This window comes from Enterobacter sp. MEB024, from assembly GCF_030209635.1.
GTDB classification, from domain to species: Bacteria; Pseudomonadota; Gammaproteobacteria; order Enterobacterales; family Enterobacteriaceae; genus Enterobacter; species Enterobacter ludwigii.
The window spans coordinates 1-57,671 of sequence record NZ_JARVRQ010000010.1 but is presented as its reverse complement, the minus strand read 5'-3'; the positions used below and the strand labels follow the sequence as shown (position 1 = coordinate 57,671).

54 protein-coding genes and 1 rRNA gene (1 of these 55 running past the window's edge) are annotated in these 57,671 nt (G+C 53.3%); 30 read left to right on the top strand and 25 right to left on the bottom strand.

Features of this window, described 5'->3' with window-relative positions; all coding sequences use genetic code 11:
* From QRN24_RS16475 to sspA, 6 genes are all read right to left on the bottom strand, one after another.
* Positions 1-286, bottom strand: partial view of a DUF1120 domain-containing protein gene (locus tag QRN24_RS16475; RefSeq protein WP_284942886.1) — the 5' portion only. The gene continues 275 nt to the left of window position 1, outside the view; the window shows 286 of its 561 coding nt (coding positions 1-286); its start codon is at positions 284-286; its stop codon lies off the left edge, out of view.
* Positions 283-2,703: a fimbrial biogenesis outer membrane usher protein gene (locus QRN24_RS16470; RefSeq protein ID WP_284942885.1), complete on the bottom strand. Its 2,421-nt coding sequence runs from the start codon at positions 2,701-2,703 to the stop codon at positions 283-285. Before QRN24_RS16470 ends, QRN24_RS16475 begins: the two co-directional genes overlap by 4 nt.
* A gap of 9 nt (positions 2,704-2,712) precedes the next feature.
* Positions 2,713-3,417, bottom strand: coding sequence for a fimbria/pilus chaperone family protein (locus QRN24_RS16465; protein ID WP_014171838.1), 705 nt, complete (start codon positions 3,415-3,417; stop codon positions 2,713-2,715).
* Positions 3,418-3,537: 120 nt separating this feature from the next.
* Positions 3,538-4,221, bottom strand: a complete 684-nt coding sequence (locus tag QRN24_RS16460; protein ID WP_020883513.1) for a DUF1120 domain-containing protein — start codon at positions 4,219-4,221, stop codon at positions 3,538-3,540.
* A 379-nt stretch (positions 4,222-4,600) separates the two neighbouring features.
* Complete coding sequence (gene sspB, locus QRN24_RS16455) at positions 4,601-5,092, bottom strand: ClpXP protease specificity-enhancing factor (RefSeq protein WP_025202910.1); 492 nt, start codon at positions 5,090-5,092, stop codon at positions 4,601-4,603.
* Positions 5,093-5,097: 5 nt separating this feature from the next.
* Positions 5,098-5,736 (bottom strand): stringent starvation protein SspA, encoded by a 639-nt coding sequence (gene sspA, locus QRN24_RS16450; protein ID WP_014071978.1) that lies wholly within the window; start codon positions 5,734-5,736, stop codon positions 5,098-5,100.
* On the opposite strand from sspA, the gene QRN24_RS16445 reads away from it, so the two are divergent.
* Positions 5,735-6,037: a hypothetical protein gene (locus QRN24_RS16445; protein ID WP_136342246.1), complete on the top strand. Its 303-nt coding sequence runs from the start codon at positions 5,735-5,737 to the stop codon at positions 6,035-6,037. The genes sspA and QRN24_RS16445 overlap by 2 nt on opposite strands.
* An 11-nt stretch (positions 6,038-6,048) precedes the next feature.
* Here QRN24_RS16445 and rpsI read toward each other — a convergent pair whose 3' ends face one another.
* The 3 genes from rpsI to zapE all read right to left on the bottom strand — a co-directional run bounded on the left by rpsI (position 6,049) and on the right by zapE (position 8,299).
* The gene (gene rpsI, locus QRN24_RS16440) at positions 6,049-6,441 is read right to left on the bottom strand and encodes a 30S ribosomal protein S9 (protein WP_003860436.1); all 393 of its coding nucleotides are present in this window, start codon (positions 6,439-6,441) and stop codon (positions 6,049-6,051) included.
* A gap of 15 nt (positions 6,442-6,456) precedes the next feature.
* Complete coding sequence (gene rplM / locus QRN24_RS16435; protein ID WP_003860434.1) at positions 6,457-6,885, bottom strand: 50S ribosomal protein L13; 429 nt, start codon at positions 6,883-6,885, stop codon at positions 6,457-6,459.
* A gap of 289 nt (positions 6,886-7,174) precedes the next feature.
* Positions 7,175-8,299 carry a cell division protein ZapE gene (gene zapE, locus QRN24_RS16430; protein ID WP_032679064.1) on the bottom strand — a complete coding sequence of 375 codons (1,125 nt, stop codon included), beginning with the start codon at positions 8,297-8,299 and terminating at the stop codon, positions 7,175-7,177.
* A 189-nt stretch (positions 8,300-8,488) separates the two neighbouring features.
* Here zapE and zapG point away from each other — a divergent pair, with 189 nt between their 5' ends.
* The 3 genes from zapG to degS all read left to right on the top strand — a co-directional run bounded on the left by zapG (position 8,489) and on the right by degS (position 11,584).
* Positions 8,489-8,887 carry a Z-ring associated protein ZapG gene (gene zapG / locus QRN24_RS16425; RefSeq protein WP_014171843.1) on the top strand — a complete coding sequence of 133 codons (399 nt, stop codon included), beginning with the start codon at positions 8,489-8,491 and terminating at the stop codon, positions 8,885-8,887.
* A gap of 169 nt (positions 8,888-9,056) precedes the next feature.
* Positions 9,057-10,424: a serine endoprotease DegQ gene (degQ, locus tag QRN24_RS16420; protein WP_014171844.1), complete on the top strand. Its 1,368-nt coding sequence runs from the start codon at positions 9,057-9,059 to the stop codon at positions 10,422-10,424.
* 92 nt (positions 10,425-10,516) lie between these two features.
* On the top strand, positions 10,517-11,584 hold the full coding sequence (degS, locus tag QRN24_RS16415) for an outer membrane-stress sensor serine endopeptidase DegS (RefSeq protein WP_020883511.1): 1,068 nt from the start codon (positions 10,517-10,519) through the stop codon (positions 11,582-11,584).
* A gap of 83 nt (positions 11,585-11,667) precedes the next feature.
* Here the strand turns inward: degS and mdh are convergent, their stop codons facing one another.
* Positions 11,668-12,606, bottom strand: coding sequence for a malate dehydrogenase (mdh, locus tag QRN24_RS16410; protein ID WP_014171846.1), 939 nt, complete (start codon positions 12,604-12,606; stop codon positions 11,668-11,670).
* A 397-nt stretch (positions 12,607-13,003) separates the two neighbouring features.
* Between mdh and argR the strand changes: the two genes are divergently transcribed.
* The 3 genes from argR (at position 13,004) to yhcN (QRN24_RS16395) (ending at position 14,492) form a co-directional block, all read left to right on the top strand.
* The gene (gene argR, locus QRN24_RS16405) at positions 13,004-13,474 is read left to right on the top strand and encodes a transcriptional regulator ArgR (RefSeq protein ID WP_014171847.1); all 471 of its coding nucleotides are present in this window, start codon (positions 13,004-13,006) and stop codon (positions 13,472-13,474) included.
* Between the two features lie 377 nt (positions 13,475-13,851).
* A complete protein-coding gene (yhcN, locus tag QRN24_RS16400) occupies positions 13,852-14,115 on the top strand; it encodes a peroxide/acid stress response protein YhcN (protein ID WP_014171848.1) in 264 nt (87 codons plus the stop codon).
* Between the two features lie 110 nt (positions 14,116-14,225).
* On the top strand, positions 14,226-14,492 hold the full coding sequence (gene yhcN, locus QRN24_RS16395) for a peroxide/acid stress response protein YhcN (protein ID WP_014171849.1): 267 nt from the start codon (positions 14,226-14,228) through the stop codon (positions 14,490-14,492).
* Positions 14,493-14,559: 67 nt separating this feature from the next.
* On the opposite strand, the gene QRN24_RS16390 is transcribed toward yhcN (QRN24_RS16395), so the two are convergent.
* From QRN24_RS16390 to aaeX, 5 genes are all read right to left on the bottom strand, one after another.
* Positions 14,560-14,832 (bottom strand): barstar family protein, encoded by a 273-nt coding sequence (locus QRN24_RS16390; RefSeq protein ID WP_014171850.1) that lies wholly within the window; start codon positions 14,830-14,832, stop codon positions 14,560-14,562.
* 45 nt (positions 14,833-14,877) lie between these two features.
* On the bottom strand, positions 14,878-16,332 hold the full coding sequence (locus QRN24_RS16385; RefSeq protein WP_025202906.1) for an NAD-dependent succinate-semialdehyde dehydrogenase: 1,455 nt from the start codon (positions 16,330-16,332) through the stop codon (positions 14,878-14,880).
* An 89-nt stretch (positions 16,333-16,421) separates the two neighbouring features.
* On the bottom strand, positions 16,422-18,389 hold the full coding sequence (gene aaeB, locus QRN24_RS16380) for a p-hydroxybenzoic acid efflux pump subunit AaeB (protein ID WP_014171852.1): 1,968 nt from the start codon (positions 18,387-18,389) through the stop codon (positions 16,422-16,424).
* Between the two features lie 5 nt (positions 18,390-18,394).
* Positions 18,395-19,327 carry a p-hydroxybenzoic acid efflux pump subunit AaeA gene (gene aaeA / locus QRN24_RS16375; RefSeq protein WP_020883509.1) on the bottom strand — a complete coding sequence of 311 codons (933 nt, stop codon included), beginning with the start codon at positions 19,325-19,327 and terminating at the stop codon, positions 18,395-18,397.
* A 7-nt stretch (positions 19,328-19,334) separates the two neighbouring features.
* Positions 19,335-19,538, bottom strand: coding sequence for a p-hydroxybenzoic acid efflux pump operon protein AaeX (gene aaeX / locus QRN24_RS16370; protein WP_003860416.1), 204 nt, complete (start codon positions 19,536-19,538; stop codon positions 19,335-19,337).
* Positions 19,539-19,717: 179 nt separating this feature from the next.
* Between aaeX and aaeR the strand changes: the two genes are divergently transcribed.
* Positions 19,718-20,644, top strand: coding sequence for an HTH-type transcriptional activator AaeR (gene aaeR, locus QRN24_RS16365; RefSeq protein WP_014171854.1), 927 nt, complete (start codon positions 19,718-19,720; stop codon positions 20,642-20,644).
* Positions 20,645-20,862: 218 nt separating this feature from the next.
* Positions 20,863-21,477, top strand: coding sequence for a YagU family protein (locus QRN24_RS16360; RefSeq protein WP_020883508.1), 615 nt, complete (start codon positions 20,863-20,865; stop codon positions 21,475-21,477).
* Between the two features lie 51 nt (positions 21,478-21,528).
* Here the strand turns inward: QRN24_RS16360 and tldD are convergent, their stop codons facing one another.
* The 8 genes from tldD to csrD form a co-directional block, all read right to left on the bottom strand.
* Positions 21,529-22,974 (bottom strand): metalloprotease TldD, encoded by a 1,446-nt coding sequence (tldD, locus tag QRN24_RS16355; RefSeq protein ID WP_251858903.1) that lies wholly within the window; start codon positions 22,972-22,974, stop codon positions 21,529-21,531.
* A gap of 84 nt (positions 22,975-23,058) precedes the next feature.
* A complete protein-coding gene (gene yhdP, locus QRN24_RS16350; RefSeq protein WP_284942884.1) occupies positions 23,059-26,859 on the bottom strand; it encodes an AsmA2 domain-containing protein YhdP in 3,801 nt (1,266 codons plus the stop codon).
* 42 nt (positions 26,860-26,901) lie between these two features.
* Positions 26,902-28,371 carry a ribonuclease G gene (gene rng, locus QRN24_RS16345; RefSeq protein ID WP_014885432.1) on the bottom strand — a complete coding sequence of 490 codons (1,470 nt, stop codon included), beginning with the start codon at positions 28,369-28,371 and terminating at the stop codon, positions 26,902-26,904.
* A complete protein-coding gene (locus QRN24_RS16340) occupies positions 28,361-28,954 on the bottom strand; it encodes a Maf family protein (protein WP_014171859.1) in 594 nt (197 codons plus the stop codon). Before QRN24_RS16340 ends, rng begins: the two co-directional genes overlap by 11 nt.
* 9 nt (positions 28,955-28,963) lie before the next feature.
* Positions 28,964-29,452 carry a rod shape-determining protein MreD gene (gene mreD, locus QRN24_RS16335; RefSeq protein ID WP_014071997.1) on the bottom strand — a complete coding sequence of 163 codons (489 nt, stop codon included), beginning with the start codon at positions 29,450-29,452 and terminating at the stop codon, positions 28,964-28,966.
* On the bottom strand, positions 29,452-30,468 hold the full coding sequence (gene mreC / locus QRN24_RS16330; protein ID WP_014171860.1) for a rod shape-determining protein MreC: 1,017 nt from the start codon (positions 30,466-30,468) through the stop codon (positions 29,452-29,454). Before mreC ends, mreD begins: the two co-directional genes overlap by 1 nt.
* A 61-nt stretch (positions 30,469-30,529) precedes the next feature.
* The gene (mreB, locus tag QRN24_RS16325; protein ID WP_000913396.1) at positions 30,530-31,573 is read right to left on the bottom strand and encodes a rod shape-determining protein MreB; all 1,044 of its coding nucleotides are present in this window, start codon (positions 31,571-31,573) and stop codon (positions 30,530-30,532) included.
* Positions 31,574-31,854: 281 nt separating this feature from the next.
* Positions 31,855-33,795 (bottom strand): RNase E specificity factor CsrD, encoded by a 1,941-nt coding sequence (csrD, locus tag QRN24_RS16320; RefSeq protein WP_044857343.1) that lies wholly within the window; start codon positions 33,793-33,795, stop codon positions 31,855-31,857.
* Positions 33,796-33,977: 182 nt separating this feature from the next.
* On the opposite strand from csrD, the gene acuI reads away from it, so the two are divergent.
* The 14 genes from acuI to QRN24_RS16250 all read left to right on the top strand — a co-directional run bounded on the left by acuI (position 33,978) and on the right by QRN24_RS16250 (position 46,920).
* Positions 33,978-34,952, top strand: a complete 975-nt coding sequence (acuI, locus tag QRN24_RS16315; protein WP_020883505.1) for an acrylyl-CoA reductase (NADPH) — start codon at positions 33,978-33,980, stop codon at positions 34,950-34,952.
* Between the two features lie 77 nt (positions 34,953-35,029).
* Positions 35,030-36,031 carry a protein-methionine-sulfoxide reductase catalytic subunit MsrP gene (gene msrP, locus QRN24_RS16310; protein WP_020883504.1) on the top strand — a complete coding sequence of 334 codons (1,002 nt, stop codon included), beginning with the start codon at positions 35,030-35,032 and terminating at the stop codon, positions 36,029-36,031.
* Positions 36,032-36,631: a protein-methionine-sulfoxide reductase heme-binding subunit MsrQ gene (gene msrQ, locus QRN24_RS16305; RefSeq protein WP_014171864.1), complete on the top strand. Its 600-nt coding sequence runs from the start codon at positions 36,032-36,034 to the stop codon at positions 36,629-36,631. It begins immediately after the preceding gene.
* Positions 36,632-36,865: 234 nt separating this feature from the next.
* The gene (gene aroQ / locus QRN24_RS16300; protein WP_014171865.1) at positions 36,866-37,318 is read left to right on the top strand and encodes a type II 3-dehydroquinate dehydratase; all 453 of its coding nucleotides are present in this window, start codon (positions 36,866-36,868) and stop codon (positions 37,316-37,318) included.
* 21 nt (positions 37,319-37,339) lie between these two features.
* Entirely contained in the window at positions 37,340-37,801 is a 462-nt protein-coding gene (gene accB, locus QRN24_RS16295; protein ID WP_014171866.1) for an acetyl-CoA carboxylase biotin carboxyl carrier protein, read from the top strand.
* Between the two features lie 10 nt (positions 37,802-37,811).
* On the top strand, positions 37,812-39,161 hold the full coding sequence (gene accC, locus QRN24_RS16290) for an acetyl-CoA carboxylase biotin carboxylase subunit (RefSeq protein ID WP_020883502.1): 1,350 nt from the start codon (positions 37,812-37,814) through the stop codon (positions 39,159-39,161).
* A 110-nt stretch (positions 39,162-39,271) separates the two neighbouring features.
* The gene (locus QRN24_RS16285; protein WP_006178860.1) at positions 39,272-39,514 is read left to right on the top strand and encodes a YhdT family protein; all 243 of its coding nucleotides are present in this window, start codon (positions 39,272-39,274) and stop codon (positions 39,512-39,514) included.
* A complete protein-coding gene (panF, locus tag QRN24_RS16280) occupies positions 39,504-40,955 on the top strand; it encodes a sodium/pantothenate symporter (RefSeq protein WP_020883501.1) in 1,452 nt (483 codons plus the stop codon). Before QRN24_RS16285 ends, panF begins: the two co-directional genes overlap by 11 nt.
* An 11-nt stretch (positions 40,956-40,966) precedes the next feature.
* A complete protein-coding gene (gene prmA / locus QRN24_RS16275) occupies positions 40,967-41,848 on the top strand; it encodes a 50S ribosomal protein L11 methyltransferase (protein ID WP_020883500.1) in 882 nt (293 codons plus the stop codon).
* Between the two features lie 137 nt (positions 41,849-41,985).
* Entirely contained in the window at positions 41,986-42,726 is a 741-nt protein-coding gene (locus tag QRN24_RS16270) for a carbonic anhydrase (protein WP_020883499.1), read from the top strand.
* Between the two features lie 330 nt (positions 42,727-43,056).
* The gene (gene dusB / locus QRN24_RS16265) at positions 43,057-44,022 is read left to right on the top strand and encodes a tRNA dihydrouridine synthase DusB (protein WP_014171871.1); all 966 of its coding nucleotides are present in this window, start codon (positions 43,057-43,059) and stop codon (positions 44,020-44,022) included.
* 23 nt (positions 44,023-44,045) lie between these two features.
* The gene (fis, locus tag QRN24_RS16260; RefSeq protein ID WP_000462905.1) at positions 44,046-44,342 is read left to right on the top strand and encodes a DNA-binding transcriptional regulator Fis; all 297 of its coding nucleotides are present in this window, start codon (positions 44,046-44,048) and stop codon (positions 44,340-44,342) included.
* A gap of 180 nt (positions 44,343-44,522) precedes the next feature.
* On the top strand, positions 44,523-44,687 hold the full coding sequence (locus QRN24_RS16255; RefSeq protein WP_020883498.1) for a DUF2556 family protein: 165 nt from the start codon (positions 44,523-44,525) through the stop codon (positions 44,685-44,687).
* Between the two features lie 139 nt (positions 44,688-44,826).
* Positions 44,827-46,920 carry a putative bifunctional diguanylate cyclase/phosphodiesterase gene (locus QRN24_RS16250; protein ID WP_014171873.1) on the top strand — a complete coding sequence of 698 codons (2,094 nt, stop codon included), beginning with the start codon at positions 44,827-44,829 and terminating at the stop codon, positions 46,918-46,920.
* Here QRN24_RS16250 and envR read toward each other — a convergent pair.
* Positions 46,824-47,543 carry an acrEF/envCD operon transcriptional regulator gene (envR, locus tag QRN24_RS16245; RefSeq protein ID WP_020883496.1) on the bottom strand — a complete coding sequence of 240 codons (720 nt, stop codon included), beginning with the start codon at positions 47,541-47,543 and terminating at the stop codon, positions 46,824-46,826. The two genes, QRN24_RS16250 and envR, sit on opposite strands and share 97 nt — an antisense overlap.
* Positions 47,544-47,926: 383 nt before the next feature.
* Between envR and QRN24_RS16240 the strand changes: the two genes are divergently transcribed.
* From QRN24_RS16240 to QRN24_RS16210, 7 genes are all read left to right on the top strand, one after another.
* The gene (locus QRN24_RS16240) at positions 47,927-49,066 is read left to right on the top strand and encodes an efflux RND transporter periplasmic adaptor subunit (protein ID WP_134179608.1); all 1,140 of its coding nucleotides are present in this window, start codon (positions 47,927-47,929) and stop codon (positions 49,064-49,066) included.
* A gap of 11 nt (positions 49,067-49,077) precedes the next feature.
* Positions 49,078-52,191 carry an efflux RND transporter permease subunit gene (locus QRN24_RS16235; protein ID WP_134179606.1) on the top strand — a complete coding sequence of 1,038 codons (3,114 nt, stop codon included), beginning with the start codon at positions 49,078-49,080 and terminating at the stop codon, positions 52,189-52,191.
* Between the two features lie 303 nt (positions 52,192-52,494).
* Positions 52,495-52,716, top strand: a complete 222-nt coding sequence (locus QRN24_RS16230; RefSeq protein ID WP_008502867.1) for a lipoprotein — start codon at positions 52,495-52,497, stop codon at positions 52,714-52,716.
* A gap of 487 nt (positions 52,717-53,203) precedes the next feature.
* Entirely contained in the window at positions 53,204-54,229 is a 1,026-nt protein-coding gene (locus QRN24_RS16225) for an amino acid ABC transporter substrate-binding protein (protein ID WP_014171877.1), read from the top strand.
* Positions 54,230-54,296: 67 nt separating this feature from the next.
* On the top strand, positions 54,297-55,478 hold the full coding sequence (locus QRN24_RS16220; RefSeq protein WP_079231627.1) for an amino acid ABC transporter permease: 1,182 nt from the start codon (positions 54,297-54,299) through the stop codon (positions 55,476-55,478).
* A 9-nt stretch (positions 55,479-55,487) separates the two neighbouring features.
* Positions 55,488-56,591, top strand: a complete 1,104-nt coding sequence (locus QRN24_RS16215; RefSeq protein ID WP_223399212.1) for an amino acid ABC transporter permease — start codon at positions 55,488-55,490, stop codon at positions 56,589-56,591.
* A gap of 7 nt (positions 56,592-56,598) precedes the next feature.
* On the top strand, positions 56,599-57,357 hold the full coding sequence (locus tag QRN24_RS16210; protein ID WP_014171880.1) for an amino acid ABC transporter ATP-binding protein: 759 nt from the start codon (positions 56,599-56,601) through the stop codon (positions 57,355-57,357).
* 103 nt (positions 57,358-57,460) lie between these two features.
* On the opposite strand, the gene rrf is transcribed toward QRN24_RS16210, so the two are convergent.
* Positions 57,461-57,576: ribosomal RNA gene (gene rrf / locus QRN24_RS16205) — 5S ribosomal RNA — on the bottom strand.
* Positions 57,577-57,671 lie beyond the last annotated feature (95 nt).

The following is a 57,671-nucleotide window of genomic DNA, read 5'->3' as shown; positions in this document are numbered from 1 at the left end:
CTGCGACACCGCCGGACTGCCCAAAAAGAAACCGCCCCTTATCTCCCGCTGTACCGCGCAGTATCACCGCCATCTGCTGAGACTGAGGGCAAAAAACATTTACCGTGATGTCACGATCGGCCATTTTATGCCAGTCCTGCTGCGTCGTTTCGATCGTATCCCGGCGCATCTCATGATAATCCACCACCGGCTGTGAGAGACTGAGCTGGCAATCTTCAGCATGGGTTATTCCTGTCACACCGAGCATCAGCAAGGCCACTAAGCCCGATAAGTGTCGACTGTTCATCGGCAGACTCCGTTCACTTCTTCATAGAAGGCATTTTCGTCACGCTTATCAGCCAGGGTGTAATCAATCTTACACAGTCGGTTATTGTCACCGTCTAGCGCGTAGAGCGCGCTCAGCTGATCGGCATCGTTAATAAAGACGTGGCCATCATCAACCGTGGTCACGATATAGTTACCTTTCTCATCAACAATCGAGATCCCTTTACTCAGGGGCTGACCGTCAGCCTGCTTAACGCTTAGCATGACGCGGCGGCTGTTGAGTACTTTGAAATCAATCTCGCTGACCGAGGCATGGCCTGCGGCAATATATTTCGTGCCGTTAGCCAGCGTCATACTCTGCGGCAGCTTATTAGCATCAATTTCTATGCGGGAGTTATGCCATTCGTTGAGTGAAGGTACCACGGCCTGGCCCCATGGATCGGTCCAGACGGTACCTTGCGGAGTGGAGATTTCAACGCCACTCTTCTTCTCGCTCAGTCTGGCAATCGCGAAGGTGTCCTGAATCGTATACGGCGAGAAAGTCACACCCTCTTTATGCATGGCCACGCCACCCGACAATGTCGCATTGTAGTTCCGCTGATTATCCCCACTGGTTCCGCCCCCCACGCTCAGTTGCGTATAGCGCAGGTTAGTGTTGATGTTGCCGTTGAAGCTGTTGTCTTTCGAATCCTGATCGCGATCGGCTGAGATGTAATAGTTCGTATTGTCTCCCAGCGAGCCGCTGTTAGACGCGCCATAGGAGGTGCTATCACCCTGTTTACGCATATAGGTACTGATGGACTGACTGCCGCCGAGCGGGATGCTCACGTTGACGTAGAACATCTCATTGTCCTGATCGTCATCGACATTACCGACCGCACTTTGCCAGTTCATGGATACTGACGCGTACGTAAAGGTCTTGCCCCATGACAGCAAGAGGTAACGTGAATCTTCACCGTCACCGCTGGTCTGGTTGTAGTTGAACCCTGCGCTAAACACCCCCGCCAGAGGGGAGGAGAAACGAACGTTGCCGGAATAGGTGTTGTCATATCCCTGATAATCATCGTCCATCGCATCAGCCAGCTCGCGATACTCTCCGCTGTAATGCGTCGCACTGCCTGAAAGACCGACGTACTCGTTCAGGATGTAATCACTTTGCAGCTCGGTTTTTACCCCGCTGCTACTGTCACCAAAGCTCGCATTGCTGACTGCCGCGCCCGTTGAAAGGGTCCAGTCATCGCTTATCAGGAACTCTGTCCTGCCGCCTGCCGCCTGGTAGTTTTCCGCAGCGGCACCTGAAGCCAGGAGATTCATCCACGGAGAGACACGCCAGCCGTCAGAGATGTTCATCACCAGCGGATCGTTATAGTCGCTGTCGATGCTACGCACCTGACCTACAGAAAGGGTTAGACCCTGCGGGCGTGAAAGGTTGCGCGCCCTTACCTGAGACGCCGGGACGATGAAACGGTTAGTTGCGCCGTCGGATTCCACCACCGAGACGTCCAGATCCACATTGTTGCGAACCACGGGCACGTCATCCAGCGTGAAGGGGCCGGCTGGCACAAGGGTACTGAAGACCAGTTGACCGTTCTGGCGGATTTCGACACGTGCCTGGGAAGACTGGGCAATACCGGAAACGCTCACGCCAGAGCTTGTTCTCGCCAGACCGCTGGTCGGCATAAACTGAACGCCGGTAATCGGCACCCCGCTCAACACGTTGGACATGGCGTTGATTTCACCCACCTGCATCGTCATTTTTTGCGCGGTAAAGACATGCTCTGCATAGGTGTAAATGCTTTCGGCATTCCGGCTACCGTCGTCATCCGTCAGGATATAACGGCTGCGCAGTGCCCAGTCCATCGTGTTGAATCCGGCTTCCAGGCTGGCCTGAGAGTAGCGGCTGCTGTCATTGTCACCATAGTCGTTATGGGTGCTGAACAATGAATAGTTCAGCAGCGCCGCCGTTCCGCCATGCTGGAAGTTTTTGATATCCGACGACAGACTGTTCACCGCTTCAGCTGGCAGATAGAGTTCAACGGCCTCCTGGTTAGGCAAGGCGTTGATGACGGCTTTAGGATAGTTATCCCGAATATCATGACACTCCTCACCGGACTTTATTGACACAGGCATCAGCCCAGCAAACTCCATGAGATCGTTATCAAAGCAAAGCATGCCGTCTTTGTTGAAACGAACTGCAGCCATTCCCCGCTCTTTCCCGTTAACCTTCACCGAAACGGAGTGGGTTCCGGGTAAAAAGCGCGGTGCTTCTGCGAAGTAATGGTTGAGATCTTTATTCAACCCCAGCGTTTGCATTATCCCCGTGTCGAAGGTGACCTCCCTCGCCAGAACGGATGTTGAATCAAGTAACACCAGAGGTAATGTGCCGCAAAGAATGGCGCGGACACAAAGTGCAAGGCGGCTTTGTTTACTCACCGTCATATCCCTATTTTATTTATTTAATTCCGACGTAAAGCTCGGTACCTCAACGCCATAGCGGCTGGCCGGGAAAAACTTAACGCTGCTGTCACCGCTGACTTTCTTACTCATATCAGCCGTTAGCGTTTCGCCAGGAAGAATGTAGGTTTTGGACAGAGAGGCACTCACACCTGAAGGCAGCAGCATCACGTTCTGCCCAAGACGGACCACATATTTGCTGGGATTGTTCACGGTGACGGACGTGCCGTTTGAGGACCACTTCAGGAACTTCCAGGCATCAGTGACCACTCCCAGGGATGCCGGACGAATAAGCACGGGGATATCCTGGCGAATGTTAATGCCAATCTTTATTTTTTTATCATCGTTTTTAGGCGGAATACCGTCGAATGTGACGCGTTTATAATGCTCTACATCCAATGGCTGTTTGTTCTGAAGAATAAAGCGCAGCTGCTGCGTCTGACCTGGCTCAAGACGTACCACCGGCTGCGTTGCAATAAGCTTAAGACCGGTATCGTCCGGCAGGTCAACGACATTTGTATATAAAAGTGAAGGATGCGAATCGGTATTCTTGACGTTAATGGTTCCACTGTGCGTTGCTTCATCAATGATTAACAGACTGGTTTCAGGCACCATGCCTTCTGCATGTACAGCAACACTGGCAGATAATAACGCGGCAGTAATAAGCGTGTTAAATAAAGTGGATTTTAAACAATGCATAATAATATCTCCTTGAAAGCAACAACAGAACAGTCCATGTTTATCGCGCCGTTAAAAAGAGAGCAAATGCAGCGCATTTACTCTCCGGTTAATTAAATTACGTTTACTCGATTAAAAGTCTTACAGATAACGCAGGCTGATAGTCACCTGACCATCAAGCTGGGTGTCATCAGTGATCGCCAGCGTGGTGGTATCCTGGATCGCCAGAGAGGTCACCAGTGGGAAGGTTGCAGTCTGGAACGCCAGTGGAGCCAGGGTGCCAACAGTCGCAACGGTGAAATCACGATAGTTATCGCCCTGAGTTGTACCGTTGGTGCTCTTCGACCAGTTACCCGTAGCATTCTGCTGGTAAATTGGGTCAACTTTAGCGCCGTCAGCCATTACGCTGTCAGTTTTAACGAACAGCGAGTATGTTCCGATGTTCACTGGTGTTGTACCTGTTGTTTTACCTACACCGTAAGTCTGGCTTTCAGACGAATTAGAACCACCACCAAACATGCCATTCTCAACGGTGAGTTTCGCGTTAGAATCAGCGCGATCGTCAATCATATTCCAGGACACTTTTGTTGCTGCGGTGCAGGTAATAGTCAGATCGATGTCTTTCTGGCCCAGCTGGTTAACTGCCGTTGAGCTTAAACCACCCAAACTAACTGTGCCGTAGTCAACCGTTCCGCCGTTGCTTAACTGAGGCGTACAGGCTGAATTAGTCAGCGTACCTTTGACTTTCAGAACGGCAGTCGGGTTAGCCGCAAAAGCGGATGTCACACAGAGAGAGAGCGCAGTAGCGAGTAAAACCTTTTTCACTTGTTATTCCTTAACATATGAGTAATTGCAATATTAAATACAGCAGGGAAAAATAAATTTACCCCATACTGTTTATCGTCATGCTTGAGAGCATGCGTAGATAATATAATCTTTATAAATACAAGCAATTTAGAAAAATTAATTTATGGATTTAGAATAACGTTATCAATAAGTGATATTTATTTATAAGAGTGTATATAGCTTTAAAACGACATATTATATTCAGCGGAGATATAGCTTGAAATTATCCGAACGGTGGGGGCAAGCAAAAAAGAAGGGATGTATATGATTTACTTTATTAAACGTTTTGACATAAAAAGACATAAAAAAATCCAGCTAGTCTGAATAACTAACTGGATAGTCGATAAAAATGCTTTTACTACTTCACAACGCGCAGTGCCGGACGGCCTCCGCGCGGCGGCGGATCGTCATCAGGATCGTCATTGTGATCGGGCTTGTCACCCTCAATGACCGACATCAGCGTTTCGCTTTCGTTTTCCGAAGCGCCGTTTTCGTCATTCAGGCCGACAACATCCTCGTCATAAGCCGCTTCCGGCTCAAACATGGTGCCTGCACCGTTTTCACGCGCATAAATCGCCAGCACCGCAGCCAGCGGTACAGAAACCTGACGCGGCACACCGCCGAAACGCGCGTTAAAGCGCACTTCGTCGTTGGCCAGTTCAAGGTTACCCACCGCGCGCGGCGCGATGTTCAGTACGATCTGCCCGTCACGTGCATATTCCATAGGAACCTGCACGCCCGGCAACGTCACATCCACAACCAGGTGCGGCGTGAGCTGGTTATCCAGCAGCCATTCATAGAAGGCGCGCAGCAGATACGGACGGCGTGGGGTAAGTTGTGACATTTCCACAGTCATTAGCCTCGGCCGAGACGCATTTCACGTTCCGGTTCAGTTAAAGATGCCAGGAAAGAATCGCGTTCAAATACGCGAGTCATGTAGCCCTTCAGCTCTTTCGCGCCCGGACCGCTGAACTCTACGCCCAGGGTTGGCAGACGCCAGAGCAACGGCGCCAGGTAGCAATCTACCAGGCTGAACTCATCGCTCAGGAAGAATGGTTTCTGACCAAACACAGGGGCAATCGCCAGCAGCTCTTCACGCAGTTGCTTACGTGCAGCGTCTGCTTCAGAAGAGGAACCGTTGACGATAACGTTCATCAGCGTGTACCAGTCTTTTTCGATACGCTGCATGTACAGGCGGCTTTCACCACGTGCAACAGGGTAAACAGGCATCAGTGGTGGATGCGGGAAACGCTCATCCAGATATTCCATAATGATACGGGATTCCCACAGGGTCAGCTCGCGATCCACCAGCGTCGGTACGCTTTGGCTCGGGTTGAGATCGATCAGATCCTGAGGCGGGTTATCCTTTTCCACATGCTCGATCTCAAAACTGACACCTTTCTCGGCCAGCACGATACGAACCTGATGGCTATAAATGTCAGTAGGACCAGAAAACAGCGTCATTACCGAACGTTTGTTGGCAGCGACAGCCATGAAAACCTCCAGGTATATTCAGAATTTTTACTGCTACCAGCCCAAACAGGGCCAGCCAGATGTTGTATCGCCCATCCCAGAGAAAACACATTGTTCAAGAATCGAACAAAAAACGAGTATTCACCGATATTTGGGCAGAAAATTGGATGATAGTTTACCAGATTTTGATGGCTTTGTGGTGAGGGGATTCTGGAAATGTGGAAAAAGAGAAGATATATGCAGTGATGCTGTGGATAACCTGCACATTATCCATAAAAAAAAACCCGCCGAAGCGGGTTTTTCGCCAATCGTTTCTGCGTAAGCAGAAAAGGATTAACGTTTGGAGAACTGTGGACGACGACGTGCTTTACGCAGACCCACTTTCTTACGTTCAACCTGACGAGCGTCACGAGTAACGAAGCCAGCTTTACGCAGTTCAGAACGCAGGGATTCGTCGTACTCCATCAGAGCGCGGGTGATACCGTGACGGATCGCACCTGCCTGACCGGAGATACCACCACCTTTAACGGTGATGTACAGATCCAGTTTTTCTACCATATCAACCAGTTCCAGCGGCTGGCGAACTACCATGCGGGCAGTTTCACGACCGAAGTACTGTTCCAGAGAACGTTGGTTGATTACGATTTTACCACTGCCCGGTTTGATGAACACGCGAGCTGCGGAACTTTTGCGGCGACCAGTGCCGTAGTATTGATTTTCAGCCATTGCCTATAATCCCGATTAGATGTCAAGAACTTGCGGTTGCTGTGCCGCGTGGTTGTGCTCGTTACCTGCGTAAACTTTCAGTTTACGGAACATAGCACGACCCAGCGGGCCTTTTGGCAGCATGCCTTTAACCGCGATTTCAATCACACGCTCAGGACGGCGAGCAATCATCTCTTCAAAGGTCGCTTCTTTGATACCACCGATGTGGCCAGTGTGATGGTAGTACATTTTGTCTGTACGCTTGTTGCCGGTTACAGCAACTTTATCTGCGTTCAGAACGATGATGTAATCACCCGTATCAACGTGCGGAGTGTATTCCGCTTTATGCTTACCGCGCAGGCGACGAGCCAGTTCAGTAGCCAGACGGCCCAGAGTTTTACCGGTCGCGTCAACAACATACCAGTCGCGCTGAACGGTTTCTGGTTTAGCTGTAAAAGTTTTCATTAAAAGCTTACCCAAATAATAAGTTACACGTTGGTGAACACCCAAACGTTTAGTCAGTTGAGGTTCACACGACAAAGTCCGGCAAACCTACCCCTTCGAATAGCTAATGCCGACACATAGAAAGTTTCGGGAAAAAAACCTTCTCGTAACGTGGGGTCGCAAGATTATAGAGAAGTTGAGGTCAAAGATCGACCCTTAAATGTGATTCGAGGCGGGTTTTTCGGGGGTAAGGTTTTTGCGGTCTGCCGCCCTCACCCCCAGCCCCTCTCCCACAGGGAGAAGGTCGCATTTATGGCATATGCTGAAGCTTAAGATACTCCTCGCTTTGCATCTCCTGCAGGCGCGACAGACAGCGCTGGAACTCAAACTTCAGCCGCTCGCCTTTATACACCTCATATAAAGGTACCTCGGCGCTGACCACAAGCTTCACGTGACGCTCATAGAACTCATCGACCAGCGCAATGAAGCGGCGCGCTTCGCTTTCCATCAGCGGCGTCATGACCGGCACGTTGAGCAGCATCACGGTATGGAACAGGCGCGAGAGCGCGATGTAGTCATGCTGACTGCGGGCATCCACACAGAGCGTTGCAAAGGAGACGGCCAGGGTTTGATTTTCGACACCCAGGGTTTGCAGCGGGCGATGGTTAATCTCGAGCTCAGGGGCATGAGCCCGTTTTGCCCCCGCCAGCGCCAGCCACAGTTTATCCATCTGCTGCGTGGTCTCATCGTTTAAGGGAGAGAGCCACAGATGCGCCTGAGTTAAGGTACGCAGGCGGTAATCCACCCCGGCATCAACATTCATGATGTCGCAGTGCTGTTTGATGGCATCAATAGCGGGCAGGAAACGCGCGCGCTGCAGGCCATTGCGGTAAAGCTCATCCGGCGGGATATTCGAGGTCGCCACCAGCGTTATCCCGCGCGCGAACAGCGCTTTCATCAGGCCACCCAGCAGCATGGCGTCGGTAATATCGGAGACAAAAAACTCGTCAAAACAGAGTATGTCCGTTTCCGCCTTGAACCTGTCGGCCACAATCTCCAGCGGATCGCTTTTGCCCTGCAGTGCCGTCAGCTCTTCATGAACCCGCAGCATAAAGCGGTGGAAATGCAGACGCTGCTTACGGGTACCCGGCAGGCTCAGATAAAAGAGGTCCATCAGCCAGGTTTTCCCGCGCCCGACGCCGCCCCACATATACAAACCGCGCACCGGCGCATGAGTCTGTGGCTCTTTTTTTCCGAGCAACCGCCCCAGAGCCGCCTTTAACCCACTGCTCTGTTCACCCTCTGCAGGTTTTGCCGTGAGCTCCTGATAAATCGTATCCAGACGATTCACCGCTTCACGCTGAACGTCATCCGGCTGATGTGTACCCTCATTAAGGGCAAGTTGGTATCGCGATGCAGGGGACAGGTTTTGCATAAACGTATTGTTATTCCTTCAAATAATACTCACCAGCAGACGTGACTGATGAAAAAAAGGCCGTTCTACACTACGCGATGATACGTCAGGATTCCACTTCTGCGGAAATAGCGGTTATAGTGGCAATATCAGGCACAGGCAGGAGCCGAGCCAACACCCTACGGAACAACAAGACAACGGGAGAAGTTCATGACCTGGGAATATGCGCTAATCGGTTTAGTCGTCGGCATCGTCATTGGTGCTGTGGCCATGCGTTTCGGTAATCGCAAATTGCGTCAGCAGCAGTCACTGCAGTACGAACTGGAAAAGAACAAAGCCGAACTGGAAGAGTATCGTGAAGAGCTGGTCAGCCACTTTGCCCGTAGCGCCGAGCTGCTGGACAACATGGCGACCGACTATCGTCAGCTCTATCAACATATGGCAAAAAGCTCCAGCAGCCTGCTGCCAGAAATGACCGCGGAATCCAATCCATTCCGTAACCGTCTGGCCGACTCTGAAGCCGGTAACGATCAGGCCCCTGTTCAGATGCCACGCGACTATTCAGATGGCGCGTCTGGCCTGCTGCGCGGCGGTGCAAAACGCGATTAATCGCACAACCTGAATTTATTTTACGGGCGCTGCTATTGCGCCCGTCCTTTCTTCATGACCCCAGCTATTATTGAGTAAGCACTTCATTGTTCAGCGGTTTAAAATTCAATAACATCAACGTGTTTTAGGGCCGTTTTTCCTTTATTCCAGGTTACGAGAGTCAGCATCGATGAAGAAAAAAAACCAGCTGTTGAGCGCTATAGCGTTAAGTGTCGGGTTATCTCTCTCGGCGTCCTTCCCTGCATCTGCCGCCCTGCCTTCCCAGGTACCCGGCCAGGCGGCAATTCCAAGTCTTGCGCCAATGCTGGAAAAAGTTCTGCCTGCGGTAGTGAGCGTGCAGGTAGAAGGCACGGCATTACAAAATCAACGCGTACCTGAAGAACTGAAAAAATATTTTGGCGATGAGTCGCCCGACCAGCAGGCGCAGCCTTTTGAAGGTCTGGGTTCTGGCGTCATTATTGATGCGGCCAAAGGTTATATTCTGACCAACAATCATGTTATCAGTCAGGCCGATAAAATCAGCGTACAGCTCAACGATGGGCGTGAGTTTGAGGCCAAACTGATTGGCGGCGATGACCAGAGCGACATCGCACTGCTGCAGGTGCAAAACCCGAGCAATCTGACTCAGATTGCCATTGCGGACTCCGATAAACTGCGTGTCGGTGATTTTGCCGTCGCCGTGGGGAATCCGTTTGGTTTAGGGCAAACCGCCACCTCCGGGATAATCTCGGCGCTGGGTCGCAGCGGTCTGAATCTGGAAGGCCTGGAAAACTTTATCCAGACCGATGCCTCAATTAACCGCGGGAACTCCGGCGGGGCATTGCTCAATCTCAACGGCGAGCTGATTGGGATTAACACCGCTATCCTGGCGCCGGGCGGCGGCAGTATCGGCATCGGTTTTGCTATCCCCAGCAATATGGCCAAAACGCTGGCGCAGCAGCTCATTCAGTTCGGTGAGGTCAAACGCGGGCTGTTGGGCATCAAAGGGATGGAGATGAGCGCTGACATCGCGAAAGCGTTCAACATCAATGTGCAGCGCGGTGCGTTTGTCAGTGAAGTGCTGCCAAACTCCGGCTCGGCAAAAGCTGGCGTGAAGTCGGGCGATGTGATTGTCAGCCTGAACGATAAACCGCTGAGCAGCTTTGCGGAACTGCGCTCGCGTATTGCCACCACCGAACCGGGTGCCAAAGTGAAGTTAGGCCTGATTCGTGATGGTAAGCCGCTGGATGTCGAAGTGACGCTTGATAAGAGCACCTCATCCTCTGCCAGCGCGGAGCTTATCGCCCCGGCGCTGCAAGGGGCAACGCTGAGCGATGGACAGCTGAAAGACGGGACGAAAGGGATTAGCGTCGATACCGTCGAGAAGAGCAGCCCTGCCGCGCAGGCCGGATTGCATCAGGATGATGTGATCATCGGCGTGAACCGCAATCGCGTGCAATCCATCGCAGAACTGCGCAAGGTGCTGGAAAGCAAACCGGCGGTCATTGCTCTGCAGGTTATGCGCGGCAACGAGTCTATCTATATTCTGTTGCGCTAAGCATTTGCGATTCCGGACATCACCGCTGCGTGTGATGTCCGGATAACTCATGTTATGCTGCAAATCGTTCCTTTATTAACGACACGCGCATCATGCTTTTAAAGCTCTTTCGTTCAATTGTCATCGGTTTGATTGTTGCCGGCCTGCTGCTGGTCGTCATGCCGTCTTTACGCCAGTTCAATAAGCTGTCGGCGCCTCAGTTCGACAGTGCGGATGAAACGCCTGCGACCTACAACCAGGCCGTTCGCCGTGCCGCGCCTGCCGTGGTTAACGTTTATAACCGTGGCCTCAATAGCTCAGCCCATAACCAGCTGGAGATCCGCACTCTCGGCTCTGGGGTAATTATGGACGAGCGCGGCTACATCATTACCAACAAACACGTGATTAACGATGCCGACCAGATCATCGTTGCCCTGCAGGATGGCCGCGTGTTTGAGGCCCTGCTGGTGGGCTCGGATAGCCTGACCGACCTGGCTGTTTTGAAGATCAACGCCACGGGCGGTTTACCGGTTATTCCTATCAACCGTAAACGAACCCCTCATATTGGCGACGTCGTGCTGGCTATTGGTAACCCTTATAACCTGGGTCAGACGATCACCCAGGGGATTATCAGCGCCACCGGTCGCATTGGCCTCAACCCGTCGGGACGGCAGAACTTCCTGCAAACCGATGCGTCCATCAACCACGGTAACTCCGGCGGTGCGCTGGTCAACTCGCTGGGCGAACTGATGGGTATCAATACCCTCTCGTTCGATAAGAGCAATGACGGTGAGACGCCGGAAGGGATTGGGTTCGCCATTCCATTCCAGCTGGCGACCAAGATCATGGATAAGCTGATCCGCGATGGCCGTGTGATCCGCGGTTATATTGGTATTGGCGGTCGTGAAATTGCGCCTATGCATTCGCAGGGCGGTGGTATCGATCAGATTCAGGGCATCGTGGTCAACGAAGTGTCGCCTGGCGGCCCGGCGGCTAACGCGGGAATTCAGGTTAATGATGTCATCGTGTCGGTCAACGGCACACCAGCGGTATCGGCGCTGGAGACCATGGATCAGGTTGCGGAGATCCGTCCTGGCTCTATCATCCCGGTTGAAGTCATGCGTAACGATAAGAAGCTGACGCTGCAGGTGACGATTCAGGAATACCCGGCCACCAACTGACAGGCATAAAAAAACGGAGCGCATTGCTCCGTTTTTTTTGCCGGGCGGCATGACGGCTTACCCGGCCTGTGGGGACATCCGTTTTACTTGTTAACGAACTCTTCGCCCAGAGTGATATCTTTCTTCAGCGTATCCAGCATGCCTTCCATCGCGTTCTGTTCAAACGCGCTCAGCTTGCCAATCGGCTGATGTTCTTCGATACCGTTTTTACCCAGCAGCAGCGGCTGAGAGAAGAAACGAGCGTGTTCGCCATCGCCTTCAACATACGCGCATTCAACAACGCCTTTCTCGCCCTGCAGTGCACGAACCAGTGACAGACCGAAACGTGCCGCCGCCTGGCCCATAGACAGGGTTGCAGAACCGCCACCCGCCTTCGCTTCCACCACTTCGGTGCCCGCGTTCTGGATACGTTTGGTCAGATCAGCCACTTCCTGCTCGGTGAAGCTAACACCAGGGATCTGCGACAGCAGAGGCAGAATGGTGACACCAGAGTGACCGCCGATAACCGGCACTTCAACTTCTGAAGGCTGTTTGCCTTTCAGTTCAGCCACAAAGGTGTTGGAACGGATGATGTCCAGCGTGGTCACGCCGAACAGTTTGTTCTTATCGTAAACACCGGCTTTTTTCAGCACTTCTGCCGCGATAGCAACCGTGGTGTTCACCGGGTTGGTGATGATACCAATGCACGCTTTCGGGCAGGTTTCAGCAATCTGCTGCACCAGGTTTTTCACAATACCCGCATTGACGTTGAACAGGTCTGAACGATCCATGCCTGGCTTACGCGCCACACCAGCGGAGATCAGCACCACGTCCGCGCCCTGCAGGGCAGGACGAGCATCTTCACCGGAGAAGCCTTTGATTTTCACAGCTGTCGGGATGTGGCTCAGGTCAACCGCCACACCTGGGGTTACCGGAGCAATATCGTACAGGGAGAGTTCTGAGCCTGAAGGCAGTTGGGTTTTCAGTAGTAGGGCAAGCGCCTGGCCGATACCACCAGCAGCGCCGAGGACTGCGACTTTCATCCTAAACTCCTTATTATGGTTAACTTAAGTATCTGTAACTCCGTTGCGGCGACCATAATTCAGCAGGTAATTAATTACAATTTTCGTCACTAAATAATTTGAGGTCGCGCGACTTTATCTCTCACCAGAAGGCTATCTGACGACAGACGACAACGAATTAAGAGGGGGTTACAATACACCCTGCCACGCCACCAAAACAACATCATTTTGATAACATTTAATTTACTTTTAAGCTTATTTGCTTGCCGTGACCCAGGCATGTTTTCTGATAACGAAATCTGATAAAATCACTCCCTTTCATAACATTATTTCAGCCTAACCGCTGGCAGATAATTTGCATAAAAATTCATCCACATGCATAATAATGTTGTTTCTTTCGTCATATTCCGGGTGACTTATGCGAAGCTCGTCTAAGCAAGAAGATTTAGTGAAGGCGTTTAAAGCGCTACTCAAAGAAGAGATATTCAGTTCTCAGGGAGAAATTGTTCAGGCTTTACAGGAACAAGGCTTCGATAACATCAACCAGTCGAAAGTCTCCCGCATGTTAACCAAATTTGGTGCGGTACGTACGCGTAACGCCAAAATGGAGATGGTCTACTGCCTGCCTGCAGAACTTGGCGTGCCAACCACCTCCAGCCCGTTGAAGAATCTGGTTCTCGATATCGATTACAACGATGCCGTTGTTGTGATCCATACCAGCCCGGGCGCTGCACAGTTGATTGCACGTATGCTGGACTCGCTGGGTAAGCCCAAAGGCATCCTTGGGACGATTGCGGGTGACGATACCATCTTCACTACCCCCGCCAATGGCTTCTCAGTGAAAGATCTCTACGAAGCGATTCTGGACCTGTTCGAGCAGGAACTCTGATTACCCTCCCCGTGGCGTCCTGCTGCGGGGATCATTCTGCTTCTGCCGCGTTTACCCCTGTTTTATCCCGCCCTTTACTTTAACAAATAGTGCTTTTTACCGCCCATTAACATTCATTTGGTGAATGATAAATCAAAAAATCGCACAAAAAATCAAAAGCTGATATCCATATGATTTTCTTAGATATACAGCCACATCCTGAACAATAAACGTACAATTTTATGCCATTAGGTTATAAAAAACAGGTTAGTTAATACGTAATAACAACAGAAACAATTAGTCTGGTATTAATTTTTACCGTTATTAGTGTATACTTGATTTTGTGATGAGGGTCACGAAACAAAGACCCCACTAAAAATTCGACGAGGTAAAGAATCATGAAAATCAAAACTACTGTAGCGGCGCTCAGCGTCCTGTCTGTCCTGTCATTCGGTGCTTTCGCCGCTGACGCTATCAATGCCGAGCAGGCACAATCCCGCCAGGCAATCGGTACGGTTTCTGTCGGCGCAATCGGCACGTCTCCAATGGACATGCATGAGATGCTGAACAAAAAAGCGGAAGAACAAGGTGCGTCATCTTATCGCATCATTGAAGCGCGTTCAGGTGACCACTGGCACGCCACCGCTGAGCTGTACAAATAAGTTTTAGTAATAACTGAAGACCAAAATCTCTACTCAACGGCACCAGGCATAAAAATAGCAGTTCAACCCTTCTCGCCGTTGAGCAAAAACCCTATTCAGGAGCAAAAACTATGAAAACCAAATTCATCATCGCAACCCTCGGTCTGGCATCCGTTCTCTCTTTCGGCGCAAGTGCCGCCGTACAGCAAGTGAACGCTGACCAGGCGCAGAATCTGCAGTCTATGGGGAGTGTGTCTGTGACGTCCGTTACCGGCTCTCCAATGGATATCCGTCAGGCACTGGCCGCTAAAGCTGAAAAAGCAGGCGCCAGCAGCTATCGCGTCACCGAGCTGAACCAGGGTGACCACTGGCATGCAACGGCTCAACTGTATAAATAAACCCTCGTCGTATCTCATCATACGACTTGCCCCTGGCCTTCTGGTCAGGGGCTTTTTTATGGCTTGATCAATGGCGCGCGTTGAAACGTAGCTGCCCTTCCAGCTCTTCTTCCGCTTCATCAAACAGCAAAATGAGTGCGCCAAACCGTCTGCGCAACTTTTCAGGCAGATGGATAAACTCAATTTCCAGCGGTAACGGCAGCAGGCTGCCGGTCACCACGTCCCACAGCGTGTCCAGATTGGTGACGCTTTCCCGTTCAAGATCAAACACCCGGATAAATTCACGATAGAAGTCATCCTGACTGTCGATCTCGTCAAAATCAAAGGTATAGGTTTTCATTGCCAGTCACCCAGTCCAGGCGAGCGGCCTGCGCCGCCCTGATTATTATAATCCCCCAATATGCAGGGTTTTGACTTCCAGATACTCTTCCAGCCCGAGCACGGACCCTTCACGCCCAAGGCCAGACTCTTTTACCCCACCAAACGGCCCCAGCTCTGTGGAGACGGCACATTCGTTAATTCCTATCATCCCGCTTTCGATGGCCTGCGACACGCGGAAGACACGTGCCAGATTTTGGGTATAGAAGTAAGCCGCCAGGCCATATGGCGTGTTGTTGGCACGCTGGATAACCTCATCTTCCGAGGTAAAACGGAAGCAGGCCGCAACCGGGCCAAACGTCTCTTCTTCAGCCAGTTTCATGCCTTCATGGCAATCGCCCAGGACAGTTGGCATCCAGAAATTGCCGCCAAGCGAATGGGGTTTACCGCCCGCCAGAACGGTCGCACCCCGGGCCACGGCATCTTCAACGTGTTCACGTACCTTATCGACGGCGGAGGATTCGATCAGCGGCCCCACGATGACGCCCTCTTCGAGACCATTCCCGACCTTCAGGGCCTTCACCGCATCGGCAAGCTTATTCACAAATTTGTCGTAGACGGTTTCCTGAATATAGAAACGGTTAACGCTGACGCAGACCTGGCCGGCATTGCGGAATTTATTGGCGATAGCCCCTTTAACGGCAGCCTCAATATCCGCATCTTCAAAGACGATATACGGCGCATTGCCTCCCAGCTCCATCGACACTTTCTTCATGGTTTCTGCGGCGTTACGCACCAGCGTTTTGCCGACAGAAGTCGAGCCGGTAAAGGAGATTTTCCGCACCTCATGGCTCGCCATAATCGCGTCACTGATTTCATGCGTATTCCCGGCTACGGCGTTGAGTACCCCATCCGGTACACCGGCCTGTTTTGCCAGCGTAAGCAGCGCGAAGGCGCTGAGAGGTGTGTTATTTGCCGGTTTGATTACCCCGGTACACCCTGCCGCCAGCGCCGGACCTAATTTACGGGTGAGCATGGCCATCGGGAAGTTCCACGGCGTAATCGCCGCGACCACGCCGATGGGCTCGCGGGTCGCCAGGATGCGGGAACCCGGTTTGATCGGTGGAATAATTTCGCCGTTCGCGCGCTTGGCCTCTTCGGCGAACCACTGGATAAAACTCGCGGCGTATTCCACCTCGCCTTCCGCTTCTTTCAGGGGCTTGCCCTGTTCGGTGGTCATTAAACGCCCGAGCCAGCTTTTGTTCTCAATGATCAGTTCGTACCAGCGGTAGAGAATTGCCGAACGCGCTTTCGCGGTTTTGGCGCGCCATGCCGGGAAGGCTTTGGCCGCCGCGGCAATGGCGTCTTCGGTTTCTGCTTTGCCGGCTTTGGCTACTCTGGCGATGACCTCACCGGTAGCCGGGTTCAGCACATCAAACGTCGTGTCCAGCGTTTTCCATATGCCGTTGACCAGATAACCGGTCTGAAAAAGGTGATTGTCCTGAAGCGCCTGGGTTGTCATGTGTCCTCCCTTCCTGAATGTAAGAGCATGCTGGAATAAGTATAGCCACAAAAAAACCGACGCTTTTGGCGTCGGCTTTTTTACTTCAGTCAGTTATCCGTAAGGGCGTTCTGATAGCGATGCAGCATAAACACCAGCCGTCCTACCGGCTCTGTCACCTGAGGTGGAGCTTCCCAGACTTTCAGCTTCTCCTGGTAGATATCCAACTCTTCAAGCAATTGCTTAAAGTAACGACGTCGTTTGTCATCGCTGGAGGCGGAAAGCACGTGGTCGGCCGTCCGACGCAGCTGGCGGTGGAAAGCCGACAGATCGTCATTGATGGGCACGGGGGCATTACGCAAACGCTGGTGCGCGATAATCATGGTCAAGGCCAGACGGAACTTGGCGATGTCACCCGGGAACTTGTTCAGCAGTAAAAACAGCTGCTGATAGAGCGCCGGCAGGTGGTTCTCTTTGCGACGCGCGGTATTGGTGGTCATGGACGACACGGCAGCCGAGACAAACTGATTCAACAGCACGCGGCCCGTCCGTGCCTGAGAGTTATCCCGTACCAGCAGAATGACCATCATCGCCAGGAAACAACCCACCAGCTGACCTAAGGCGCTGTCTAAGAACTGGCTAAAATGGAAGGTCATCGGGTTATCCAGCACAATGATGTTAATCGTACTGGCCAGGGCACCCAATGAACCCAGCCGGCGCTTTTGCACTTCGATTCCGATAAAGAATGCCATCACCGCGAGGCTAATACAGAGCAGTAACATGCTCTGCTGGGTTGAGGGAATGATCACCAGAAAATAGAACGCGCCAATCGGCAGTGCAGCAATTGTGCCGAACAGGAAATCAATGGCCACCATGCGCGGATTCGGAAGACGCATCGCCAACGCGGTAACGACGGCGATCATCACCATCGCGCCGCTGCCGGAGGTCCAGCCGGTCCACAGCCAGAACAGCGTGCCGAGCATACAGGCAAGCGTTGTACGCCAGAAGTTAACCATTGCGTGATGGCGTTCGGCGGATTCTGCCTTGATCACCACTTCACCCTGCAGCACCTCTTCTTCTACCGCGCTGATTTTGGTGTTACTGATCACACCGCGTTTCAGCAACAGGTAGCGCGTCGCGGCCCCGACCCAGGTATAGATCGTCACTGGCGTATCACGATCCCCGGTCCAGGCAATGACCCGGCGCATGCGTTTAAGCTGTTTGTGTACGTCCTGAACGGTTTCCACCGGCTCCGCAAACAGCTCGCGGAAGGTATCGGTTACCGCGTCCGGGCGGGTGTTTTGGATCAGATAGGTTTCACACGCCTGGGTAATCAGCGTTAAGGAGACGGTGTTGATGGCTTTAAGGCGTCGGTTGGCACGGGCCCAGCGCGAAGACTCCATGTTCAGATTGCTGCGCATTCCTTCCAGCGCCGTGGTGCGGCGCACCAGAGCGCTCCAGGCTTTATCCACCTCTTCGCTGTCACCATGCTTAATACAGAGCTGCATCAACTGATACTGGGCAACAATCAGCGCATCCAGTTCACGATCCACTTCCTGCTTAATGGAGCGAGGAGAGAAAAGCAGGTCAGCGACAATCGCACTGACAATACCGATGACAATCTCACTGCAGCGTTCCACGGCAAACTGTGGGGCAAGCAGCGGTTCGCTTTGAATGGTGATGATAATAATCAGCGCGGTATAACCGGCCAGCCCCCAGGCGTAGGAGTTCTCCACTTTCACCAGTGACGAGAGCCAGGTGCAGAAGCCCGCCCAGATACAGCACACCATCAGCATCAGCAGCGGCGTGCGGATCATCAATATGATGATGGTCAGTGCGGCGAAACAGCCAATAAATGTCCCGATGATGCGCAGCATCCCACGGTAGCGGATCGCTCCGGAGTAAGGTTCCCCGCCCGCAGCAAAGGCAGGCCCTGCCGCGACAATTGCCGCCGTCAGTACGGCCCAGCGGGGGGTTTCCAGCTGAAAGTGGAAGCCGACAAACAGCGCCAGCACAATGGCACACGCCAGCTTAACGGCGAAGCGAATGTGTTGGCTGGCGATGGAAAAGATACCCATAACGATTAACCAAACTCGCGCAGGCGATGGGCAATTTTACGGAAGATGGAGTCCTGGCTGGCGTCACGGTCTTTTTCACCGGTGATCACCACCGTCGCTGTGGTCCCGGCAGGCCACAGATTGCCCTGCTGTTCATCCAGATGGATACGCACCGGCACACGCTGGGCCAGACGTACCCATTCCAGGTTGGAATCCACCGTCGCCATCCCTTTAGTATCGTTAGAGCTGCTGGAGTTAGTGACCCCCGCTGCTACGCTGTCGACGGTGCCTTTCAGCACTCGGTTGCTGCCAAGCGGCGTAATTTCAGCCCGGAACCCCGGACGCACGCCTTCCAGTTTGGTTTCTTCCATATAGGCGAGCACGTAGAAGGAGTTCTGTTTAACCAGCGCCACGGCGGTTGAGCCGCGGGTGATAAACTCCCCGGCATAAACATTCAGGTTGGTGATCCAGCCATCGGCTGGTGCGCGGATCACGGTGCGCTCAAGATCGAGCCGGGCAAGATCGCGCGTCGCTTGCGCTTTGGCCAGCTGATGCAGCACGGTTTGCAGGACGTTATTGGACTGGTCAATCTCTTCGCGGGACATCGCCTGAACACCCAGTTGGTTACGGCGACCTGCCTCACGGCGTTTCTCGGAAGCCAGCGCCTGATAATAGGCCACATCCGCTTCGGCTTCTTCTAACGCTTTCTGATAACGAGGCTGGTCGATGGTGAACAGTACCTGATCTTTTTTCACCAGCTGGTTATCGTGGACATTGACCGCAGTGATGAGACCCGCCACGTCGGGGGCGATTGCCACGACATCGGCGCTAAAGCGTGCATCACGCGTCCACGGTGATTCAGTGTAATAGACCCAGGCGCGGAAAATAGCGATGAACGCGAGGATAACGAGCGCCATGGTGATGGCAGTGCGGGAGATTTTTCTTGTTAGCGTTTTCACATCAACCTCAGACAAACATGCGCGATATCAGGTAAAACAGGCAGCAATACAGCGCGGTATTGAACAATGCAGGATGCCAGACAAAATCGTAGATCCCGGTGGGGACCAGCACCTTGCGCACCAGCCAGAAAATCGCCAGTGATAAAAGAAGCTCGAAAAATATCGGTGGGAACGACAAACCGAACACCACGATAACGGGAAACAGACTCATGTTGACCTTGATTAGAGAGAGTGCAGGCTTCAGACTTTTTTAGCGCACGCCACCGCAGGAGAGCAAGAAACGCCGGGCGAGAATGGCGCAGCCGTTATGTAATTAATAATATATTAACGTAACTGTTATGCTGTTATCTATAATATGTGATCTAAATCACTTTTAAGTCAGAGTTAACAATGGAACGTCTAAAACGGATGTCGGTCTTTGCCAAAGTGGTTGAACTTGGCTCTTTTACCGCCGCTGCACGTCAGCTTCAGATGAGCGTCTCTTCCATCAGCCAGACCGTGTCCAAACTGGAAGATGAGCTGCAGGTCAAGCTACTCAACCGCAGCACCCGCAGCATTGGTCTGACGGAAGCGGGTAAGATTTACTATCAGGGTTGTCGCCGCATGCTGCTCGAAGTGCAGGATGTGCACGAACAACTTTACGCCTTCAACAACACGCCTATCGGTACGCTGCGCATCGGTTGTTCTTCAACTATGGCACAAAATGTTCTCGCCGCCATGACCGCTGACATGCTGAAAGAGTACCCGGGATTAACCGTCAATCTGGTCACGGGCATTCCCGCCCCGGACCTGATTGCCGACGGGCTGGACGTGGTGATCCGCGTGGGGGCATTGCAGGACTCCAGCCTCTTCTCCCGGCGGCTGGGCAGTATGCCAATGGTGGTCTGCGCCTCGAAAAGCTATCTGGCTCAGTACGGGGTACCGGAGAAACCCGCTGATCTCACCAACCACTCCTGGCTGGAGTACAGCGTTCGCCCCGACAATGAATTTGAGCTGATTGCCCCGGAAGGGATTTCCACCAGACTGCTGCCGGAAGGACGGTTCGTCACCAACGATCCGATGACCATCTCGCGCTGGCTGGTGGCCGGCGCCGGGATCGCGTATGTGCCGTTAATGTGGGTAATCAACGAGATCAACAGCGGTGTACTGGAGATCCTCTTCCCGCGCTATCAGTCCGATCCGCGTCCGGTGTACGCGTTGTACACCGAGAAAGACAAACTGCCGCTCAAGGTTCAGGTGTGCATAAACTATCTGACCGAGTATTTTGTGGACGTGGCGGAGCTGTTTCAGGGAATGCGCGAAAGACGAAAGGAATAACCTTTAATTTCCCAAAAGTATATTTGCAATGAATATTCCAGGATGATACAGACCGTCATTCAGGAATATTCCTTCACCCCTGTCAGGAATAGCGAATTGACACTGCCGCCATCTGCGCCTTACCTTATAAACAGTCTGACAGTCAGGCTGTTATTAATTTGTTACTGATATGAATAATAAAATGTATTTCTCAGGATGACCTTAAACAAGGAAAAGAAATGAATATATTTGAACAAACACCGCCTTCACGCAGGCGCTATGGACTCGCCGCGTTCATTGGTTTGATTGCAGGGATTGTCTCCGCCTTCGTAAAATGGGGAGCAGAGGTGCCGCTTCCGCCACGAAGCCCTACCGATTTATTCACCAGCGCATGCGGACCGGAACAATTAATAAGAGCCGCAGGTCAGATTGATTGTTCCCGCAATTTTTTAAATCCTCCTTATGTATTTTTACGCGACTGGCTGGGCATTGCTGACCCTAACGCCGCGGTTTATACCTTTGCCGGCCATATATTTAACGCGGTCGGCGTAACACATATTATTTTCTCTATCGTCTTTGCTGTAGGGTATTGTGTAGTTGCTGAAGTCTTCCCGAAAATTAAACTCTGGCAAGGTTTACTGGCGGGTGCGTTAGCGCAGCTTTTTGTTCACATGATCTCCTTCCCGCTGATGGGGCTGACACCCCCGCTGTTCGAACTGCCCTGGTACGAACACGTCTCAGAGATCGTGGGGCATTTGATCTGGTTCTGGTCGATTGAAATCATTCGTCGTGACCTTCGCAACCGCATCACGCACGAGCCCGACCCGGAGATCCCGCTGGGTAACGCACGTTAAAAAAAATGGCGCGACTTTTACAGTCGCGCCATTTTTTAAGATTGGTTCAGGTCAGGCGGTGCCGCCCACCGTCAGGTTATCCACTTTCAGCGTTGGCTGACCGACGCCAACCGGCAGGCTCTGGCCCTCTTTACCGCAAACACCAACGCCGTTATCCAGTTTCAGATCGTTACCGACCATGGAGATCTGCTGCATGGCTTCAATACCGGAGCCAATCAGGGTCGCCCCCTTCACCGCTTTGGTCACTTTGCCTTTCTCAATCAGATACGCTTCTGAAGTGGAGAAGACGAACTTACCGGAGGTGATATCTACCTGACCGCCACCAAAGTTTGGCGCGAAGATGCCGTAATCAACGGACTCGATGATCTCCTGCGGTGTGGATTTACCCGGCAACATGTAGGTGTTCGTCATACGCGGCATCGGCAGATGCGCGTAGGATTCACGACGGCCGTTGCCCGTTGGCGCAACGCCCATCAGACGCGCGTTGAGTTTGTCCTGCATGTAGCCTTTCAGGACGCCATTTTCAATCAGCACGTTGTACTGCCCGGGCGTACCTTCATCGTCGATTGAAATCGAGCCACGGCGATCCTGCATCGTGCCGTCATCAACCACGGTACAGAGTTCAGATGAGACGCGTTGTCCCATCTGGCCGCTGAATACGGAGGTGCCGCGACGGTTAAAATCGCCTTCCAGGCCGTGGCCCACCGCTTCGTGCAGCAGCACGCCAGGCCAGCCTGCGCCGAGTACCACCGGCAATGTACCGGCGGGTGCCGCCACGGCAGACAGGTTCACCAGCGCCATGCGCACGGCTTCTTTTGCCCACGCGTCAGCGCGTGCTTCACCGTCAACATCGCCCAGGAACCAGTCATAACCAAAACGACCGCCGCCACCGCTTGAACCGCGCTCACGTTTACCGTCGTCTTCAACCTGCACGCTGACAGAAAGACGTACCAGCGGACGCACATCCGCTGCCAGCGTGCCGTCTGTCGCCGCGACCAGGATCAGTTCATAGACACCGCTCAGGCTGGCAGAGACTTCCTGCACGCGTTTATCCGCAGCGCGTGCGACTTTATCCACGCGACGCAGGATATCCAGTTTCTCTTCACGGCTCATGCTCTGCAGGGGATCGATACTGGTATATAGCGCAGAGTGCTGCACTTCGCCCAGCGTCTTCACGCGACCGTCACCGGTTTCGCGCACGATAGTCCGCGCGGCCAGCGCGCTCTGCTCCAGTGCGGCCAGGCTAATCTGGTCGGCATAAGCAAAACCGGTTTTCTCGCCGCTGACGGCACGTACACCGACACCCTGGTCAATGTTATAAGAGCCATCTTTAATGATGCTGTCTTCTAAAACCCAGGATTCGTGATAGCTCGACTGGAAATAGAGATCGCCGTAGTCGAGACGGCGTTCGGTCAGTTGACCAAGAATGGAGAACAGGTCCTGATGGCTCAGGCCGTTCACTGCGAGCAAATGTTCACTTACCAGGTTCAGACTCATCGTATTGCTACTCGTTCGTTGCCGCCCGTGGCGGTATATAAATCGTATTTATTGAGAGTGAGGCAATTACCTGCCCACGTCAAATCATTGCTGTGCATCTTTGCGCGGCTGGCGCAACACTTCATTAATCTGCGGTTTATCCACCGGCCCGGTGATGCGATAGCGCAGAATAGAGACTTTGCTCCACAGCGGCCCCAGCACTTTACTGGCGGCAAACACCGCCGCACCGACAATCGGGTTCACCACAAAAGCCGCCGCCACGCCGACGGTGGCAGAAATTTCAGGTGCCACCACCGCTTCCATATCCAGTTCGCGGCGCACGAGGTTGACCGAGCCTTTCATCGCAATATCCGCTTCCAGGCCGTCCACCAGCGTATCGTCGGTATGCAGCACCCCGTCTTTGATCCATGCCGTACTGCGGATGGAGTCATAATAGAAACCTTCGCTGAAGGTATCGCTAAAGTCGAAACGCAGCTTACGCAGCAGGGCATCAAAGCTCAACAGACGCAGTATCTGGCCCGCATGCCCGGTACTCACATCGGCAATCTCACCCTTGCCAAAGCGGGTTTTCAGAATGCCGTTCAGTGAGGCTTCATCCGGCGTCCACGGTGCCGCACGCCAGTGGAGATCGTAATTCACGTCAAATGATGACCCCCGCAGCGGCGTGCTGATGCCAAAGAAGTTAGCCACGGAATCCAGTTTATTGCCCTTGATGTCGCCCTTCAAAGAGGTTCGCTGCTCGCCCGGGTTATTAACCCACTCCCCGGCGGCCCTCAGACGGCCAAAGCCGGTGTCGATAAGCCCGCCCGCAAGGCTCAGCGTATTCCCCTTAATGGCGAAATCGCCGTCAATACGGCCATACTTTTGACCCCAAAGCCAGCACTCAGCACAGCGTAGCTGGAGATCGGGCCAGCCGCTGAAGTCGATACGGGTTGGGTTATTCAACGGCGCCGTATTTGACGGACGATCTTTTCCGCTCGCGGTGGCCGGGTTGTAGTAAAGATAGCGAATCGCCGCCTGCCACGGCGCGTTGTCGCGCATGGTCAGCGTGCCATTGATCTCCCGGCCCTGGGCTTCGACTTTTGACCCGTTCGCCGTGGGCTGCGAAACAATGCTCAGGTTATTCCACTGCTGTCCACCCAGCATCAGCGACGGCGTACGAACAGTAATGCTCTGCGGGAACTGGGCAGCCTCATCAACGTTTTGGCCTACGCCCTTCTGGAACAGAGCCAGCCACTCGGCCCCGTCCATTGGTGGCAGATTAAGCTCAATGCCGGTGTGATCGGGCAGCGGCGGCGTGGTACGGCTGTCCGTCGTCCAGATGGCTCTGTCGAGCGTGAGCTTACGGTTAAGCAGCCAGCGGCTGTTGAAATGGTTTTTCTCACCCGCACTGCCGGTCAGCGCGAAGCTGTTAAGATTGCCATCGACGTTAACCTTTATTGGCAGGGGTTGACCGGACGATTTATCCAGCGGTGCAGGCAACTGGCTCTGAATGTTTTTCAGATCGCCGGTGATATCAACTTTATAGCGCGCACCGGCGTGATAAGGCAGTTCAATTGCCACCTTGCCATTCCAGGAGACTGTACCGTTAACGGACTCCTCAATCGGCTTCGGCAGAACATCCATGCGCGATGGCTGCCAGTTGCCGTCCAGGTTGACGGCTACCTGATAAGCTTTCTCGCCCTCGGTGGTCGAGAAATCAATATTCACAGGCTGATTAAACCAGCTGGCCGTGAGCGGCTCGCTCTTCAGATTACCGTTCTCAAAGCTAAATTGCCCGCTGAGATTCTTCAGGGTGCTTTCAAGCGGCTTAATATACAGGCTGTTGTTATTGAGACGGACGTCGCCTTTGGCGGTGGTCATTTCACCGTCGAGCGGGATATCAAGATGTAAGCGAGCACTCACATCGCCATCCAGCTGCAGCTGCTGAAGGGTGGCTGCCAGTGACTCTTTCAGCGGCGTGTCTTCAAAATAGGGGCCGACCGCTTTCCCGGGGCCGTTAATGTCGGCATCAATCAAAAGCTTCTCTTTTGAGTAATCCGGAATGTTTGCCGTCAGGTTACTGGCCGTTACGCCGCCCAGCGCCACGTTGTCTGCCTTCATCCATAATCCGTCATTGATAAAATTAAGTTCAATGTCGAGATTTTTCAGCGCAGGCCAGCCCGGCTGGAAGGCAAAGGTGGCATTGTGCAGCGGCACCAGCACCTGGAATTGACCTTCATTGTGCTTGTACGGGAAAAGATGCGGATTACCGCCGTAGACCAGGGTGGCATTATCCGCCTGACCGCCCTGGATCGCGCCGCTCAGATAGTCTACCAGCGCTTTGCCCATCAGGTTCTCGGGGAAGTAGCGCCAGGCCTGAGAACCGTCGTTAGTGCTGATCCCGGCCAGAATACCCAGCCACGGCTCTTCACCTTCAGGCTGCAGATAGCGGAAATCGCCACGCGCATGCACCGCTTTGGCTTTCACATCGATATGGCGCCCATCCAGCTGGAAGCCTTTATCGTTACGCAGCCAGTTGAGCACCGCATTGCCTTGTTCAATTTCCAGCGGCGCACGGAAGACCGTTTCGTAAGGCATTCTGGCGTCATGCATATCGACCGTTAGCCTGCCGTTCTCAACGCTCCCTTCCAGCTTACCGCTGAAGTTTTCCGCGCCCGGTAACATCTTCCACTGCTTCCAGGCCAGACCTTTCCATGCGGCCTGAAAACGGGTCTTTTCCGTGGCCTGAAGCGGGATATCCAGCGCCAGCGAATCTATCTTTCCGCTTGGCTGCGTTGCCAGCCAGATCTCCCCCAGGTCCGGAGAGAGCTTGGCGGCCATCGAGCGCAGACCTTCTATTGCGGCCAGATCAAGGTTGCTGGCGCGAATACGCAGCTCGTCACTGCGTTTGCTGGTCGCCCCACCGACATCCTGCTCCGGCATCCAGGCCAGCGTCAGAGCACCGCGCGGCCAGGGTTTGTTATCCATGGTGATGCGTGTGTCCGGAATGGCAAACTGCCAGCCCTCTTTCTCTTTCGTCACGTGCGCGGTGAGGTTATCGACCGAAAGTTGATGCTGCTGTTTTTCGCCCTTCCAGCTTGCGCCCCCCTGCTTAAGCCAGATATCGCCGCTGGCAAATACCCCTTTCGTCAGGGTCATCCAGCCTTCAAGGCTAAAACGGGCGGTTTCCAGCTGCATATTTTGCTGTAACCAGTCGCCGAGCCACGGCTTAACATCCACGTCGTCGGCCTGCAGCCATACCTTGCCGTTATTTAACAAACCGTCGTCGTCGCGCAGATCCATACGAACCTGCATCACGCCGTGCTGGCCGTTCAGGCTGGAGAGATTCACCTGTCCTTCCGCGCGATGGCGTTCTTTGCCGTTGAGCCAGGTCAGCTGTGGGATCGCCAGTTCAGCGCGCTGCCCGGAGAGGGTAATAAAGCTCACTTCGCTGTCGCGCAGATCGAAATGATCGAACTGACGCAGGAAGAGATCGCTGAAGCGGTTGGTTTCAAGGCTCTGATTGCTATCGCCGCCGGACAGCGGGGTATTGGTCAGAAACTGAAGCTGATAAAAGGTGAGATCGCGGAACTGCCAGCGAAAATGGAGCAGGCTTTGCCAGACATCCAGCGCCAGGGTAACGCGTTTGATTTTCAGATAGCCGCCATCTTTCAGGCTGGCATTGATATCCCGGACATCAAGCGTCGGGCCAAAATTCTGCCAGCTGGCGCTTATCTGGCTCACGTCCACCGGGACACCGGTGGTGGATTCGATTTTTGCCAGCAGCTGCGGACGCCAGCTGTCCAGATGCGGTAAAACGAGGCGCAGCCCGCTCACGAGCAACGCGACAATCACGACCAGCGTTGCCCCTGTAAGCAATAAAATCCCCGGCAATCGCCTCACTCATCTCTCCTTGTCAGCTTTGGTCACGCGGCGTACCGCGTCTTACATCATCACGACGTCAAACTGCTCCTGGTTATAGAGCGGTTCGATTTGAACTTTTACCTGTTTGCCGACAAAGATTTCCACTTCCGCCAGCGCGTGCGACTCTTCGCCTTTCAGCGCTTCAGCCACCGCAGGGGAAGCATAGACCAGAAAACGATCGGAGTCGTAGGCATGATGAACGCGAACGATTTCACGCATGATCTCGTAGCAGACGGTCTCAACCGTCTTTACTGTGCCACGTCCGTGGCAGGTTGGGCATTCATTGCACAGCACGTGCTCCACGCTTTCGCGGGTACGCTTACGCGTCATTTCCACCAGCCCCAGCTGTGAGAAGCCGTTGATGCTGGTTTTCACGCGATCTTTACTCAGTGCCTGCTCCAGCGAGTGCAGCACACGACGGCGATGGTCTTCATTACTCATATCGATAAAGTCGATGATGATAATGCCACCCAGATTGCGCAGGCGAAGCTGGCGGGCGATGGCCTGCGTGGCTTCGATGTTGGTATTAAAGATGGTGTCATCCAGGTTGCGATGGCCGACAAACGCGCCGGTGTTGATATCCACCGTCGTCATCGCTTCGGTCTGATCGATGATCAGATAGCCGCCGGACTTCAGTTCAACCTTGCGTTCCAGCGCTCGCTGGATCTCATTTTCGACGTCATAGAGATCGAAGATAGGCTGACGCCCCGTGTAATGCTCCAGCAGGCCAGGCATTTCGGGAATGTATTCGGCGGTAAATTCCAGCAGTGCTTCATAGGTCAGGCGGGAATCCACGCGAATTCTGTCGAGCTGTGCATCGGCAAAATCACGCAGGACGCGCTGAGCAAGCGCCAGTTCGCCGTAAAGCTGGTAGCGGGTCTGGTTGCGTTTTTTACGCTCCATGACTTTGGTCCAGACGCGCTTGAGATAAGCCGCATCAGACGCCAGATCGTCTTCACTGATCCCTTCTGCGGCGGTACGGATGATAAACCCGCCCTGTTCATCGCAGTAAGCGCTGACCACTTTTTTAAGACGCTCGCGCTCGCTTTCGCTCTCAATGCGCTGCGAAACGCCCACGTGCGACGCGCCAGGCATAAAGACCAGATAACGGGAAGGCAAGGTAATGTCGGTCGTCAGACGGGCGCCTTTCGTGCCCAGCGGATCTTTGACGACCTGCACCATCAGATCCTGGCCCTGACGCACCAGTTCGGAGATATCGCGCACGGCAAACTGCTTTTGCTCTTCGCCCGCGACGCACTCGGTATGCGGCATAATGTCGGAGGCATGTAAAAATGCCGCCTTATCCAGTCCAATATCTACAAAAGCCGCCTGCATACCCGGTAGTACACGACTGACACGACCTTTGTAGATATTGCCTACTATTCCGCGCCGCGCTTCACGCTCAATATGAATTTCCTGAAGAATGCCACCATCAATATAGGCCACACGGGTTTCCGATGGCGTTACGTTTACCAACAATTCAGCCGTCATAATTATCCCTTCCCTCACGCAGTGAGTTAAAATTGCTCAGCAACTCATACGTTTCCACCAGCGGTAAGCCGACTACGGCGTGATAGCTGCCATTAATCTTCCTGACAAAACAGCCACCCAGCCCCTGAATACCGTATGCACCTGCCTTATCCATCGGTTCACCGCTGGTGATATAAGCGGCGATCTCGTCGTCGGTAAGCACTCTGAATGTCACGTCCGTCACCACCAGGCAATCCAGCACGTGCTGGCTGTCCGCCAGCGCGACGGCGGTCATTACCTGATGTGTTTGTCCGGACATTTTGCGCAGCATGCGCGCCGCATGTTCAGCGTCGTGCGGTTTCTCAAGCACTTCACCGTTAAGAATAACGATGGTATCTGCCCCCAGCACCGGCAAGTCACGCGGCGTTTGCGCCACGCCTGCCTGCGCTTTCTCACGCGCCAGTCGAGAAACGTACTGCTGGGCACTTTCGCCTTCAGCGCGTTTCTCTTCGATGCCCGTAACAATGCGTTCAAAGGAGACGCCCAGCTGAGTGAGCAACTCCTGACGACGCGGAGAACCAGAAGCAAGATATAGAGACGTCATAGAAACCTTTTATTGCACAGCAAACTGCTGGCGAACCTTACGCATCAGCAGGAACAGCCACGGCCAGAGCACACCGTTTACTACACTACTCCAGAACACTTCCGGTCGGAAAGAGACGTTGATCACTAAAAACTCTGCCCAGAAAACAACGATATCCGCAGCAAGCGACAACAACATCACCACCAGCGCCTGTTGCCAGAGCGCGAGGTTACGAAAGAGCTGGAATTTAAGTGCGACGAGGTACGCAATAATACTCATGGATAAGGCGCGCACGCCAAGCGTAGAGCCACTAATGAGATCCAGTATGGCACCCATCACAAAACCTGTGCCGACATTTACGCGGTGCGGCAGGGCAAGGATCCAGTAGAGCAAAATGAGCAATACCCAGTTTGGCCGGAAAACGAGAATGTCGTCCGGCCAGGGCATGATTTGCAGTAACAGCGCAATGAGAAATGAGAGCCAGATAACCCAGCGTCCCTGGCTACGGTAACTTGCCACTACTGCCCTCCCGAGGAGAGTTTAGGCGGTGGCGGTGCATCCGGCAGCGGCTGCGTTAGCCCCGTAGCAGGGGCCGGTACTGGCGCAGGGGGTCCCATGGCATCCGGTGCCGGCAGAACCTGCGGCATCATTTGCATCAGGCGTTCATTCGCGACGCGATGAACATCTTCAGGCGTCATGGGGTTAGCACCATTGCGGTCGGCGCCCCACAGCAGCAGCAGGTAGCGAAGACGCTGTAACCCCGCGGTTGGACGCGCCTGAATCACGGTATAGGCACGCTGCGTATCAAGCTTCACCGAAGAGACAACCGCAACCGGATACCCTTCAGGGAAACGTCCACCCAGACCCGACGTCACCAGAACGTCGCCCACACGAATGTCCGTGTTAGCCGGCAGATGTTCCAGCTGGAGATCGTCGGTACACCCGTTACCGGCCGCGATGACGCGAATGTCATTACGCAGTACCTGAATCGGCAGCGCATGCGTGGCATCGCAGATCAGCAGAACGCGGCTGGTCAGTTTGGCCACAGCAACAACCTGGCCTACAACGCCTTTATCACTGATAACAGGCTGACCTTCATACACACCGTTCACGCTTCCTTTGTCGATCACTACCTGATCGCTGTAAGGATCGTTGACGGTGGAGATCACCTGCGTCACCATCTTCTGCTCATCCTGACGCAGCGGCGAGCCAAGCAGCTCGCGCAGACGCGCGTTTTCCTGCTTATATTGTCCCAGCATCAGCAGCTCGCTGTTTTTCAACAGCAGTTCCTGACGTAATGCCCGGTTTTCGAGTTCGAGTTGGTCACGTGAAGACAACGTTTGAGAAACGGAGTCGAGCAACTCACGGGGACCATTTGAAATAAAGTAGAAAGGACTGACGGCGGTATCCATGTACGTTCTGATCTGACTGAACGTACCGAGGCGGCTATCGGCAATAATGACCCCAAGCGCAACCAGGACCGCCAGAATGAGGCGAAACTGTAGCGATGGGCCACGGCTAAAAATTGGCTTCATAGGCTATGCGTATTCTCGTGTCAGAGAGAAAGGGTAGCGATACGCTACCCTTTCACAATGACTACTCTTCGCTGAACAAGTCGCCGCCGTGCATGTCGATCATTTCCAGCGCCTTGCCACCACCACGGGCGACGCAAGTCAGTGGATCTTCTGCAACTACGACAGGAATACCTGTCTCTTCCATTAACAGGCGGTCGAGGTTACGCAGCAGCGCACCACCACCGGTCAGAACCATACCGCGCTCGGAGATGTCAGACGCCAGTTCTGGTGGGCACTGTTCCAGAGCAACCATCACTGCGCTCACGATACCGGTCAGAGGTTCCTGCAGCGCTTCCAGAATTTCGTTGGAGTTCAGGGTAAAGCCGCGTGGAACACCTTCAGCCAGGTTACGGCCGCGAACTTCGATTTCACGCACTTCATCGCCCGGGTAAGCGGAACCGATTTCATGCTTGATACGCTCAGCGGTCGCTTCGCCGATCAGGGAACCGTAGTTACGACGCACATAATTAATGATGGCTTCGTCGAAACGATCGCCACCGATACGCACGGAAGAGGAGTACACCACGCCGTTCAGGGAGATAACGGCCACTTCAGTGGTACCACCACCGATATCCACCACCATAGAACCGGTCGCTTCAGAAACAGGCAGACCCGCACCGATTGCCGCCGCCATTGGCTCTTCAATCAGGAACACTTCACGCGCGCCTGCACCCTGGGCTGATTCACGGATTGCGCGACGTTCAACCTGGGTGGCGCCAACCGGCACACACACCAGAACACGCGGGCTTGGGCGCATGAAGCTGTTGCTGTGAACCTGCTTGATGAAGTGCTGAAGCATTTTTTCAGTCACGAAGAAGTCAGCGATAACGCCGTCTTTCATTGGGCGGATTGCGGCGATGTTGCCAGGGGTACGTCCCAGCATCTGCTTCGCGTCATGACCCACCGCGGCTACGCTTTTCGGCGAGCCGGCACGATCCTGACGAATGGCCACAACGGAAGGCTCATTCAATACGATGCCTTGTCCTTTAACGTAAATAAGGGTATTCGCGGTACCCAGGTCAATGGACAGGTCATTGGAAAACATGCCACGAAATTTTTTCAACATACTAAGGGATAATCCTGAAAGCTGGGGCGGAAAACAAAATCCGCTTACTTTACCAACCACACGCAGCAGCGACAAGGCGCAAAAATCATCTGCAGCGGTGAAAATTTGTGCAGTACGTATCCTGATGTTACAAATCTTTCCCTGATTCCCTCAGGGCTGAGTACACAGTAGCGTCCCTCACTGACATTTGTAACCCGCTAAGGGTCGTTCACTGGCTTTTTGCTCGTCATACTCAAAGCTACAGGCGCGATATTCTACGTGAAAACGGATTAAACGGCAGGTCAAACAGAGTATCTTTGCAAATATTTTTTCACATTGGTGTCAAGCGGCTGAGAGGAGGCAAAAAAATCCCCTTGACCGCCCGTCACACCGCGCTCTGTCAACATCTGCCATTCGCTTCTGGAGCGCACGCCCGTGGCAAAGACTTGTGTTCGCGTTCCCTTGCACGCTTCTACCAGACTCTGTACCAGCAGCTGGTTTTCTGTGCGCTTTTCAATGTTCCTTACCAGCCCCGGATGCAGCTTTAATAACTCCACATCCAGTTCCTTAATCCAGTTAGTACTGACCAGCGTTAAACCCGCCTGCGTGACCGCGACACGGGCACCTAGCGCATTAATCAACCGTACTACCGGACGTAACCGGCTGATGTGTTGACCCACATCCGCCTCAGCAAGTTCAAAAATAATGTGTTTGCGTTGCGATTTTTCGCATTGCATTAATGTATCACGCAACCAGCGCTGAAAACGCGGGCGAATTAACGACTCCACGGTAACCTGTAGCGCCAGGTTTTCTTCGGGCCAGAAGGATAAAAACGGCATGAGTCGGGTGATCTGCTGGCGGTCATATTCTTCAGAAAGCCCAAACTGCAGCACCATCGGTAAATATTCCGCGGAGATGACCTCTTCCGTACCGTCAAAAATACGGCACATCAGCTCACGGTGATGAACGTTCCCGTTTTTCATCACCGCCGGTTTTTGATAAATGCGCGGCCCGCCGCGGCTGAGCATTTGCTCTATCAACGTTCGCCAGCGCACATTGCCGCGCCCTTTTTCCGGTAACGAATCGTCATACACAGCCCAGCCGTTAGCGCCCTGCAACACGGCGTTGCGGGTTGCCGCTTCAGCATGTTCCATCACCTGTTCCGTCGACTGGCCGCCGCGCCAGGCACAGATGCCCATATGAACCATATCGTCCCTGTCGAGCATTTTGCTCTGCGGCAGCGCATCCACCGCTTTCAGCAGCTGGCTGGCGATGCTTTCTGACTCTTTCAGCGTACGGTGAGGCAGCAGCACGGCAAAGTCGCTGCGGTGATAACGAGCCAGCAGCGCACCCGGATAACGCATAATAAAGGTGGAGAGCAGGTTGATCAGCGTAAAGAGATTCTCTTCCGCCACGCGCTGTCCCCAGGTGTCGCGCAGCAGATCGAAATCGGGCAGGCGAATCATCATGACAACACCGTGCGTCCCGACTTTTTCCGGATCGTCCAGCAACGTGGCCAGTTGATTATCAAAGAAAAGACGGTTGTTCAGCCCGGTTTTATTATCCTGCGCAGCGTAAGAGCGGATCAGTGTGTCCATACGGCTGCGCTGGTCGCTGGCGAACTGAATTTCTGAGAGCAGCGTATCCAGCGCACTGCTGGCACGCGCAGGCCATTCATGGATCGAGCCACGCACCTGCGGGCCGCGTTCACCGTTCAGTATTCGCACGGAACGCATCTCCAGCAGTTCCTGACCAGAGAGCTGACGGCGCAGCCAGCGAACCGCGAGGAAAATCAGCAGGACAATAAACGCGACGGCGACGGTGAGCGGCGCGGTGGTCATCATCGAGCGGAAGTAGCTGGCCATTGGATCGAGGTAGACCATGTTTATGGTCATGCCCGGGTTTTTAAGGGAGTGCACCGTCACTTCCCGGTACTGGCTTACCACGCCCGCAGGCCGATAGCTGTCCTGCCGGGCATGGCTTAAAACATTATGCTTTCCCTGCAGAATGTCGATTTGGACAATATCGACAGGCACCATCAACTCATCCAGCTCGCGGGACAGCACCGGCAGCGGGGTGGTGAGGAGACGATTATCAATCACCGACGCGACAGACTGCACCCGATTAACCAACTTGTCCTGAATGGCGTTATAAAAGCTCAGTGAACAGCCAAGGAGCGTGACAAAAATGGTCAGCCCCGTCAGTAAGGTGATAAAAGCCGAGAACTTCGTCGTTAATCGCATCCTTGAGATAACTCCGTGGGTTGAGGGGTTAGCGAGTAAGCGCTAACTTGCATTTCAAATGCGGCATACTATCAAACCTGGCGTATCTAGCAATTTATTGCGTTAAATCGGCATTGCTTTTCCCTGAGGGAGTATAGTCTTCAGGAGCTATTTTCCAATCATCTGAGTCGTGAGGACCCTGTATGCAGGCTTTGATCTTAGAACAGCAGGACGGCAAAACGCTTGCCTCGGTGCAGGCCGTTGAAGAGAGCCGACTGCCGGCAGGCGAAGTGACCGTCGACATCGACTGGTCCAGTTTAAATTATAAAGATGCGCTGGCTATTACCGGGAAGGGTAAAATCATCCGAAATTTCCCTATGGTGCCAGGTATCGATTTTGCGGGCCGGGTTCATGCGAGCGAAGATCCGCGCTTCCATGCCGGCCAGCAGGTGCTGCTCACGGGCTGGGGCGTGGGTGAAAATCACTGGGGTGGGCTGGCGACACAGGCGCGCGTGAAAGGCGACTGGCTGGTGCCGATGCCACAAGGCCTGGATGGTCGTAAAGCGATGATCATCGGTACCGCAGGCTTTACCGCCATGCTGTGCGTGATGGCGCTGGAAGATGCCGGTATTCGCCCTGAATCGGGTGAGATCGTCGTGACCGGTGCCAGCGGTGGTGTGGGCAGCACGGCGGTGACATTGCTGCACAAACTGGGTTACCAGGTTGCGGCAGTTTCCGGGCGCGAGAGCACCCACGCGTACCTGCGTCAGCTCGGCGCTAATCGCATCCTGAGCCGCGACGAGTTTGCCGAAACCCGTCCACTGGAAAAACAGCTCTGGGCAGGTGCGGTAGATACCGTCGGTGACAAAGTGCTGGCAAAAGTGCTGGCGCAGATGAACTACGGCGGCTGCGTGGCAGCCTGTGGTCTGGCGGGCGGTTTTGCCCTGCCCACCACCGTGATGCCCTTTATTCTGCGTAACGTTCGCCTGCAGGGTGTTGATTCCGTGATGACCCCGGCGGCGCGCCGTATTGCGGCCTGGGAACGTCTGCAGCGCGATTTGCCGGACACGTTCTTTACTCAGAGCGCAACCGAAATCACGCTTAGCCAGGCGCCTGAATATGCCAGCAAGATCATGGACAACCAGTTCCACGGCCGCGCGCTGGTGAAAATTGCCTAATCTTCAAATTTTCGTGACATATTCGCGCTAATCCCTCTCCTCCGTCATGCTTAGAAAAACGCATGACGGAGGATGCCATGAAAACCCGAAAACTGACGGAAGCCGACGTAACGTCTGAATCTGTCTTTATGTTACAGCGCCGCCAGATCCTGAAAATGCTTGGCATCAGCGCCACCGCACTGACGCTTTCCCCTGCGGCTCATGCCGACCTGCTCGACTGGTTTAAAGGTAACGATCGCCCGAAAGCCCCTTCCGGCGCCCCGCTCACCTTTACGAAACCCGCTCAGTGGCAAAACACACTGACGCTCACGCCGGAAGACAAAGTGACCGGCTATAACAATTTCTACGAATTTGGTCTCGATAAGGCCGATCCTGCGGCCAACGCGGGGAGTATGAAAACCGATCCGTGGACGCTGAAAATCGACGGTGAAGTGGCAAAACCGCTGACGCTGGACCATCACGATCTCACCACCCGTTTTCCACTGGAAGAGCGTATCTACCGCATGCGCTGCGTGGAAGCCTGGTCGATGGTTGTGCCCTGGGTAGGCTTCCCGCTGCATAAACTGCTGGCGATGGTTGAACCCACCAGCAACGCAAAATATGTCTCTTTCCAGACGCGCTACGCCCCGGACGAGATGCCAGGCCAGAAAGATCGGTTTATCGGCGGTGGGCTTGCGTATCCGTATGTCGAAGGGTTACGGCTCGACGAAGCAATGCATCCTCTTACGCTGCTGACCGTCGGTGTTTACGGCAAAGCACTCCCGCCGCAGAACGGCGCGCCTGTTCGCTTAACGGTGCCGTGGAAGTACGGTTTTAAAGGGATTAAATCTATCGTCAGCATTAAGCTCACCCGCGAACGTCCCCCCACGACCTGGAACCTGGCGGCGCCCGACGAATATGGCTTTTTTGCCAATGTGAACCCGCACGTCGATCATCCCCGCTGGTCGCAGGCCACCGAGCGATTTATCGGTTCCGGCGGCGCGCTGGATGTGAAGCGTCAGCCAACACTGCTGTTTAACGGCTACGCTGATGAAGTGGCGTCGCTTTACCGTGGCCTTAATTTACGGGAGAACTTCTGAGTGCGTTTAACGGCAAAACAGATAACCTGGCTGAAAGTGCTGTTGCACTTAGCCGGGTTGCTTCCTTTTATCTGGTTATTCTGGGCCGCCAGCCAGGGGCTTTTTAGCGCTGATCCGGCAAAGGATATCCAGCACTTTACCGGTCGGATGGCTCTGAAATTTTTACTGGCGACCTTGCTGGTGTCACCGTTAGCGCGCTACGCTAAACAGCCATTATTGATACGCACCCGCCGGCTTTTGGGGCTATGGTGTTTTGCCTGGGCGACGCTCCATTTGACCAGCTACGCCTTGCTGGAACTGGGCATTAACAACCTGGCACTGCTGGGCCGCGAACTGGTCACCCGTCCGTACCTGACGTTAGGTATCGTGAGCTGGCTGGTGTTACTGGCATTAGCACTGACATCAACGCAATATGCACAACGTACATTGGGCAGGCGCTGGCAACTGCTGCACAACTTCGTCTATCTTGTCGCGATCCTCGCACCCATCCATTATCTGTGGTCGGTGAAGATCCTCTCCCCGCAGCCCATACTCTACGCGCTGCTGGCTGTGGCGCTTTTAGCATGGCGTTACAAGAAGTTCCGTCAGTGGTTGCGATAATTCGCGAAACTGTGCGTTTTCCCGCAGAATCCCTGTCAACCGCGAATCTTTTTCGGATAGCGGTTGATAATCTTCCCTGATAAGACCAGTATTTAGCTGCCAAATGCTACGAAATCGTTATAATGTGCGACTTTGGTTTACCCGACAGCGGTTTTAGGCCTCTGAAAAGGTGACAATCGTGCTTCGAAGGTATATTTTGTTTTTTACCGGAGAATCGCAGGAGATAGCGGCACAATGGCTGATAAGTTCCATATCTTAGTTTTAAACGGACCGAACCTGAACATGCTCGGCACCCGCGAGCCAGAGAAGTACGGCTCGCTAACATTGAGTGAAATTGTTAACCGTCTGAGCACGGAAGCAACGTCGCTGAATGTGGATTTGGATCATTTTCAGTCGAACGCGGAGTACGCAATCATCGACCGTATTCATCAGGCTAAAGACACTGTGGACTATATCCTGATCAATCCGGCCGCGTTTACGCACACCAGTGTTGCTATTCGCGACGCACTGCTCGCAGTGAGTATCCCGTTTATCGAGATCCACCTGAGCAATGTGCACGCCCGAGAGCCGTTCCGCCACCATTCCTATCTATCAGATATCGCCGCTGGCGTTATTTGCGGACTGGGCGCTGACGGCTATTCATACGCTTTACAGACAGCGGTAAAACGCTTGTCACAATCACACTAAACAAGAGTACGGAACCCACTCATGGATATTCGTAAGATTAAAAAACTGATCGAGCTGGTTGAAGAATCAGGCATCTCCGAACTGGAAATTTCTGAAGGCGAAGAGTCTGTACGCATCAGCCGTGCAGCCCCAGCCGCTAGCTTCCCGGTAATGCAGCAGGCTTATGCTGCGCCAGTGCAGCAGCCTGCGCTTTCCGCAGCCGTTGCACCAGCAGCTGAAGCCGCACCTGCCGCTGCAGCAGAAATCAGTGGTCACATCGTACGTTCCCCAATGGTTGGTACTTTCTACCGCACCCCGAGCCCGGACGCGAAAGCATTCATCGAAGTGGGTCAGAAAGTCAACGCAGGCGATACCCTGTGCATCGTTGAAGCGATGAAAATGATGAACCAGATCGAAGCAGACAAATCAGGCACTGTGAAAGCGATTCTGGTCGAAAGTGGTCAGCCGGTTGAATTTGACGAGCCGCTGGTCGTCATCGAGTAACGAGGCGAACATGCTGGATAAAATTGTTATCGCCAACCGCGGCGAGATTGCACTGCGTATTCTTCGTGCCTGTAAAGAACTGGGCATCAAGACCGTCGCTGTGCACTCAAGCGCGGATCGCGATTTAAAACACGTATTGCTGGCGGATGAGACGGTCTGTATTGGCCCGGCTCCGTCCGTAAAAAGCTATCTGAACATCCCGGCTATCATCAGCGCCGCTGAAATCACCGGCGCGGTGGCAATTCATCCGGGTTATGGCTTCCTCTCTGAGAACGCCAACTTTGCTGAGCAGGTTGAGCGCTCTGGCTTTATCTTCATCGGCCCGAAAGCTGACACTATCCGCCTGATGGGCGACAAAGTGTCCGCAATCACCGCGATGAAAAAAGCCGGTGTTCCAACCGTACCGGGCTCTGACGGTCCTCTGACCGACGACATGGATGCTAACCGTGCTCATGCGAAACGCATTGGCTATCCGGTTATCATCAAGGCGTCCGGCGGCGGCGGCGGTCGCGGTATGCGCGTTGTGCGTAGCGATGCTGAACTGGCTCAGTCCATCTCCATGACCAAAGCGGAAGCGAAAGCAGCTTTCAGCAATGACATGGTGTACATGGAAAAATACCTGGAAAACCCACGCCACATCGAAATTCAGGTGCTGGCTGACGGTCAGGGTAACGCTATCTATCTGGCAGAACGTGACTGCTCCATGCAGCGTCGTCACCAGAAAGTGGTTGAAGAAGCGCCAGCACCGGGCATTACGCCGGAACTGCGTCGCTACATCGGCGAGCGTTGTGCTAAAGCCTGTGTCGATATCGGCTATCGCGGTGCGGGTACTTTCGAGTTCCTGTTCGAAAACGGCGAGTTCTACTTCATTGAGATGAACACCCGTATTCAGGTAGAACACCCGGTTACCGAAATGATTACCGGCGTTGACCTGATCAAAGAACAGCTGCGTATCGCTGCGGGTCAGCCTCTGTCCATCAAACAGGAAGAAGTTGTGGTCAAAGGCCATGCGGTGGAATGCCGTATCAACGCCGAAGACCCGAATACCTTCCTGCCAAGCCCGGGTAAAATCACGCGTTTCCACGCGCCGGGTGGCTTTGGTGTGCGTTGGGAGTCTCATATCTACGCGGGTTACACCGTACCGCCGTACTATGACTCCATGATCGGTAAGCTTATCTGCTACGGCGAAAACCGTGACGTGGCAATTGCCCGCATGAAGAACGCCCTGCAGGAGCTGATCATCGACGGTATCAAAACCAACGTTGAACTGCAGATGCGTATCATGAGCGACGAGCACTTCCAGAATGGTGGGACTAACATCCACTATCTGGAGAAAAAACTCGGTCTGCAAGAGAAGTAATCGCGCAGTCACGCCAAAAAGGCCGGATCATCCGGCCTTTTTTTATTTCTGGGGATCGGAAAGCCCCATCATGTACAATCCCCGCTTTATTCATCCACAAGGGACAAAAAATGGACAAGCGTTTTGTTCAGGCCCATAAAGAAGCGCGATGGGCGCTGTGGCTGACCCTTCTCTATCTTGCCGCATGGTTGGTGACCGCTTACTTACCTGACTCGGCTATTGGCATTACCGGCCTGCCTCACTGGTTCGAAATGGCCTGCCTGCTGGTGCCGCTGGTCTTTATCCTGCTGTGCTGGGCAATGGTGAAATTTATCTACCGGGATATTCCGCTGGAGGATGATGATGCAGCTTGAAGTCATTCTGCCGCTGGTCGCGTACCTGGTGGTCGTGTTTGGTTTGTCCGTTTATGCAATGCGTAAGAGAACGACCGGCACCTTCCTGAATGAGTATTTCCTCGGCAGTCGCTCGATGGGCGGTGTCGTGCTGGCCATGACGCTTACCGCCACCTATATCAGCGCCAGCTCGTTTATCGGTGGCCCCGGTGCAGCCTATAAATACGGGTTAGGTTGGGTGCTGCTGGCAATGATTCAGCTGCCTGCCGTCTGGCTCTCGCTGGGTATACTGGGTAAAAAGTTTGCCATTCTGGCACGCCGTTATAACGCCGTGACGCTCAACGATATGCTGTTTGCGCGCTACCAGAGCCGTCTGCTGGTGTGGCTGGCAAGCTTGAGCCTGCTGGTCGCGTTTATTGGTGCAATGACGGTGCAGTTCATCGGCGGGGCACGTCTGCTGGAAACCGCTGCAGGGATCCCCTATGAGACGGGCCTTATCATCTTTGGAGTGAGCATTGCGCTGTATACCGCCTTTGGCGGATTTCGCGCCAGCGTGCTGAACGATACGCTGCAGGGGATGGTGATGCTCGTCGGCACAATCGTTCTGCTGGTGGGAATTGTTCACGCCGCAGGTGGTCTGAGCCATGCCGTTGAAACTCTGGAAGCGATTGACCCGAAACTGATTTCCCCGCAGGGTGCGGATGATATCCTTTCGCCAACATTTATGACGTCGTTCTGGGTGCTGGTGTGCTTTGGTGTTATTGGCCTGCCGCATACCGCCGTGCGTTGTATCTCATATAAAGACAGCAAAGCCGTTCACCGGGGTATTATTATTGGGACGGTCGTTGTTGCAATCCTGATGTTCGGCATGCATCTGGCGGGTGCGTTAGGACGTGCGGTTATCCCCGACCTTACGGTTCCCGATTTGGTGATCCCGACCCTGATGGTCAAAGTGCTTCCGCCTTTTGCCGCGGGGATATTCCTCGCCGCGCCAATGGCCGCCATAATGTCGACCATTAACGCCCAGCTACTGCAGAGTTCCGCTACGATCATTAAAGATCTCTATCTGAACCTGCGTCCTGAGCAGGTTCAAAATGAACGACGCCTGAAGCGTATGTCGGCGGTGATTACGCTCGTTTTAGGCGCGCTGCTGCTGTTAGCCGCATGGCGTCCGCCGGAGATGATCATCTGGCTGAACCTGCTGGCGTTTGGCGGCCTTGAAGCCGTCTTCCTGTGGCCGCTGGTATTGGGCCTCTACTGGGAGCGCGCCAACGCTGCCGGCGCCCTGAGCGGCATGATTGTCGGCGGTGTGCTGTATGCCGTGCTAGCTACATTTAAAATTCAGTACCTGGGCTTCCATCCTATTGTGCCTTCGTTACTGTTAAGTTTACTGGCGTTTGTGGTCGGGAACCGTTTCGGTCAGCCTGTCCCACAGCCCGCTACGATTTCTACTGATAAATAAAGAGTTTTGCCATGCCGTGGATCCAACTAAAACTGAATACAACCGGCGCTAACGCCGAAGAGCTAAGCGATGCGCTGATGGAAGTCGGTTCGGTCTCCATCACCTTCCAGGACACGCATGACACGCCGGTGTTTGAGCCACTGCCGGGCGAAACCCGCCTGTGGGGTGATACCGACGTTATTGGCCTGTTTGATGCAGAAACTGACATGAAAGAGGTTGTCGCGATCCTGGAAAATCATCCGCTGCTGGGTGCGGGTTTTGCACACAAAATCGAACAGCTGGAAGACAAAGACTGGGAACGCGAGTGGATGGATAACTTCCACCCGATGCAGTTCGGTAAACGTCTGTGGATCTGCCCGAGCTGGCGTGACGTTCCGGATGAAAACGCGGTAAACGTGATGCTGGATCCGGGCCTGGCATTTGGGACCGGTACTCACCCGACGACTTCTCTGTGCCTGCAGTGGCTGGACAGTCTGGATCTGGACGGCAAGACGGTGATCGACTTCGGATGCGGATCCGGGATCCTCGCTATCGCGGCGCTGAAACTGGGCGCGGCCAAAGCCATTGGGATCGATATCGATCCACAGGCTATTCAGGCCAGCCGTGATAACGCTGAACGCAACGGCGTTTCTGACCGTCTTGAACTGTATCTGCCGGATGCGCAGCCAGAAGCCATGAAAGCCGATGTGGTGGTGGCGAACATTCTGGCCGGCCCATTACGCGAACTGGCCCCGTTAATCAGCGTACTGCCCGTTGACGGCGGTCTGCTGGGGCTTTCCGGGATCCTGGCAAGCCAGGCTGACAGCGTTTGCGAAGCCTACGCCGATCTTTTCGCCCTCGATCCGGTGGTCGAAAAAGAAGAGTGGTGTCGTATTACGGGCCGTAAAAAGTAAGCCATTGGCGTGGTCATCTGACCACGCCTCTCTTCCTCCGATAATCCTCTCTTCCCGTGCCCTTCTCCGGTAAAATACCCACACAAATCATATTGATAAAAATGGTTTGAACCACAATAATTCACCGGAAGAATACTATGACCCACTTTACTGGCAAGGCAGCGCTCTTTGCGCTGAGCATTATCTCGGCTTCAGCCTGCGCATCACACTGGAGCTACGAAGGCGAAGGCGCACCGGAACACTGGGGCGAACTGGACGAGGCTTATAAAACCTGTCAAAGCGGGATGAATCAGTCCCCCATCAACATTGAATCCACTGCGAACGCGCACCTCTCCCCGCTGCAAACGCATTACATTGATGGCCCTGTGACGCTGACGAACAACGGCCACACCATTCAGGCAAGTGAAAAGCCGGAAACCCGCGATACCCTAACCCTCGATAAGCAAACCTGGACCCTGCAACAGTTCCATTTCCACGCGCCGAGCGAAAACACCGTGCATGGCAAGAAATTTGCGATGGAAATGCATCTGGTGCACAAAAACGCGGCCGGTGAGCTGGCGGTAGTGGCGGTCATGTTCGATAAAGGGGCCGCAAACCCGGAACTGAATAAGCTGTGGAGCGTCATGCCTGAGCAGGCCGAACAGAACGTCTCCATTAAGCAGGATCTCAATCTGAACAAGCTGATTCCAAAAGATAAAACGTACTGGCGCTTTAGCGGCTCGCTGACCACACCGCCGTGCTCAGAGGGGGTAACCTGGATTGTACTGAAGCACCCGCTGACCGTCTCTGCAGAGCAGCTTGAGAAATTCTCCCACACGATGCACCACGAAAATAACCGCCCGGTACAACCCCTTCATGGTCGCGTAGTCGTCGAATAATGCGCATTTTTCGCATGCTGATCATGTTCTAAAATGCGACTCAGATCGCAAACAAGCGGGATAATCTGCTGCTAAAAACAGCAGATTATCCCGCTCAAGTGATGCATTTATTCAGAAATGATGAGAAGTTACGGGAAATTGTAAGCGGCTATAAAATAATCATTCCATCATAACTTTATGATTTAACAGGTTTATAATTTTCACCTGAAGGACAGAGCGGCGATTCCTTGATCTACAACAGTGGATTGTTCAAAGTTTGGCCTTTCATCTCGTGCAAAAAATGCGTAATATACGCCGCCTTGCAGTCACAGTATGGTCATTTCTTAACTCATGCGCATCGGACACTACCAGCTCAGAAATCGCCTGATCGCAGCCCCAATGGCAGGTATTACCGACCGGCCGTTCAGGACGCTGTGCTATGAGATGGGGGCAGGTTTAACCGTTTCCGAGATGATGTCGTCTAACCCACAAGTGTGGGAAAGCGATAAGTCCCGCCTTCGGATGGTGCACGTTGATGAACCAGGTATTCGCACCGTGCAAATTGCCGGAAGCGTGCCTGAAGAGATGGCAGATGCCGCGCGGATTAACGTGGAAAGTGGCGCCCAGATTATTGATATCAATATGGGTTGCCCGGCCAAGAAAGTGAATCGCAAGCTTGCAGGTTCAGCCCTTCTGCAATACCCCGACCAGGTGAAGTCTATCCTGACCGCGGTTGTCAGCGCAGTGGACGTTCCTGTTACGTTGAAGATTCGCACGGGTTGGTCGCCGGAACACCGTAACTGTGTAGAGATTGCCCAACTGGCCGAAGACTGTGGCATTCAGGCCCTGACCATCCATGGACGCACTCGCGCCTGTTTGTTCAATGGTGAAGCTGAATACGACAGCATTCGGGCAGTTAAGCAGAAAGTTTCCATTCCGGTTATCGCGAATGGTGACATTACTGACCCGCTTAAAGCCAGAGCTGTGCTCGACTATACGGGAGCTGATGCTCTGATGATAGGACGTGCCGCTCAGGGAAGACCCTGGATCTTTCGGGAAATCCAGCATTATCTGGACACTGGGGAGTTGCTTGCCCCACTGCCACTGGCAGAGGTAAAGCGCTTGCTTTGTTCGCATGTTCGGGAATTGCATGACTTTTATGGTCAGGCAAAAGGGTACCGAATTGCGCGTAAACACGTATCCTGGTATCTCCAGGAGCACGCTCCAAATGACCAGTTTCGGCGCACATTCAACGCCATAGAGGATGCCAGCGTACAGCTGGAGGCGTTGGAGGCATACTTCGAAAATCTTGCGTAATGAAATAAAGAGCTGACAGAACTATGTTCGAACAACGCGTAAATTCTGACGTACTGACCGTTTCTACCGTTAACTCTCAGGATCAGGTAACTCAAAAGCCCCTGCGTGACTCGGTTAAACAGGCACTGAAGAACTATTTTGCTCAACTGAACGGTCAGGATGTTAATGACCTGTATGAGCTGGTATTGGCTGAAGTTGAACAGCCACTGTTGGACATGGTGATGCAATACACCCGCGGTAACCAAACCCGCGCTGCCCTGATGATGGGTATCAACCGTGGTACACTGCGTAAGAAACTGAAAAAATACGGCATGAACTAATTTCGGTTAGCGAAATGCTTGTTTAAAAAGGCGCTACCTGGCATGGGGATGCGCCTTTTTTATTGTCCGCGCCTGTCACCGTCAAGGCTGTGTAAACCTTCGTTTATCCCCCTTTTAAACCGCAACTTTTCGTGTATATTTCCACCACCTCACTGAACCTCTTTACCCGGAATGACACGTATGATTCGTAAATACTGGTGGCTGGTTGTATTTGCTGTCTCGGTTTTCCTCTTCGACGCGCTCCTGATGCAGTGGATTGAACTGATGAGCACTGAAGCCGATAAGTGTCGCAATATGAATTCCGTAAATCCGCTAAAATTAGTGAACTGCTCAGAACTCGACTAACCGCCTGACGTCGCTAAACTCACTGTTATGACCCACTAAAAACGGGGATTTAAATCCCTTTGAGCCGTTACCTTACGATGATAATGTCTCGCCCTTCTCAACCGCGCCTGCGTAACCTCACACTCGAGTAGAACCGATCATGCTGGTTAGCCAATACAACCATATCCTCGTCGTCCTCTCCTTTGTTGTTGCTATCCTTGCTGCCTATACCGCGCTGAATATGGCTGCTCGTGTTGCCGGGAGTCAGGGCGTGGCTGCGCGCGTCTGGCTGGCCGGCGGCGGTATTGCCATGGGGATTGGCGTGTGGGCCATGCATTTTATCGGCATGCTGGCGATGGACCTCTCCATGAGCATGCGCTACAACGCGACCCTGACGGTGCTATCAATGGTTATCGCCGTGGGCTCGTCACTGTTTGCGCTGTGGCTCGTTAGCTGTGAGCAGTTACGTTTGCGCCGTCTGCTGCCCGGTGCGTTAGTGATGGGCTGCGGCATTGTGGCGATGCATTACACCGGCATGGCGGCGCTGGAAGTCTCTCCCGGTATTATCTGGGACAAAACATGGGTGGCCATTTCGGTTGTCATTGCGCTTGCGGCTTCGCTCGCCGCATTATGGCTGACGTTCCGCTTGCGGCATGAAGCGTCTCAGGTGTCGCTGATGCGTTTTGCCGCCGCCGTTACGATGGGGATCGCCATTGCCGGTATGCACTATGCCGGGATGAAAGCCGCTCAGTTTCCAATGTCGACCATGACACACCATGAAGGTATTAACGGCAGCTGGCTGGCAGTACTGGTCAGCGTCGTCGCACTCTCCATACTGGGGATCACGCTGCTGGTCTCGATGCTGGATGCCCGCCTTCAGGCACGAACCTCCCTTCTGGCCTCATCCCTTGCAGAAGCGAACCGCGAACTCGCTCAACTGGCTTTGCAGGATACGCTGACGCGTCTGCCGAACCGTGTTTTGCTGGAGGACCGACTCGATCAGGCCATCAGCAAAGCTGACCGTGAAGGCACCCATTTTGCACTGATGTTCATGGATCTCGACGGGTTTAAAACCATCAACGATGCGTACGGCCATGATGTCGGTGACAGACTGCTTGTCGCCGTGACGCAGCGCCTGCTCACGCCCCTGAAGGGTCAGTTCACCCTTGCCCGTATCGGTGGTGATGAGTTTGTTCTGCTGGCAGAAGGAGAAGGTCCGGATGATGCGGCCTCGCTGGCCAACTCGCTGGTTCGCGCTATCGATAGCCCATTCAATCTGGATCCCTATGAACTGGTGGTAACCCTTAGCATTGGTATCGCGCTCTATCCCCACGACGGTAAAACCGAGCGCGAGCTGATGTTTAACGCCGATGCGGCGATGTACCACACGAAGCACATGGGCCGAAACGGTTATCACTTTTTCCAGCCCTCCATGAACACCCTGGCGCAGACCCATCTCCAGTTGATGAACGATCTGTGGCTGGCTATCGATCGTAATGAACTGCGCCTGCTTTATCAGCCAAAATTCCACGCACCGGCGGGTCCTGTCCTTGGGTTCGAGGCGCTATTGCGCTGGCAACATCCGAAACAGGGATTGCTGACGCCAGACCTGTTCCTGCCGCTGGCGGAAAAAACGGGGCTGATCATCCCGATTGGTAACTGGGTGCTTAATGAGGCCTGCCGTCAGTTGCGGGAATGGCACCTTCAGGGGCATCAAAACTGGTCGATGGCGGTGAACCTGTCGACACTGCAGTTTGAGCAACCTTCACTGGTTAAAACGGTGCTCGACTGCCTGACGCGTCACAACGTACCGCCGGAGATGCTGATCCTTGAAGTGACGGAAACCACGGCGATGAGCAACCCGGATGAGAGTGTGCGCGTACTGACAGAGCTGACGGACGCGGGCGTGAAAGCGTCCATTGATGATTTTGGTACCGGTTATTCCAGCCTGCTTTATCTCAAGCGTCTGCCGGCCTGTGAGTTGAAAATCGACAGAGCGTTCGTGAAAGAGTTAAGCGGTGAAAGCGAAGACGCCACCATTGTCTCAGCGATCGTGGCCCTGGCAAAAACGCTAAATCTGAAAGTCGTGGCGGAAGGGGTGGAAACCGAAGCACAGCAAACCTTTTTGACGGCGCTGGGCTGCAACACGCTTCAGGGCTATCTGTTGGGCAAACCGGTCAGTGCACAGACCATCGAAACGCTCTGCGCGCAAGGGGAAATGTTACCTGGCGCTGAGCTAAAATCATCCTCATGAGGCGACACCCGCACGACAGGGAGTGTCGCCAGAATGCTATCGACCAGCGCAGGAGCCTGCTGGTAAAGATTAAAACTGCTGTTATTCATTAACCAGTTTTTAATGATCCCGCTGAAAAAACCGTGGAAAACAATCAGGGTCAGATCAACATTTACCTGTGACGAAATAAGGTTCCGCGAAATACAGTCCTGCAACGTGGCACGTAAAGACTCATAATTAAAACCAATACGTTTTCTGATTTCACACTCTGAAATCATATCGCTATTAAATTCACACTTATGATACAAAATTTGCAAAAGAGCACATTGCCGAGGCTCATGTGCAATATATTGCAACGCAGCAATAAATTGCTCACGAAGCATTAACAACGGATCGCTGCCCGCAGAAAGAGAAAGTCTGTCACGAATGATGTCACGAAACGGTAATTGCTGTTCCCAGATGGCATTAAATATTTCTGATTTACTGGTAAAATGCCAGTAGATGGCACCCCGTGTAACATTTGCTGCATCCGCGATATCCGTCAGCGTCGTGTTCGCCACGCCCCGCGTCGCAAACTGCCCGATAGCCGCTTCAATCAGCTGCTGACGGGTTTGTTGAGCCTCTTCTTTCTTTTTACGCGCCATAGACGACTACTCGTTACTCACAAGGTTTATATTTACACGGGTCAGGTACACGAAAGTATTCACTACTTTGCGTTTTAATTTTGCACAAAAAAAGTCAAATCGCTTAATTAATAATTCAGACAAATGCATAGATATAATTAAATTCATGAGATAAATAATTCAACCACGTTAAATGCCATTTATCTGATTAACCAGCCAGAAGTATATCCCCGCTAACACCAGGTTTGATTCTGATTTTTGCCTTAAGGCCTGTTCATTCGCACTTATAAATTAAAAAACATTAATTACCCTCATTATTATACGCCCTACATTTTATTTTTCTCCCTCTGCCCTGCTACCGATTCACGGCAAATATCGGTTCATGGGTATTTAAAGGAACAGTAATGACGAATTATTTCAGACGTTTGCCCTTATCCGGTTTTATTGTCTGCGCGGTACTGCTCGCTGGATGCGATGGTCAGGAAAACCAACCACCGCATCCGCAGGCGCCTCAGGTCAGCGTGCATATAGTGAAAAGCGCCCCTCTGGCTGTCACCACCGAACTCCCGGGCAGAACAGATGCCTTTCGCATTGCGGAGGTTCGTCCTCAGGTGAGCGGCATCATATTGCGTCGTAACTTCACAGAGGGAAGTGATGTAAAAGCCGGCGAGTCACTTTATCAGATCGATCCTGCCACCTATCAGGCCGCCTATGACAACGCGAAAGGTGAACTCGCGAAGGCCCAGGCGGCGGCTAATATTGCGCACCTGACGGTAAAACGTTATCTCACGCTGGTTGGCACGCAGTATGTCAGCAAGCAGGAATACGACCAGGCCGTGGCGACAGCGCAGCAAGCAGATGCCAGCGTCGTTGCCGCACAGGCAGGCGTTGAAAGCGCGCGCATTAATCTTGCCTATACCAAAGTGACGTCTCCCGTCGAGGGTCGCATCGGTAAATCCAGCGTCACCGAAGGCGCACTGGTGACCAACGGGCAAGCCGCAGCCCTGGCAACGGTTCAGCAGCTTGATCCGATGTATGTCGACGTCACCCAGTCCAGCAGTGATTTTATGCGTCTGAAGCAGACGAGCCTGCAAAAAGGAGAGGCCACCAGCACCGTTGAGCTGGTGATGGAGAATGGTCAGCCCTACCCGTTGAAAGGTACGCTGCAGTTCTCGGATGTCACGGTCGACGAAAGTACCGGCTCTATCACCTTGCGCGCGATTTTCCCAAACCCACAGCACCTGCTGTTGCCTGGCATGTTTGTCCGGGCCCGCATTGATGAAGGCACACAGCCTGATGCGATTCTGGTCCCACAACAAGGCGTGACCCGCACGCCGCGCGGTGATGCATCCGTTCTGGTGGTTAACGATAAAAACCAGGTTGAGTCACGTACCGTCGTTGCCCCTCAGGCGATTGGCGATCGCTGGCTGGTGACGGAAGGGCTGAAAAATGGCGACCGCGTCATTGTCAGCGGCTTACAAAAAGTCAGACCGGGCGCTACCGTCGTCGCGACGCCTGATACCACCACGACTCCAGCCGGTTAAGGGACGACGACATGGCTAATTTCTTTATCCAACGGCCGGTTTTCGCCTGGGTACTTGCCATCATTTTGATGATTGCAGGCGGGCTGGCTATTCTCAAACTGCCCATCGCGCAGTATCCGACCATTGCCCCTCCCGCCGTGGCTATCACCGCAACGTATCCGGGTGCTGATGCGCAAACGGTGCAGGATACCGTAACGCAGGTTATCGAACAGAACATGAACGGTATCGATAACCTGATGTATATGTCATCCACCAGCGATTCCGCAGGTAATGTCACCATCACGTTGACCTTCCAGTCTGGAATAGACCCGGACATTGCGCAGGTACAGGTGCAGAACAAACTGCAGCTCGCCATGCCGCTGCTCCCCCAAGAGGTCCAGCAGCAAGGGATCGGTGTTGAGAAGTCCAGCAGCAGCTTCCTGCTGGTCGCAGGCTTTGTCTCCGATAACAAAGACCTCACGCAGGATGACATCTCTGACTATGTCGCGTCTAACGTGAAAGATGCCATTAGCCGCACCACGGGAGTTGGTGATGTGCAGCTGTTTGGTGCCCAGTATGCGATGCGCATCTGGCTCGACAGCAACGCGATGAACAAATACCAGCTGACGCCACTGGATGTGATTAATCAGCTGAAAACGCAGAACGACCAGATAGCGGCCGGCCAGTTAGGCGGAACGCCGTCAGTACCGGGGCAGCAGTTGAACGCCTCGATCATTGCACAAACGCGTCTGAAATCTCCGGAAGAGTTTGGCCGCGTGACGCTCAAGGTGAACCAGGATGGCTCCATGGTTCATCTGAAAGATGTGGCCCGCATTGAGCTGGGGGGCGAAAACTACAATATGGTCACCAAAATCAACGGGCAAGCGGCAACCGGCCTGGGGATTAAGCTGGCTACCGGTGCAAACGCACTGGACACGGCCGCCGCCATCAAGAGTAAACTGGCCCAGCTCCAGCAGTTCTTCCCGCAGGGGCTGAAGGTAGTCTACCCCTACGACACCACGCCTTTTGTGAAGATCTCTATCCACGAAGTGGTGAAAACGCTGTTCGAAGCGATCATTCTCGTCTTCCTGGTGATGTATCTTTTCCTGCAAAACCTGCGGGCGACGCTTATCCCGACAATTGCGGTGCCGGTCGTGCTGTTGGGTACGTTTGCGATCCTGGCGGCGTTCGGTTTCTCCATCAACACCCTGACCATGTTCGGTATGGTGCTGGCGATTGGCCTGCTGGTTGATGACGCCATCGTGGTGGTTGAGAACGTCGAACGCGTCATGGTTGAGGACAAGCTGCCGCCAAAAGAGGCGACGCAGAAGTCGATGGGGCAGATACAGGGCGCACTGGTGGGTATCGCCATGGTGCTCTCGGCGGTCTTTATCCCCATGGCCTTTTTTGGCGGTTCAACGGGAGCCATCTATCGTCAGTTCTCGCTGACCATTGTCTCGGCTATGGCGCTGTCGGTGCTGGTCGCTCTGATTCTGACACCGGCACTGTGCGCCACCTTGCTTAAGCCCGTCTCCAGCGATCACCACGAAAAGAAAGGTGGCTTCTTCGGCTGGTTTAATGCGCTCTTTGACCGGAGCGTGGAGCATTACAGCAACAGCGTAAGCGGCATTTTGCGTAAGACCGGGCGCTATCTGGTGGTATACGTCATCATCGTCGGTGGTATGGCTGTACTGTTCCTGCGCTTACCCACCTCCTTCCTGCCCGAAGAGGATCAGGGGGTATTTATGACTATGGTCCAGCTCCCCGCCGGAGCCACCCAGATGCGTACCCAGCAGGTGCTTGACCAGGTTCAAAATTATTATCTCAACAACGAGAAGGCTAACGTTGAATCGGTGTTTACCGTGAACGGCTTTAGCTTTAGTGGTCAGGGTCAGAACTCCGGTATTGCATTCGTTAGCCTGAAGCCCTGGGAAGCGCGTCCCGGAGCAGAAAATAGCGTTAAGGCGATCGTAAGGCGTGCGACGAAGGCCTTCAGTCAGATTAAAGATGGCCTCGTGTTCCCGTTCAACCTGCCTGCGATTATCGAGCTGGGTACCGCAACGGGCTTTGACTTTGAGTTGATTGATCAAGCTAACCTGGGGCATACCCAACTGACCCAGGCGCGTAATCAGCTGCTCAGTATGGTGAAAGCGCACCCCGATCTGCTGGTTCGCGTTCGTCCTAACGGTCTGGAAGATACCCCACAGTTCAAACTGGATGTCGACCAGGAGAAGGCACAGGCGCTGGGCGTCAGCCTCTCTGACGTCAACCAGACGATCTCGACGGCATTGGGGGGAACCTATGTGAACGACTTTATCGATCATGGACGCGTGAAAAAAGTGTACGTCCAGGCCGACGCGCACTTCCGTATGTTGCCAGGGGACATCAACAACCTCTACGTGCGCAGCGCGAACGGAGAAATGGTGCCGTTCTCCTCCTTTAGCAGCTCGCACTGGGTGTATGGCTCGCCTCGCCTGGAGCGCTACAACGGAATGCCTTCGATGGAGATCCTCGGTGAGTCCGCGCCGGGTAAAAGTACCGGTGAGGCGATGGCCTTGATGGAGAACCTCGCCGCAAAACTGCCTTCCGGTATCGGCCATGACTGGACGGGAATGTCTTATCAGGAACGACTGTCTGGTAACCAGGCACCTGCCCTGTACGCCATTTCACTGATTGTGGTGTTCCTGTGCCTGGCTGCGCTTTATGAAAGCTGGTCTATTCCCTTCTCGGTCATGCTGGTTGTGCCGCTGGGTGTCACGGGCGCGCTTCTCGCCGCATCGATTCGCGGGTTAAATAATGATGTCTATTTCCAGGTCGGCCTGCTGACAACGATTGGTCTGTCAGCGAAAAACGCCATTCTGATCGTCGAGTTTGCTAAGGATCTGATGGATAAAGAAGGTAAAGGGATCATTGAAGCCACACTGGAAGCATCCAGAATGCGCCTTCGACCGATCCTGATGACGTCGCTGGCCTTTATCCTTGGCGTGATGCCACTGGTCATCAGCAGAGGAGCCGGGAGCGGCGCGCAAAATGCTGTCGGGACAGGTGTTATGGGAGGGATGCTTTCCGCAACGCTTCTGGCAATTTTCTTCGTGCCCGTCTTCTTTGTGGTTGTCCGGCGCCGGTTTACGAAACATAAAGAGTAATGTTTCTCAAAAAAGGCACCTCAGGTGCCTTTTTTATTTTTAGCATAAACAATGAATTAGATATGTCATACTCACAGCATTAATAGTTAACCATTTGCATTAAGTAAAAACGCCGCGTTACGTCTTCATATTTTCTCCATTAATTCATCCTGACAGCGACTTTTCTCCACGATTTTTACAAACAACATAATTTGAGATTATTCCCCGTGCAACGTTGCCTTATCCCGGTGGTAAAATAGTCTCCAGTTCGTTAATAGCCCTCCTGGCTGTATAGCGAATGAGAAATAATACTGAGGTAACATCATGAAAAGATTCATTTCCGTTGCACTACTCGCTGCGCTGCTTGCTGGATGCGCGCACGACTCTCCATGTGTACCGGTATACGACGATCAAGGCCGACTGGTTCATACCAATACCTGTATGAAAGGCACCACTCAGGACAACTGGGAAACAGCAGGTGCTATCGCCGGTGGTGCTGCCGCAGTGGCAGGTTTGACGCTGGGTATCGTTGCTCTGACGAAGTAACATCAGAACGTATCATGTGTGTAGAAAGCGCGGCTCTGTCCGCGCTTTTGCTTTTAAAGAGTGCAGCGTTTTCAGATAAGTAAAAAAATAGCCCTGTCTTTACCCACCTTGTTTATTTCATCCTGCGGACAGTCACATATTTTTAATGCACAGCGTTAAATTACATATTCTATCGTGATGATTTTCACATATTAATTACATTTAATACCCTGCCAATATTCACCCCAGAAACTATATCTTCTTTTTAAGGTATAGCCGCTGAAAGTTTTGCTCCGATTTGTGGCACAGGTTGTAATTTCGCACCGTTTCGGGGCGCTCTATTTATTTAACCCTGTCTACACTCAGCATTATGCGCTCACTGGTCACCTATTTTGTTGAGCGCAAAACCTGGCATTACGTTTGCTTTATAAACGTTGGCCAAAGCCACAGACAGGTAAAGCGTTTAAAACGCCTCTATAACGATAAATTTCGCCACACAGGATGCATTATGAAAAAGACGATGATAGCCAGCCTGGCCGCCGCGGGCATGTTGTTTGCTGTAGCCGGTCAGGCCCATGCGGGTACGACACTGGATGCCGTTAAAAAGAAAGGGTTTGTTCAATGTGGGATCAGTGACGGTTTACCTGGCTTCTCTTATGCCGATGCAAACGGCAAATTTACCGGTATTGATGTTGATGTCTGCCGCGGTGTCGCCGCCGCCGTTTTCGGTGACGACAGTAAAGTAAAATATACCCCGCTGACGGCGAAAGAACGTTTTACTGCATTACAGTCTGGCGAAGTTGACATGCTTTCCCGTAATACCACCTGGACCTCCTCACGTGATGCAGGCATGGGAATGGCATTTACTGGCGTGACCTATTATGACGGTATCGGTTTCCTGACCCACAATAAAGCGGGCCTGAAAAGCGCCAAAGAGCTGGATGGCGCGACCGTTTGTATCCAGGCCGGTACCGATACCGAGCTGAACGTCGCGGATTATTTCAAAGCAAATAACATGAAATATACCCCTGTGACATTCGATCGCTCCGATGAATCGGCCAAAGCGCTGGAATCCGGTCGTTGCGACACGCTGGCTTCTGACCAGTCACAGCTGTACGCCTTGCGTATTAAGCTGAGCAACCCGGCGGAGTGGATTGTCCTGCCTGAAGTGATCTCCAAGGAGCCTCTTGGACCGGTTGTGCGTCGTGGCGATGAAGACTGGTTCTCCATTGTTCGCTGGACGCTGTTTGCCATGCTGAATGCTGAAGAGATGGGCATCAACTCGAAAAACGTCGACGAGAAAGCCGCTAAACCGTCCACGCCGGATATGGCTCATCTGCTGGGAACAGAGGGCGATTTCGGGAAGGATCTGAAGCTGGATAACAAGTGGGCTTACAACATCATCAAACAGGTGGGTAACTACGCTGAGATCTTTGAGCGCAACGTGGGATCGGAAAGCCCTCTGAAGATCAAACGCGGCCAGAACAATCTCTGGAACAACGGCGGTATTCAGTACGCGCCACCAGTACGTTAAGTCATTGCTGTAACGGGCACTGTTAAGGCAGTGCCCGCCCCAGAGTCATGGTTACCGAGGTTTCTTTATGTCCCATCGCCGCTCAGCCGTAAAAGGATCGCTATCCTTTTCTCATCCCGCGGTCCGCGCCTGGCTATTCCAGGTTATTGCGATTATTGCGGTTGTTCTTATCGCCGTGTATCTCATCCATAACACTATAACCAACCTGAATAATCGCGGTATTACCTCCGGCTTTGCTTTTCTGGATCGCAGCGCGGGGTTTGGCATTGTTCAACACCTTATTGATTATCAGGAAGGCGACACGTATGGACGCGTGTTCGTGGTCGGTTTACTGAATACGCTGCTGGTCTCTGCACTTTGTATTGTTTTTGCCTCCATACTGGGCTTCTTTATTGGTCTGGCACGTCTGTCCGAAAACTGGCTGCTGCGCAAACTGTCTACTTTTTATATTGAGACGTTCCGTAATATCCCGCCGCTGCTGCAGATCTTTTTCTGGTATTTTGCCGTGCTGCGCAACCTGCCGGGGCCACGTCAGGCTATTGACGCTCTTGATCTGTTTTTCCTGAGTAATCGCGGGTTGTATATTCCTTCTCCGCAGCCGGGTGAAGGGTTGTATGCCTTCATTGCCGCCCTTGTAATAGCGCTTGCTCTCTCAGCGGCCATGTTCCGCTATAACCGCAAGCATCAGTTCAAAACCGGGCAGCTTCGTAAAACCTGGCCAACCGCCGCCATCCTTATCATTGGTCTTCCACTTCTGACACACTGGCTGTTTGGGGCCGCCCTTCACTGGGATATTCCGCAGCTGCGTGGCTTTAACTTCCAGGGCGGAATGGTTTTAATTCCTGAGCTGGCAGCCCTGACGCTGGCGCTTTCGATTTATACCTCTGCATTTATCGCCGAGATTATTCGTGCGGGGATCCAGGCCGTTCCTTACGGGCAACACGAGGCGGCGCGCTCGCTGGGATTACCCCATACGGTGACGCTTCGTCAGGTCATTATTCCGCAAGCGTTACGGGTCATCATTCCGCCGCTGACCAGTCAATACCTCAATATTGTCAAAAACTCATCGCTGGCGGCCGCCATTGGTTACCCCGATATGGTGTCGCTGTTTGCCGGAACCGTGCTTAACCAGACCGGACAGGCCATTGAAACTATTGCCATCACAATGTCTGTCTATCTGATCATCAGCCTGATGATTTCGTTGCTGATGAACCTCTATAACCGTCGTATAGCACTGGTCGAGCGCTAAGGATCTATGATGACAAAAGCGATACTGTCGCACTCCTCGCGCCCTGCCGGTTCGACAGGCGGACGTTTAATTCTCTGGGCGCGTAAGAATCTGTTCTCCAACTGGAGTAACAGCCTGCTGACAATTGTATGTTTGTGGCTTATGTGGGAATTAATTCCACCGCTGCTGAACTGGGCTTTTTTACAGGCTAACTGGTCGGGATCCACTCGCGCAGACTGCACAAAAGCAGGGGCCTGTTGGGTGTTTATTCATGAGCGTTTTGGCCAGTTCATGTATGGATTGTATCCGCATGAACAGCGCTGGCGGATTAATCTGGCACTGGCCATCGGGCTGCTCTCCATCGCCGTAATGTTCTGGAAAAAACTGCCTCATCGGGGCCGTTATATTGCCTGTTGGGCAGTGGTGTATCCCATTATTGTTTGGGTGCTGTTGTATGGCGGCTTCCTGGGGCTGGAACGTGTTGAAACACGTCAGTGGGGTGGGTTAACGCTGACGCTGATTATCGCGTCCGTTGGGATAGCCGGCGCACTGCCATGGGGTATTTTGCTCGCGCTTGGGCGGCGCTCAAAAATGCCTGTCGTACGTGTGCTTTCCGTTATTTTCATTGAATTCTGGCGTGGCGTACCGCTTATCACCGTTCTGTTTATGTCTTCGGTCATGTTGCCGCTGTTTATGGCAGAAGGGACAACGATAGACAAACTGATCCGTGCCCTGGTCGGGGTCATCCTTTTCCAGTCCGCTTACGTTGCGGAAGTGGTGCGTGGGGGCCTGCAGGCTCTGCCGAAAGGTCAGTACGAAGCGGCGGAATCACTGGCACTTGGCTACTGGAAAACGCAGGGACTGGTGATATTGCCACAAGCACTCAAGCTGGTTATCCCGGGCCTGGTCAATACCATCATTGCCCTCTTCAAAGATACCAGCCTGGTGATCATCATCGGGCTGTTCGATCTCTTTAGCAGCGTGCAACAGGCGACCGTTGACCCTGCCTGGCTGGGTATGTCCACCGAGGGATATGTCTTCGCTGCTCTGATCTACTGGATCTTTTGTTTTAGCATGTCGCGCTATAGCCAGCATCTGGAAAAGCGCTTTAACACCGGGCGTACACCGCACTGAGGAAATTATGAGCCAGATTACTATGACACCTGCCGACGCGATGATTACGCTGGAAAACGTGAATAAATGGTACGGGCAGTTTCATGTTTTGAAAGACATTAACCTCAAGGTTAAGCAGGGAGAACGGATCGTTCTTTGTGGCCCTTCCGGGTCCGGAAAATCCACGACCATTCGCTGTATTAACCACCTTGAAGAACATCAGCAGGGGCGCATTGTTGTTGATGGCATCGAGCTGAATGAAGATATTCGTAACATCGAACGGGTGCGCCAGGAAGTGGGAATGGTGTTTCAGCACTTTAACCTGTTTCCCCATCTGACCGTTCTGCAGAACTGTACGCTTGCGCCAATTTGGGTACGAAAGATGCCTAAAAAGGAGGCTGAAGCACTGGCGATGCACTACCTGGAACGGGTACGTATCGCAGAGCACGCCAATAAATTTCCAGGCCAGATATCAGGCGGTCAGCAGCAGCGCGTGGCTATCGCCCGTTCGCTCTGTATGAAACCGAAAATTATGCTTTTTGATGAACCGACATCCGCCCTGGATCCGGAAATGGTGAAAGAGGTACTGGATACCATGATTGGACTGGCGCAGTCCGGGATGACCATGCTGTGTGTGACGCACGAAATGGGGTTTGCCAGAACCGTGGCCGATCGGGTGATCTTTATGGATCGTGGGGAAATCGTTGAGCAGGCACCGCCGGATGAGTTCTTCGCACATCCTAAATCTGAACGTACGCGGGCTTTCCTGTCACAAGTGATCCATTAAGCGTGTCTTAGCCCGGTGGCGTTTCGCTTACCGGGTCTGACTTTTTCCGGGAAACATAACGCAAAAAGGCCATCCTTTCGGATGGCCTCTTCACTTGTTTGATGCCTGGCAGTTCCCTACTCTCACATGGGGAGACCCCACACTACCATCGGCGCTACGGCGTTTCACTTCTGAGTTCGGCATGGGGTCAGGTGGGACCACCGCGCTAAAGCCGCCAGGCAAATTCTTTTACTTCTTGCCGAACTTTAACCTAAGTATAAAGTGGTGCTGATACCCAGAGTCGAACTGGGGACCTCACCCTTACCAAGGGTGCG

Coding starts and splice junctions, on each gene's coding strand:
- aaeB (WP_014171852.1), bottom strand. CDS start 18,389: ATGGGTATCTTTTCCATCGCCAGCCAACACATTCGCTTCGCCGTTAAG.
- QRN24_RS16285 (WP_006178860.1), top strand. CDS start 39,272: ATGGACAAGCGTTTTGTTCAGGCCCATAAAGAAGCGCGATGGGCGCTG.
- QRN24_RS16255 (WP_020883498.1), top strand. CDS start 44,523: ATGATTCGTAAATACTGGTGGCTGGTTGTATTTGCTGTCTCGGTTTTC.
- yhcN (WP_014171848.1), top strand. CDS start 13,852: ATGAAAATCAAAACTACTGTAGCGGCGCTCAGCGTCCTGTCTGTCCTG.
- mreC (WP_014171860.1), bottom strand. CDS start 30,468: ATGAAGCCAATTTTTAGCCGTGGCCCATCGCTACAGTTTCGCCTCATT.
- QRN24_RS16470 (WP_284942885.1), bottom strand. CDS start 2,703: ATGACGGTGAGTAAACAAAGCCGCCTTGCACTTTGTGTCCGCGCCATT.
- aaeX (WP_003860416.1), bottom strand. CDS start 19,538: ATGAGTCTGTTTCCCGTTATCGTGGTGTTCGGTTTGTCGTTCCCACCG.
- csrD (WP_044857343.1), bottom strand. CDS start 33,795: ATGCGATTAACGACGAAGTTCTCGGCTTTTATCACCTTACTGACGGGG.
- degQ (WP_014171844.1), top strand. CDS start 9,057: ATGAAGAAAAAAAACCAGCTGTTGAGCGCTATAGCGTTAAGTGTCGGG.
- accC (WP_020883502.1), top strand. CDS start 37,812: ATGCTGGATAAAATTGTTATCGCCAACCGCGGCGAGATTGCACTGCGT.
- QRN24_RS16215 (WP_223399212.1), top strand. CDS start 55,488: ATGACAAAAGCGATACTGTCGCACTCCTCGCGCCCTGCCGGTTCGACA.
- acuI (WP_020883505.1), top strand. CDS start 33,978: ATGCAGGCTTTGATCTTAGAACAGCAGGACGGCAAAACGCTTGCCTCG.
- zapE (WP_032679064.1), bottom strand. CDS start 8,299: ATGCAAAACCTGTCCCCTGCATCGCGATACCAACTTGCCCTTAATGAG.
- QRN24_RS16235 (WP_134179606.1), top strand. CDS start 49,078: ATGGCTAATTTCTTTATCCAACGGCCGGTTTTCGCCTGGGTACTTGCC.
- QRN24_RS16445 (WP_136342246.1), top strand. CDS start 5,735: ATGAAAACCTCCAGGTATATTCAGAATTTTTACTGCTACCAGCCCAAA.
- yhcN (WP_014171849.1), top strand. CDS start 14,226: ATGAAAACCAAATTCATCATCGCAACCCTCGGTCTGGCATCCGTTCTC.
- QRN24_RS16390 (WP_014171850.1), bottom strand. CDS start 14,832: ATGAAAACCTATACCTTTGATTTTGACGAGATCGACAGTCAGGATGAC.
- degS (WP_020883511.1), top strand. CDS start 10,517: ATGCTTTTAAAGCTCTTTCGTTCAATTGTCATCGGTTTGATTGTTGCC.
- QRN24_RS16225 (WP_014171877.1), top strand. CDS start 53,204: ATGAAAAAGACGATGATAGCCAGCCTGGCCGCCGCGGGCATGTTGTTT.
- QRN24_RS16340 (WP_014171859.1), bottom strand. CDS start 28,954: ATGACGTCTCTATATCTTGCTTCTGGTTCTCCGCGTCGTCAGGAGTTG.
- zapG (WP_014171843.1), top strand. CDS start 8,489: ATGACCTGGGAATATGCGCTAATCGGTTTAGTCGTCGGCATCGTCATT.
- QRN24_RS16220 (WP_079231627.1), top strand. CDS start 54,297: ATGTCCCATCGCCGCTCAGCCGTAAAAGGATCGCTATCCTTTTCTCAT.
- rng (WP_014885432.1), bottom strand. CDS start 28,371: ATGACGGCTGAATTGTTGGTAAACGTAACGCCATCGGAAACCCGTGTG.
- panF (WP_020883501.1), top strand. CDS start 39,504: ATGCAGCTTGAAGTCATTCTGCCGCTGGTCGCGTACCTGGTGGTCGTG.
- fis (WP_000462905.1), top strand. CDS start 44,046: ATGTTCGAACAACGCGTAAATTCTGACGTACTGACCGTTTCTACCGTT.
- aroQ (WP_014171865.1), top strand. CDS start 36,866: ATGGCTGATAAGTTCCATATCTTAGTTTTAAACGGACCGAACCTGAAC.
- envR (WP_020883496.1), bottom strand. CDS start 47,543: ATGGCGCGTAAAAAGAAAGAAGAGGCTCAACAAACCCGTCAGCAGCTG.
- dusB (WP_014171871.1), top strand. CDS start 43,057: ATGCGCATCGGACACTACCAGCTCAGAAATCGCCTGATCGCAGCCCCA.
- aaeR (WP_014171854.1), top strand. CDS start 19,718: ATGGAACGTCTAAAACGGATGTCGGTCTTTGCCAAAGTGGTTGAACTT.
- QRN24_RS16385 (WP_025202906.1), bottom strand. CDS start 16,332: ATGACAACCCAGGCGCTTCAGGACAATCACCTTTTTCAGACCGGTTAT.
- argR (WP_014171847.1), top strand. CDS start 13,004: ATGCGAAGCTCGTCTAAGCAAGAAGATTTAGTGAAGGCGTTTAAAGCG.
- mreB (WP_000913396.1), bottom strand. CDS start 31,573: ATGTTGAAAAAATTTCGTGGCATGTTTTCCAATGACCTGTCCATTGAC.
- tldD (WP_251858903.1), bottom strand. CDS start 22,974: ATGAGTCTGAACCTGGTAAGTGAACATTTGCTCGCAGTGAACGGCCTG.
- accB (WP_014171866.1), top strand. CDS start 37,340: ATGGATATTCGTAAGATTAAAAAACTGATCGAGCTGGTTGAAGAATCA.
- rplM (WP_003860434.1), bottom strand. CDS start 6,885: ATGAAAACTTTTACAGCTAAACCAGAAACCGTTCAGCGCGACTGGTAT.
- QRN24_RS16230 (WP_008502867.1), top strand. CDS start 52,495: ATGAAAAGATTCATTTCCGTTGCACTACTCGCTGCGCTGCTTGCTGGA.
- QRN24_RS16250 (WP_014171873.1), top strand. CDS start 44,827: ATGCTGGTTAGCCAATACAACCATATCCTCGTCGTCCTCTCCTTTGTT.
- QRN24_RS16465 (WP_014171838.1), bottom strand. CDS start 3,417: ATGCATTGTTTAAAATCCACTTTATTTAACACGCTTATTACTGCCGCG.
- sspA (WP_014071978.1), bottom strand. CDS start 5,736: ATGGCTGTCGCTGCCAACAAACGTTCGGTAATGACGCTGTTTTCTGGT.
- msrP (WP_020883504.1), top strand. CDS start 35,030: ATGAAAACCCGAAAACTGACGGAAGCCGACGTAACGTCTGAATCTGTC.
- QRN24_RS16240 (WP_134179608.1), top strand. CDS start 47,927: ATGACGAATTATTTCAGACGTTTGCCCTTATCCGGTTTTATTGTCTGC.
- QRN24_RS16270 (WP_020883499.1), top strand. CDS start 41,986: ATGACCCACTTTACTGGCAAGGCAGCGCTCTTTGCGCTGAGCATTATC.
- QRN24_RS16210 (WP_014171880.1), top strand. CDS start 56,599: ATGAGCCAGATTACTATGACACCTGCCGACGCGATGATTACGCTGGAA.
- prmA (WP_020883500.1), top strand. CDS start 40,967: ATGCCGTGGATCCAACTAAAACTGAATACAACCGGCGCTAACGCCGAA.
- mdh (WP_014171846.1), bottom strand. CDS start 12,606: ATGAAAGTCGCAGTCCTCGGCGCTGCTGGTGGTATCGGCCAGGCGCTT.
- rpsI (WP_003860436.1), bottom strand. CDS start 6,441: ATGGCTGAAAATCAATACTACGGCACTGGTCGCCGCAAAAGTTCCGCA.
- QRN24_RS16360 (WP_020883508.1), top strand. CDS start 20,863: ATGAATATATTTGAACAAACACCGCCTTCACGCAGGCGCTATGGACTC.